We start from the raw sequence: 57,671 nt of genomic DNA, 5'->3' as shown, positions 1-57,671 counted from the left end.
ATTTCCATTTAAACCAATTTGACCACCAAAAATGTTCGTTTTCACATTATCTAATGTCACTTTTTCATCTTTAATGGTCAACTTACCGGAAACATCTTTCAACGTTAAATTATCATATAAAACTGTATTGGCTTTTGCGTTTAAAGTTACATCTAAAAATGCCGGAATCTTCATGGCTTCACTAGGTTTCTGACCTTCTTTAGCTGGTGCCTCAGTTGTCATGAAATCTCTAATGGCTAATTGATTAGAACTCATATTGAAGTTTCCTTTCAAATTCTGATTGTTAAATAAATAACCATAGAAATTATCTAAAACACCATTTACATTGATGTCGCTTTTTCCGGTTTTAGCTTCAAATTTTTGCAAGTTTAATGTGCTTGGATTAAACAAGACAACCGCTTCATTAATATCCATTCCTTTGCCGTTTTCATCCGTATATTTAAAACCTGTTATGCTAACTAAACCGGCATTTTGAATGTTTTGATATTTTTCTTGTTCAACCGATTGCATATCAAACTTTGTAGTAACATCAGCTTTCAAAATTCCGGAAAGCGGTTTTTCTAGTTTAATTGGATACGCTTTACTGAGGTTTCCTAAATTGATGGTTCCTTTCAAAGCAGCATCAACTAAAGGATTTTCAGCAATATTTTTAATATTGGCTTTTGCATTAAAAACATCTTGGTCAATTTTAAACGATAAATTATCAATATTTACGTAGGTGTCATTCATCAAACCGGTTTCGTTTTTGATTTTTGTATCAATAATTATATTTTCAACTTTTTTAGGTAAATCAGGAAACTTGAAAGAAGCATTGTTGGAGGCAATTACTAAATTAAATTTTGGTATTGTGGTGTCAGAAAGCAATCCTTTTGCAAAACCATCAACTTTAAAATCTCCTGTAGTTTGAATTTTATCCAAATCACCTTTATAGGCAGACGGAACCAATCCTAAAAAATTTTTAAATGATGAAGTAGGGGTTTTAAACTTCAAATCATAATTTTGTCCGGCGTCAACCATTTGAATAAAACCGGCAAACTCTAATGGTAATTGATTGATTAGAGCTTTGTTGTCTTTGAACGTATATTTACTGTTGTCTAAATCTATCCCTAAAATCGCATCCAAATTCAACGATACGTTTTTCATATAATTCGTTTTATCCATATCCAAATTCAAAACAGCTTCTGTTTTTGTTACTAAATCTAACTTTGAAGCGGCAAAATTTCCTTTTCCGGTGTGGTGGATTTTATCAATTGTCATATTAATGTTTGACGATTGATCTGTAAAAGTAAATTTCAGGTTTTCAACTGAATAACTTTGAATGTTCATGGCAAAAGGCTTGTTTTCTGATGCTTTTTCCTCTTTGTCTTTTTTAAGGGCGATGTCAAAATTACCAATACCATCTTTATTAAAGATAATATTTACTAATCCGTCAACGCTGGAAAAGGATTCTAATTCCATTGGTTCGCCTTCTGATTTGAATAACTCTTTAACCGACATTTTTAAATTTAACTGTCCAGAATAAAAAAGCGTATCACCCTCAAATGGAGCTTTGTTAATGATGCTCAATTTATCGATGGTTACATTTGCTCTTGGAAAACTTTTGAAAAGACTCAAACTCACGTCATCAAATGCCACTTTTGCATCCACATTTTCGTTGATAGATTTAAGCACTAATTCTTTGATTTTGTCTTTAAATAAAAAGGGTGCTGCTGCCAATGCAATAATGGCTACTAATAAAAAAATCCCTAAACCTTTTAAAATTTTCTTAATCATTGTTTTGCTTTTTAATTTGGAGCGATGTATTATTATTGATGTGAAAGTTAGTCTAAAATCAGTTCTTCGCCTCTTGCCAAGTTAAAACGTTTTTGGAAATAAAATACTGCCAAATATAAAAAAGGAGTATCAAGAACAGCAATAAGAGCCTTAAATAAAAAACCACTTATTAACAAACTTGTAAATAAGTCCCAACTTAAAATATTAAAACTACATAGCAAAAATAATACCGCAAATGTATCTACAAACTGAGAAGTAAAGGTTGAAAAGTTGTTTCGCACCCAAAGCATTTTTCCTTTTGTTACTTTTTTCCAAAAATGAAAGATATAAATATCAATATATTGTGCGGCTAAATACGCCAACATGGAAGCTAAAACCGCTAAGGCAGTTTGTCCAAAAACTTTAGTAAAAAGACTATCGTCAACCGGTGATGATGCAATTGCGGGAGCATTGTTGGCAACATATACAATGAGTAACGAAAAAACAGAAGCAAAAATTCCGGTTGTCACTATTTGATTCGCTTTCTTTTTTCCGTAAACTTCTGAAATAATATCTGTGATTAAAAAAGTGATTGGATAGGGTAGTATTCCCACCGAAATTTCAAATCGATAAATGCCAAAAAAATCCCAATAAAAAAATTTTTGAAAAATTAAATTGGACACAACCAATGAAGCAATAAATAATGCTCCTAATGTGAAATAAATTTGATAAGCAAAGAGTTTGTCTTTAGTTTCCAATTTTTTTAACAAATGTAAGGATATTGTGCAACAACAGTTGTTAATGAAATCAAAAAAACCTGACCGTTAATAGTCAGGTTTTGTTTTCTATTGAATTTTAATTTCATAAGGCAACGAGGCTTGTATTCCCTTTTTTGCCGTTACTCTTTTTAGGATTTGAAGGGTTTGATAGGCTTCTTCTCCAATTTCTTCTTTTATCAATTTTTCTTTGTTTTTGGCAAAAGGAATTCCATTTTGATCATTCAAAAACTCCATAAAGGTTTTCTCAAATTCAGGATAGTTAACGGTTTTGTATTTTTTGATTTTTGCCAATTTAGCGGCTTCTTTCAAGGCAACATCTAATCCGCCTAATTGATCCACTAAACCATTTTGCAAAGCTTCTGTTCCAGTCCAAACTCTTCCTTGTGCAATTGCATCAACTTGTTCAAAAGTCATTTTTCTTCCGGTAGCCACGCGGTTTACAAAAACGGTATAAATGTTTTCAACCGATTCTGTAGTTACCTCTTTAAATTTTTCGTCTATCGGTTTAAATGGGCTATAACCTGCTGCATGATTGTGTGATTTTACCTGAGAAGTATTTATGCCGATTTTTTTTGACAATTCAGTCATATTGGGTAATACGCCGTAAACACCTATTGAACCTGTAATTGTGCTCGGTTCAGCAATAATTTTATCAGCATTACAAGAAATATAATATCCACCGGAAGCGGCTAAATTACCCATAGAAACCACTACCGGTTTTACTTTTTTGGTCAATTCAATTTCTCTCCAAATTAATTCAGAAGTTAAAGCACTTCCACCGGGGCTATCAACACGCAAAACAATCGCTTTTATTTTGTCATCTTCACGTGCTTCTCTTAGAGAAGTTCTCATGGCTCCTTCGCCAATGATGTTTACATCACCTTCGCCACCCATAATTTCTCCTTGAGCATAAATAATCGCAATTTTATCTTTGCTATCTACTTTTTGAGGTGTTTTAGATACATTTTTAGCATAATCTCTAATGGATATGCTGTTGTAATCTTCGTCTTTTTTAACTTTCAACGCTTTTTTGATTCCGTCATGGTATTGATCTTCGTAGCCAATTTTGTCAACCAATTTTGTGTTCTTTGCCATTTCCGGTGTTCTAGCCGCTAAATCATTCGCAATTCCATTTAATGTTTCAACGGTAATGTTTCTACTTTTTGAAATATCAGTTACAATGGAACTCCAAGCCGAATTCAATAAAGCGGTAATTTGCTCTCTATTGGCTTCACTCATTTCGTTTTCTAGGTAAGGCTCAACGGCACTTTTGTATTTTCCGTGACGAATTACTTCCATTTTTACACCTGTTTTTTCCTGAATGTCTTTAAAAAACATGATTTCAGATGAAAGTCCTTTGAAGTCCATTTCGCCCACCGGATTCAGATAAATCGTGTCGGCAACCGAATTGATATAGTATTCTTTTTGCGTAAAATAATCAGCATAAGAAACGATAAATTTTCCTGATTTTTGAAAGTCTAATAACTTATCACGCAACGCTTTTGATTGAGCCAACCCTAAACTACTGCTGCTGTTTAAAATGGAAATACCTTTAATTTTATCATCGGTTTTAGCGTTATCAATGGCGTTTAAAACATCTATAAGCCCAACCGAACTTTCTTCTGCCAGTAGTGTAACCCATGGATCTTTGAACTTTCCGGCATAATCTAAGTCAACATTTTTCATGTCTAGCACAATTACCGAGTTGGTTTCGACTTCTTTTAATTCTGAGTCACCTCCAAAGATGACTCCAACTATCATTAAACCAAAAAACAGTAACATGATAAATATAAATAATCCAACGATGGTGGCCAATACATTTCCTAAAAATTTCATATTTCGTATTTTAATTATTTCAATCTACATCAATTAGTGTGCTTTTTTTCTGTTTCGTTACACTGATTTTATTCTGTTTTAGAAACTTATTAACACAGCGTGCAAAGATACTTTATTTATGAAATAGTTTTACTTATTTTGCTTTTCTATGAATACGCAAAATCAAGTCATTTTATCTTTAGGGAGTAATTTAGGTAACCGTTTGGAAAATATACAGTTAGCTATTCAATCTTTGCATAATCAAATCGGAACCGTTATAAAAGTTTCGGCTTTATATGAAACTCCGTCTTGGGGTTTTGAAAGCGATGCGTTTTATAATTGTGCATTAATTATGCAAACGGCTAAACCGGCAGAACAACTTTTAGATGAAATTTTGCAACTTGAATTGGAGTTAGGGAGAGTGAGAAGCCAACAAGAAGGGTACAAGGCAAGGATTATTGATATTGATGTGATTGCTTTTAATGAAGAAATTATTCAGACGGATAAACTAAAAATTCCGCATCCGCATATGCAAAACAGAAAGTTTGTATTGTTGCCCATGCGTGATTTGAATTTGGATTGGCGTCATCCTATTCTACAAAAATATTTACCCGAATTAGTTGCCTTAGCAGAAGATAAAAGCCAATGTAAAGAAATTATGAAGTTGGAAACACCTCTTCAAAAAATTAATTTACAACAGTATAATTATATTGCGATTGAAGGAAATATTGGTGCAGGAAAAACAACGTTATCCACAAAAATTGCAGAAGATTTTAATGCCAAATTAGTATTGGAACGTTTTGCCGACAATCCGTTTTTACCCAAATTTTATGAAGACCAAAATCGATATGCATTTCCACTTGAAATGTCTTTTTTGGCTGATAGATACCAACAATTGACTGATGATTTAGCACAATTTGATTTGTTTAAAGATTTTGTAGTTGCCGATTATCATATTTTTAAATCGTTGATTTTTGCTAAAGTTACTTTGGCAGAAGATGAATTTCGATTGTATAAAACCATGTTTGATATTATTCATAAAGAAATGCCCAAACCGGATTTGTATGTATATCTGTATCAAAACACAGAGCAACTTTTGGAGAATATCAAAAAAAGAGGAAGAAGTTATGAAATGCAAATTCCGGCAGAATATTTAGAAAAAATCAATCAAGGTTATTTGGATTTTATCAAAACACAAACCCAACTAAATGTTCTGATTATTGATGTTTCCAATAAAGATTTTGTGAATTTTCAGGAAGATTATATTTTTATTTTGAATGAAATTCAAGCCAAGTTAGTCTAGCTATCGCAACAACGAAAAATGTCCTTTTCTTGTTGGTGTTTTTTCATCAATTTTCAAAACATACCAATAATCATCGGCAGGAAGTTTTTCACCATTCAATGTTCCATCCCATATCGATTGAGAAGGAGTAATATGACGGATAAGTTTTCCGAAACGATTAAATATTGTTATAGATGAATTAGGAAAACGGTCAAGACCTTTTACAATCAAAACATCATTAAATCCATCACCATTTGGTGTAAAAAAGGTAGGAACCAAAATCACTACAAATGGTTGTTCCGAAAAAAATCCACAGTTAAAGTTTTTTTCTCTAACATTAGCGGTATATAATCCACCTTCACTCACCGTAAAAAAGTTGGAATCTTGAAAATTTACACCATCAATAGAAAATTCAAAATCGCCATTTCCACTTATGATAATTTCTACTGTATTATTCTTAACAATCACATTTTCAATAACCGGATTATCATATTGAATAATAGTAAAATTTTTAGTAACCGAACAATTTCCGGCTGTTAGTGAAGTTATTTCAACAAAGTAATTGGCGTTATTATTTACCTGAATACTTGGTGAACTTTCTCCGGTAGACCAAAGATAAGTAGCATTTGAAACCCCGGCATTTAAGGTAATAACACTTCCTTCGCAAAGAATTACGCTTTCATCTTCAACATTTGGTAAGTCAAAAACCTGCACCTGGACCGGAATTCGATTGCCCGATAAACATCCATTATTTACAGCATCAACATAAAAAGTAGTGTCTTCTGATAAAATAGGAGTTGTAAAAGAAGTTCCTGAACCAATACTGGTTCCACCTGTTGCCGTTGCATACCAGTTAATGGTGCCAGTTGTCGTAGTTGCTAATAATGTTGCAGTATTACTACCACAAACAGTAACAGGACTAGTTGCAGTTACAATAGGAATTTGGTTAATAGTAGCTGTAACAGCAGTTCTTGTTCCGGTAGTGCAATCTGTTTCAAAAGCATCTACAAAATAGGTGGTAGTTTGTGTGAGAAGGGGAGTCGTAAAAGTAGTACCGGTTGCGATAGGTGTGCCTCCGGTTGCAGATGCATACCATTTTACAATTCCTGCCGTTGCATTAGCAGATAATGTTAAGGAGCCTTCACCACAATTACTTTGCCCAACGGTTGAAGTGATGCTTGGAATTGTAATAGTTGTGCTGGTAGAAATTTGAAGAATTGGGTCTCCGGGCATTCCACCATATTCAACAATAAAACCTTTCGGTTGATAATCTCCACTTGCTTCTCCTGTATTGGATAAATCATTCCAAGAGCCTAAAATCCCCACTCCTGGAGCGGTGATATGGGCATAGTCTTCATCGCCGGCATTATTAGGTTCACCATTATTCCAGTTGGCATAATTGGGTGTAGTTCCGTTAATGCCTCCGTTCCAAAAAATCATTCCGATTTCAGGTCCGGTCATCCATCTCCAAATGCCTTCTGTTTGCTCATCACTACCACCAATCCAACCGGCACCGGCCGACTGTTCTCCTGAAAGTTGAGCTTCATCAGGGGCAGTAATTGTCGCTAAATAGCCTTGTAAGCCATAATATGTTCGATTGGCAGCGGCTATTCTGGCATTATTCCAAGTAATCCCAATTGCCGGTACATATTCATAATAATGACCGTTTGATGGTAGGTAATTGGCTTGTCCTACCGTAATAGAAAAAGTTCTTGTACCACTTGGGTTAGGTGAAGAATTTGAAAATGATACATCTTTAATAGCGGCAACCAAGGCTGTGTAAGTTGGTTGACCGGAATTCCCCGACAAAGTAAGTTTTCCGGTTGCAGCATTCCAAGTTGTATTGATTGTTGGATGATTTCCTGTTAAGGTTAAAACATCTTGACCATTCACATAACCCGATGATATTTGAATATAAATAGCATCTATTCCGGTGTCATCTGGGTCAACAATAGTCATATCCGTTACAATTTTCATTGAAGATCCGGGACAATATATTTGTTCTCCGGTAGCACTCAAAATAGGAGCAACATTTAGTGCAAACGGTTTTTTGCTTTTTTTAGATGGTATTTCATTTTCATTTGAAAAACCAATAAATAAAAGCAATACAAATGTAAAAAAGGAGGAGTAGGTGCTAATAAAACCGTTCATTTTGTAAAAATAGGAAATAACGAACAGACGAAAGGTTGACTAAATGCTAATTTTCTCCTAAAACAATCAGTTTTTTAAAGAAATCCCATACCACAATTCCGGTACTTACTGATATATTCAAGGAATGTTTGGTGCCCAATTGCGGAATTTCAATCACACCATCACATTTTTCGATTGCTTGTTGTGATACACCTTTTACCTCGTTGCCAAAAATTAAAGCGTATTTTTTGCCTTTTTCAACCTCAAAATCATTCAACATTACAGAATTCTCAACTTGTTCGATGGCAAAAACGGAAATGTTTTCTAAATTCAATTTGACAATAACATCCAAAACATTTTTTTGATATTCCCAAGCTACTGTATCTGTTGCTCCTAAAGCTGTTTTGTGAATTTCTTTATTGGGTGGAGTAGCCGTGATACCACATAAGTAGATTTTTTCAATCAAAAACGCATCAGAAGTTCTAAATACCGAACCAATATTGTGCAAACTTCTAATATCATCTAAAACTATGATAATTGGTGTTTTTTGAGCTTGTTTAAACTCTTCAATATTTTTACGTTCCAGTTCAGAATTGGCTAATTTTCTCATCTTGCAAAAATAGGTAATGAATTTGAAATTTACATTTGATATTGAAATTGATTTTTGCTATTGTTATTGTCATTGAATTTTTATTTCTGTATTTTTGAATCCTAACCAAAATAAAAGACCTTGTCAGCAAAAGTCAACGCCGTAAAAGAACCAAAGGAAACTCCTTTAATGAAACAATACAATCAAATCAAAGCCAAATATCCTGATGCTTGTTTGTTGTTTCGTGTGGGCGATTTTTATGAAACGTTTGGTGAAGATGCTGTTCGGGCTTCGCAAATTCTTGGAATTGTTTTGACAAAAAGGGGAGCCGGCTCTGATTCAGAAACTGCTCTTGCGGGTTTTCCTCATCATTCCCTGAATACCTATTTACCAAAATTGGTCAAAGCCGGACTTCGGGTGGCGATTTGTGATCAGTTGGAAGACCCAAAAATGACCAAAACCATTGTGAAACGAGGTGTTACAGAATTAGTTACTCCCGGTGTTTCCATGAACGATGAGGTGTTACAAGCCAAATCAAATAACTTTTTAGCTTCGGTTTATTTTGGTAAAAAGCAAATTGGTGTTTCCTTTTTAGATGTTTCTACAGGCGAATTTTTAACTGCTCAAGGTAATGAAGAATACATTGATAAATTGTTGCAAAATTTTAGTCCGAGCGAAATTCTTGTGACTAAAAATCACAAACAACAATTCAAAACAGCTTTTGGTGAAGATTTTCATACCTTCTTTCTTGAAGATTGGGTGTATACTGAAGATTACGGAAATGAAGTATTAACCAAGCATTTTCAAACCAATTCACTAAAAGGTTTCGGTATTGAAGAATTGCAAGAAGGAATCGTAGCTTCAGGAGCGGTTTTGTATTATTTGTCAGAAACGCAACATAATAAAATCCAACATATTACTTCTATTCAACGCATTGCTGAAGATGCGTATGTGTGGATGGATCGTTTTACGATTCGAAATTTAGAATTATACCACAGTACTAATCCCAATGCGGTTACGTTGTTGGATGTGATAGATAAAACGCTTTCACCGATGGGTTCTCGTTTGTTGAAACGTTGGTTGGCTTTGCCTTTGAAAGATGCAGCAAAGGTTCAATCCCGTCACGAAGTGGTAACTTTTTTAAAGGAAAATTCAGAAGTTTTACAAAAGATTCAATACCAAATCAAACAAATTTCCGATTTGGAACGATTGATTTCTAAAGTGGCTACCGGAAAAGTTTCACCTCGTGAAGTAATGAATCTTTGTCATTCTTTAGATGCTATTATTCCTATCAAAACCTTGGCTTTGGCTAGTACAAATGAATCCTTAAAAGCCATCGGAGATAGTTTACATGCGTGTGATTTATTGCGTGAAAAAATCAAAACCACTTTGAATCAAGATGCTCCCGTTTCCATCAATAAAGGGAATGCTATCGCCAATGGAATTCATCCCGAATTAGATGAATTAAGAGCAATTTCTACTTCCGGTAAAGAATATTTAGAAGGAATTGAGACCAGAGAATCGGAGCGAACCGGAATATCCTCGTTGAAAATTTCGTTTAACAATGTGTTTGGCTATTACATAGAAGTTAGAAATACACACAAAGATAAAGTTCCGGCAGAATGGATTAGAAAGCAGACCTTAGTGAATGCCGAACGATACATTACGGAAGAACTAAAAGAATATGAAACCAAAATTCTAGGGGCAGAAGACAAAATTTATCAATTAGAATCGCAATTATTTGAACAATTAGTGATTTGGATTGGTACCTACATCAAACCGGTTCAATTGAATGCCGCTTTGATTGCTCAATTGGATTGTTTGAACTCATTCACGCAATTAGCCATTGAAAATAATTATGTACGCCCAATTTTAGATGATTCGTTTGAATTAGAAATTACTAACGGTCGTCATCCTGTCATTGAAAAACAATTGCCGGTTGGTGTTCCCTATATTGCCAATGATGTTTTTTTGGATCGAGATTCGCAACAAATTATTATGATTACCGGCCCGAATATGTCTGGTAAATCCGCAATTTTGAGACAAACGGCGTTGATTGTACTGTTAGCTCAAATGGGAAGCTTTGTTCCGGCAGAAGCAGTGCGAATGGGAATTGTCGATAAAATATTTACTAGAGTTGGAGCGAGTGATAACATTTCGATGGGCGAATCGACGTTTATGGTGGAGATGAATGAAACCGCTTCCATTTTGAATAACATTTCTGAACGAAGTTTAGTTTTGTTGGATGAAATTGGTCGCGGAACCAGTACGTATGACGGAATTTCCATTGCATGGGCGATTGCCGAATATTTGCACGAACATCCTAACCGACCAAAAACCTTGTTTGCTACACATTATCACGAGTTAAACGAAATGGAAGTTACATTTGGACGCATTCAAAATTTCAATGTTTCGGTTAAAGAATTGAAAGATACCGTTTTGTTCATCCGAAAATTGGTAAAAGGCGGCACAGAGCATAGTTTTGGTATTCACGTAGCCAAAATGGCGGGAATGCCACAAACGGTGATTAAAAAAGCCCAAAAGATTTTAAAGAAATTAGAGAAAAATCATTCGAGTGAAGAATTATCCGGTATCAAAGCCTCGAAGGATGAAATGCAATTGAGTTTTTTCAATTTGGATGATCCGTTGTTGGAAGAAATCAAAGAAGAAATTTTAAATATCGACATCAATACCTTCACTCCGGTGGAAGCGTTGATGAAATTGAATGAAATCAAGCGAATGTTAACTAAAAAATAAACGCTATCGAATTAACTTTCAAAACATTAGTTTTTGAAGTAAATTTTTTTCCAAAAAACACTTGTAAAAGTAAATATTTATAGTACATTTGCATCCGCATTGCTCAACAAGTAGTGTTGTTCTTTAAAAAAACCTGTACGCGAAAATAGCTCAGTTGGTAGAGCACGACCTTGCCAAGGTCGGGGTCGCGGGTTCGAGTCCCGTTTTTCGCTCTACTATCACATAATGCTCGAGTGGTGGAATTGGTAGACACGCTGGACTTAAAATCCAGTGAACAGTAATGTTCGTGCGGGTTCAAGTCCCGCCTTGAGTACAAAAGCTTCATTTGTTTTTCAGATGGAGCTTTTTTTATATTCAAATTTGCCCAAATTTTATTCTTTCATATTAATTCTGCCTAAAAGAAAAAAAGGCACAAAGATTTTTAATAAGTTAAATGCTGATTTTTTTTCAAGTTAATAAAAAATATTTTAAGCTCGTTATTAGTTGAATAATTTCAAAATGATTAATCTGTAAACTGTAACTGTAACTGAAACTGAAAACAAAATTTAGAATATTTTTCGTTTCCTTCACTTTAAAGCAAAAAAAATCCCGAACTAGTCGGGATGATTTTTCTGTTAGCTTGTTACTAATTATTTAGTAGCAGGAGCAGCAGCTTCAGTAGCAGCAGCTTCAGTAGCAGCAGCAGCAGAGTCAACAACTGGAGCAGCTTCTTCAACAACCTCAGGAGCAACTTCTTCAGTTACTACTTCTTCAGTTACTTCAGCTTCTTTTTCTTTACAAGATACTACTGTTAAAGCAGCAACAAATACTAAACTTAAAATTACTTTTTTCATCTTACTAAATTATAAAAGGTTAATTATTAATTCGAGGCAAAGATATAAATTTTTTGATTCAACAAAATATTTTTACTAAAAAAAATAAAAAAAAATAAAACCACTGAATTTCAAACGTTTGAATTCGCTTTTTTGTGTAAAATTTAGTGTGAAAACCCTATTTTTTTGTGGGTATTATTATAATCTTATTTTTTCTTTTTCTTTTTTTGTTTCGGATGAACAATTTTCATCTCTTCAATGAGGTGTTTTGCTCCTGCATATTTATCTACAACAAACAAAACATAACGAATATCAACCATAATATTTCTACAAATGGCCGGATCATAATAAATGTCACTCATGGTTCCTTCCCAAACGCGGTCAAAGTTTAATCCGATTAGGTTTCCATGTGCATCAATTGCCGGACTACCTGAATTTCCACCCGTCGTGTGATTAGTACCAATGAAGTTCACCGGAAGTTTTCCGTTTTCAGCATATGGGCCAAAATCTTTATTATTGTATAGCTCAATTAATTTTGGCGAAACATCAAATTCATAATCGCCCGGAATGTATTTTTCCATCACTCCTTCTAAATACGTCACTGGGCTATAATAAACGGCATCGCTTGGTGCATAACCTTTCACTTTTCCATACGTTACACGTAACGTAGAATTGGCATCCGGGAATATTCGAGCTTCTTTCGGACTCAATTCCAAAATTCCTTTCATGTACGTGCGTTGCAAAGCCGTATTTTTTAAATTGATTTCGTCATATTTTGGTAATACATTTTTATTATAAGCTTCCGTTAGCATTTTTACAAAAGCAAATCCGTTATCATTGTTTAATTTTTCAAGAACCGTTTTGGCATCTCCGGCAAGTAAATCTTTAAAACCATTGTAGCTTGTTAGTTTTGAAGTTTTAAAAATTTCTGCGGTTTTAGCTTTTAAATCTTGATTGAATAAACCTTCTGGTAAAAATTCTTTAGGCGATTTTGTAGCATATAACTCAATTAATTGTTCCATTACTTTTTCATCCACCATCGGATTGAAGTCTTTGTACATTTCTTCAAAGGCAGAAATAAAGTTTTCTTTTCGATCATTAAATGCTTTTTCACCTCTTGAATTATATAGGTTTTCCAATTGTACTAATCGATAACCAAAGCTCAATATTTCTGTGTTTCGCATGACTACTTCCATAAAATAGTCACGGCTCAATGCATATGGAGCAATGTCTTTATAATTTTTTTCAAATTCTGAAAGTAAATTGCCATATTCTGCTTGCTTTCCGGCTTTAGCAACTTTATTCATGAAATCTTTTTCAAACTCTTTTTTGATTTGAACCGCATTAGATTTTTTTAATCCTTTGGTTTCACCAATCCATTTTTTCCAGTAATTAGCAACAGATGCATATTTTGCCGCATATTGAATTTTGATGGCTTTGTCTTTTCGCATGAATCCGTCTTGCACTTTCAAAGCAGCATCACGAACTTCAATCTTAGCAGGATTTAATTCATTTACAATTTGTTCTACAGCAACTGCCGGTAAATATTCTTGTGTTCTTCCGGGAAAACCAAAAACCATGGTGAAATCATTTTCTTGAACACCATCAATGGAAACAGGAAAATAATGTTTTGGTGTATATGGCACATTGTCTTTTGAATAAGCAGCCGGACGATTGTTTTTATCAGCGTAAATTCTGAAAAGTGAAAAATCTCCCGTATGACGAGGCCAAACCCAGTTATCAGTATCAGAACCAAATTTTCCTATGGAGGAAGGCGGAGCACCCACCAAACGTACATCTTTATAAGTTTCAACTACAAACCAGATGTATTGATTGCCATCATAAAACGTCCTGATTCGGTTTTCTTGCCAACTTTCTTTCGGTAGTGAATTGGTTAAAGCTGAAATGTTATCTTGAATTTTCTTTTGTTTATCCGCTTCGTTTGTAAGCGATTGAGTATTTTCTAATACTTTAGCCGTAACATCTTCAATTTTTACAATAAAAGTAACCACTAAATCTTCATTTGGCAATTCGTCTTCAAGTCGCATGGCCCAAAAACCATTTTCCAAATAATCATGTTCAACTGTAGAATGCGATTGAATTTGTCCGTAACCACAATGGTGATTGGTCAATAATAAACCTTTTGGTGAAATGACTTCTGATGTACAACCGTTGTTGAAATGCGGTACGGCGTCTTTCATACTTGATTTGTTGACGTCGTAAATATCTTTAGCCGACATTTTCATGCCGAGTGATTTCATTTCTTTTTCGTTCATTCCTTCCAAAAGTGACGGAATCCACATACCGCCTTGTTGGGCAAATGCAGAAAAAGAAAGAAACAGGATGAGTAAGCGTAAAAATTTCATAATGAGTTGTTTAGTATGTTTTTATTGTACGGTGTATTTGAATAATTTTCGTTTATGTTCTTCGAAATCGTTTGCAATATACAATTTTTGAGCAGCATGATTGTGAGGTTCGACTTCTAAATAAATGATTTTTAACGATAATTTATGAGCTTCTTGACGAATGAAATGCAGCGTTTGTTTGCCAAAACCCTTTCCTTGAGCAGATTTTTTGATGTATAATTCGTCTAAAAAAGCAATTCTTCCTTGGTATTCAAAACTAAAAACAAAAGTGAGAATAGCATAGCCAACAATTTCATTTTCATCAAAAATTAGCCAAGCTTTTCCAAGATTTTCATTTTCGATGAATTGATGAAAGAGTTTTGTGGATGTTTCGATTTCAAAAGGATAATGGTCGATGGCATAAAATTCCTCCAACATTTGAAGGATTTTGTCAATATCTGAGACGGATAATGGTTTAAAGGTTGTCATTATCAATATGATTTAAAATAACCTCGGTAGCACCTTTGTTCATTTGCACGAAAGTACCGCAAATATGACCTTTTTCGTGTCGAATATCATCATTGGAAAGTAAAGTCGAAATCGTTTCATTCAATTCATTTTGATTGGAAATAGAAACGCAACCTTCCATATTTACTAAAGCTATTGCCTCAGCAAAATGAGCATAATTTGGTCCGATAACGATGGGAATACCAAATGTTGCCGGTTCTAAAATATTGTGCACACCGGGATTTCCAAATCCGCCGCCAACGTAGGAAATGTTAGCGTATGAATAAATTTTTGTTAGAAGTCCAATCGTGTTGATGATGAAAACATCATATTCCCGTAGGGACAGGTCGCGACCTGTCCGTAAAGCATCCGAATAATCCGAAAATAAAATCGATTTTTTTGTAATCGATTTTTGCAATTCCAAAATTTGTTCCGGTTTGATATTGTGCGGAGCAATGATGAATTTTACCTTTTCAGTTGAATTATTTATAAAATTTATCAATAATTCTTCGTCTTTTGGCCACGAACTTCCTATGACGATAGTTGTTGTGTTATCTTTGAATTCTTCAATAAAATCTAACGAATTATCTCTTTCTAAAATAGAAACTACACGATCAAATCGAGTATCTCCGGATATTTTTACGTTTTGATAGTCAAGCGATTGCAATAGTTTTTTTGAGGATTCGTTTTGCACAAAAAAGTAGTCAAATGTTTTTAAACAATTTCGATAAAATCCGCCATACCATTTAAAAAAGACTTGATTTTCTCTCAGAATTCCTGAAATTAGATACGTTTTTATTTGCCTTTTTTTGAGTTCATGGAGGTAATTTGGCCAATATTCATATTTGATAAAAAACACCATTTTTGGATGAACTAAATCTAAAAATTGTTTGGCGTTTTGTTTCGTATCCAAGGGTAAATAAATCGTTACATCAGCAATCGAATTGTTTTTTCTCACTTCAAAACCGGAAGGCGAAAAAAATGTCACTATCAATTTATGGTTGGGGAATTTGGTTTTGATTTTTTCCATTACCGGAATGCCTTGCTCAAACTCGCCCAAAGAAGCTGCATGAAACCAAATTGTTTTGTCTGTTGAAGAAATTTTCTGTTTAATTTGATCAAAAACAGTTTTTCGTCCTTCTACAAAAAGTTTCATTTTTGGATTGAAAACAGCAATGATTTTCAATACAAACCCAACAAAATGAACCAATAAATTATATAAAAAAAACATAGAATATAAATTGTGTCGCTAAAATACATCACTTTACAGAATTTTCATTGTTATAACTGCTTAAATAATTACTTTTGTTCTATGATTTAGGTTTTTGACCTTACTCTTTTAAAATTAAACACTATTACAATGCGTAAACTCCAAATGGTTGACTTAAAAAGTCAATATGATAAAATTAAATCTACAGTTGATGCTTCTATTCAAGAAGTTTTAGATACGACAACCTACATTAACGGACCAAAAGTTCATGAATTTCAAAAAAGTTTAGAAGAATATTTAGGTGTGAAGCACGTAATTCCATGTGCAAATGGAACGGATGCTCTTCAAATTGCCATGATGGGACTTGGGTTACAACCCGGTGATGAAGTGATAACTGCCGATTTCACGTTTGCTGCTACAGTAGAAGTAATTGCTTTATTGCAATTAACTCCCGTTTTAGTTGATGTGGATATGGTAAACATGAATATTTCGATTGAAGCAATCAAAAAAGCAATTACACCAAAAACGAAAGCAATTGTTCCTGTTCATTTGTTCGGAAGAGCAGCTAATATGGAAGCCATTATGCAAATTGCTAACGAACATAATTTATTCGTCATTGAAGATAATGCCCAAGCTATTGGAGCGAATTGTCGCTTTTCAGATGGAACAAAAAAGAAAGCAGGAACAATTGGTCATGTTGGAGCAACTTCTTTTTTCCCTTCTAAAAATTTAGGTTGTTATGGTGATGGTGGAGCAATATTTACCAATGATGACGAATTAGCTCACACCATTCGAGGAATCGTAAATCACGGAATGTATGTGCGTTATCACCATGATGTTGTTGGAGTTAATTCTCGTTTGGATAGTATTCAAGCAGCGGTTTTAAATGCAAAATTACCGTTGTTAGACAATTATAATGTGGCTCGTCAAAATGCGGCAAGAAGTTATTCAAAAGCGTTTGAAGGTCATAAAAATATCATCGCTCCAACTATCTGTGATGTTTGTGATTGCCATGTTTTTCATCAATATACATTGCGAATAATCGATGCGGATAGAAATGCCTTGATGGATCATTTGCAAAGCAAAGGAATTCCTTGTGCGATTTATTATCCGATTCCGTTACATGCACAAAAAGCATATGCGGATGTTCGATACAAAGAAGAAGATTTTCCGGTTACCAATCAATTGGTAAAAGAAGTAATTTCATTGCCAATGCATACCGAATTAGATGCTGAACAAATTAAATATATAACCGATTCAGTTTTAGAATTTTTTAATTAATGCTATCAACCCATTACCTTTAACCTATAACCTATTACCAAAAAAATGAAAGTACTTGTAACCGGAGGCCTTGGATTTATTGGCTCACATACTGTTGTTGAATTGCATAATGCAGGATTTGAACCATTGATTGTAGACAATTTATCCAATTCTTCTATTGAAGTTTTAGATAGAATTGCAGCAATTATTGGGTATAAACCTGCTTTTGAACAAATGGATTTGAGAGAAAAAGCAGCAGTAAACCAATTGTTTCAAAAACATGCTGATATCAATGGGGTTATCCATTTTGCGGCTTCAAAGGCTGTGGGTGAAAGTGTAGAAAATCCGTTATTGTATTATGAAAATAACATTAATGCGTTAGTGTATATTTTACAAGAATTACAAAAAAAGCAATCAGCTAATTTTATTTTCAGTTCGTCATGCACGGTTTATGGTCAAGCCGAAAAAATGCCAATTACGGAGGATGCTTCTGTTCAACCTGCTATGTCGCCTTATGGAAATACAAAGCAAATTGGTGAAGAAATTATTACCGATGTGGCTAAAGTATCCAATATCAAATCCATTTTATTGCGTTATTTTAATCCGATTGGAGCTCATCCTTCTGCTGAAATTGGTGAATTACCAATTGGCGTGCCTCAAAATTTAGTGCCATTCATTACTCAAACCGGAATTGGTTTACGTCAGGAATTATCGGTTTATGGTGATGATTATCCTACTCCTGACGGAACAGCAATTCGCGATTATATTCATGTAGTCGATTTGGCAAAAGCTCACGTAGTTGCTTTACAACGATTGATTGAGAAGAAAAATTTATCCAAAATCGAAACATTCAATCTTGGAACCGGAACCGGAAGTTCTGTTTTAGAAGTCATTACAGCTTTTGAAAAAGTTTCGGGTAAAAAATTACCCTATAAAATTGTAGGTAGGAGAGAAGGTGATATCACTTCGGCTTATGCCAATACCGATAAAGCAAATAATGTTTTAGGTTGGAAAGCACAATCCACCTTAGAGGAAAGTTTAGCAAGTGCTTGGAAATGGGAACAAAAAATTAGAAGTTAAAAAGTAAGGCTGTCGTTTGACAGCCTTTTTTTATTTTTTTATTTCTTCTTTAATTGTTTTAATTTTTTCCTTTCCTTTTTCTAATGCTTTCTCAGATTTGGTTTTTAATGAATCAACCATTTTATCCGTTTTAGCTTGAACAGAATCTAATTTTTTCTCTGCTTCTGTTTTTAGAGAATCTGATTTTTCTTTCACATCCGTTTTTACGGCATCAATGGCTTGATTGATTTTATCTTCCGTTGTTTCTTTACAAGAAATAGAAAACATTCCCAATGCGATTAGTCCAAAAAATATTTTTTTCATTTTTATCAAAATTATAGTTCACCAAAAAGCATCAAAAAAAGTGCCAGAATTTCACAATTTTAGTTTAAATTATTTTTTTAAATTTAAAAAAAATATATTAGTTTTGTGTAATCTTGTGTAATGTTGTGTAATCTTTATTATGGAAAACTATTTAACTGTTAGTCAAGCTGCAAAATTATTAGGTGTAAGTTCTGAAACGCTAAGAAGATGGGATAAATCAGGAAAATTCGAAAGTGTTAGACATCCTATTAATAACTATAGAGTTTATCCTGAAAACAACATAATATCACTAGTTGAAGAGTTTCAGCTTGAAATACCTTATGAAAGTAAAACTTATTTTTTAAACAGATTAGATAAACCATATTTTGAAACAGAATTAGGAAAATTATATAAATATGATGCAATAAAATTCTTGAGGTCATTACCAAATGAATCTGTAGACTTAATTTTTGCAGATCCTCCGTATAACATCAGAAAAGCTGAGTGGGATACTTTTTCTTCTCAACGTGAGTATATTGATTGGAGTATGTTATGGATTAAAGAAGCAAATAGAGTTCTTAAAAAAACTGGCTCATTGTATATCTGTGGTTTTTCCGAAATTCTAGCTGATTTAAAGTGGTCTGCATCTCCTCTGTTTACAGGTTGCAAATGGTTGGTTTGGTTTTACAGAAATAAAGGGAATTTGGGCAATGATTGGGGTCGTTCGCATGAAAGTATTTTGCATTTTAGAAAAAGTAAAAATTTTACTTTTAATATTGATGAAGTTAGAATTCCTTATAACGAACATACACTTAAATATCCTAACAGAAGTCAGGCTGAGAGTTCTCATTTTTCAAATGGAAAGAAGAGTCACTTTGATTGGACTCCAAATCCTTTAGGAGCCAAACCTAAAGATGTAATTGAAATTCCAACTATTTCAAATGGATCTTGGGAGAAAACTATACATTCTACTCAAAAACCTGTTGAATTATTAAGAAAAATTATTTTATCTTCTTCAAATGTTGGTGATTTAGTACTTGATCCATTTGGAGGCTCCGGTACAACATTTGCTGTTGCAGAAACATATGGAAGGAATTGGGTTGGGACTGAATTAGAAGAAGAATATTGTGAAGTTATTAAAAATAGATTAAATGATAAAGAGCATTTAAAAAGAATTTTGAATGCTATTGATGAGGTAAAATCTAAACAAAGGAGAGAAAATTTAAGAAATAAGTAATCTCCATATATCATTTGTTAATAATTCTGAAAAAGATTTCATGTGTTTATTATATGGTTCTTTGTTTACATTTGGAGGTGGGTCTAAGTAATATATTCCCTCTAATTCTGTCAAAAACTTTGAATATACCATGAATAAACCTGATACTAGTGTATAGCTAATATTATCACTTTCTTTTCTTTGAACATCATTTAGAAATATTCCAATTACTTTTTGTTCATGTTCAACAAATCTTTCTAATAAAATTTTATCAATGAACATTTTACCCATTCTGTCTTTTGAAGTTGTTTTTATTGAAACAATAATCTCATTTTTATCTAATTGTGAAGAACTTGATTTTACTTTATTGTATGGTGATAATATCAAGTCATTTTCGCATTTATATACCTTTTGACCCTCCTCTGTTTCATATGGTATTTGAAGGACAGCTTTTTTATTAGAAATTTTTAATTCAGTAAATACTTCTTTTATCAGTTCTTCAAATCTATTTCCAACGTGTTTTCTTGAACTATTTTGATTTGCTAACAAGTCAAAACCACAACCAATTGATTGTTGAATTGTATATAATACAGAATCAATTAAATGTTTTTCTGATCTATCATATTTTGAAGTTTTTACTTTAAGTTTTTCAAAAAGAAAAATAAATTCATCAAATTTAGTTTTAAAAGCTGTTGAATCATAGATGAATAAATCTTGATTAATTGGCCTCAAATATTTTGTAGAACCAGCAATTTGAGAAGAATGTAATTTATAATTATTTTTGGTTTTAGATTCAGATATTACATTAGGTAAATATTCTAAAACTCTAACAGTTATATCTCTAAAATCAATTAGAGAACATTTTTTTAATTGTAAATCTTTATCTAATGGTAAAGTCATAAAAATGAATTATATATAATTTAAGCCGAAACCGTTTCTACTTCTTTATTGATTTTATTTACCAATCCAACCAATACTTTTCCTGGGCCTACTTCAGTAAAGCTAGTGGCACCATCAGCAATCATTTGTTGAACAGATTGCGTCCATTTTACCGGAGCCGTTAATTGAATGATCAAGTTCTTTTTAATTTCCTCTGCATCCGAAACGGCATTTGCTGTTACATTTTGATACACCGGACACATAGGTGTGGAAAAATGGGTCATTTCAATGGCGGCAGCCAATTCTTCTCGGGCCGGTTCCATCATAGGAGAGTGAAAAGCTCCGCCAACAGGTAAAATCAATGCTCGTTTGGCCCCAGCTTCCTTCATTTTTTCGCAAGCCAATTCTACGGCTTTGTATTCACCGGAAATTACTAACTGTCCGGGACAATTGTAATTGGCAGCTACCACAACACCATCAATTGATGAACAAATGTCTTCTACTATTTTGTCGTCTAAATTCAAAACCGCTGCCATGGTAGAAGGTTTAATTTCACAGGCTTTTTGCATGGACAAGGCTCGTTTTGAAACCAATTGCAATCCGTCTTCAAAAGATAAGGCACCATTAGCTACTAATGCAGAAAATTCTCCCAACGAATGACCTGCCACCATATCCGGTTTAAAATCGGGTAGGGTTTTAGCTAAAATTACAGAGTGTAAAAAAACGGCCGGTTGAGTTACTTTGGTTTCTTTCAATTCCTCAGCAGTTCCTTCAAACATAATATCTGTAATTCTGAAACCAAGAATTTCATTGGCTTTTTCAAACAATTCTTTGGCTAAAGCCGAATTTTCATATAAATCTTTACCCATTCCGGTAAATTGTGCTCCTTGTCCGGGGAAAACGTATGCTTTCATAAGTATATTTTATAAAGTTGTCTTCGCAAAAATACTATTTATATGGACTCGATAATTTCTTTGATAGGCGATTTTTTTTGCAATACTCGTCTTTTGAATTATTTCGACATCCAATTACCGAAAATTTTTCGCAAAAGAGGCAGCAAAATAAACACCATTAAAGGAACTAATATTCCGGTAACGATTAAAGTACGAATTGGAATTGGAAAATGGTTTAATTCTTCACCAATTAAATAATGCAATAATGTGATACTCGGGTAAATGGCTATCCAAACGATTAAGGCGAATTTCCATTTAGGAGGATTTTTCATCGTTGAGATAATAAGTTAAAGCTCCGGAAGGACATTTGTGAATGGTTTCAATAATTTTATCCGTTGTTGAGCCATCGGTTTTAATCCATGGTTTTTCTTTGGGTTGAAATACAGCCGGATTATTTTTTACGCAATTCGCAGAGTGAATGCATTTGTGAGCTTGCCATACAATGGTTACTTCTCCGTTGGTGTATTCTTTAGTGGTGGGTTCCATATTGGTTAGTTTTTGGGTTATAATACGTCTTTGAAAGCTTCCGTTTTATCAAAAACACTTTTGGCAAACGGACACAAAGGAATGATTTTTAGGTTTTTTTCTCGAGCCATTTCAACGGCTGCGGTTACCATTTTTTTTCCAAATCCTTTACCATTGTTTCCCGGATTTACCTCCGTATGATCAATGATAATTTTATCGGAACCGGCAAAAATAAAAGTCATTTTAGCTTCGGTTTTACCCTCAACTTCTACTGAAAAATAGCCGTTTTTTTCGTTTTGATGGAGTTGTATTATTTCGTTCATGAGGATTAGGTTTTAAACCTGTCAAGAAGGTTATTCAACTAGACAGGTAAAGTTACAAAAATTATTCCATCGGAATATCCATTAAAAGTAATTCTGCATTTTCATCTACTTGGATATCAAGTTTTTCTGTATCCCAAACGCCTAATGCGTCTTTGGTATCTAAAGCATACCCATTGATGGTTACTTTTCCGGTAATTACAAAAGCATATACCCCGTTTTCTTTGCGTTTAACGTTGTATTCGGTGGTAAAACCTTGATCGAGTTTTCCCATAGAAAACCAAGCATCTTGATGAATCCATACGCCTTCGTCATCTGCGTTGGGAGACAAAATTTGTTTTAATTTATTGTGGCGGTCGCTTACATCCAAAGTGATTTGTTGGTAACGTGGCGTTACGTTTCTTTTGTTTGGAAATAACCAAATTTGCAACAATTTTGTTCTTCGATCCGCATTTGGATTGAACTCACTGTGGCGAATTCCGGTTCCGGCACTCATTACTTGCACATCGCCAAATTTTATGGTTTCCGCATTGCCCATACTGTCTTTGTGAGCCAAATCGCCTTCCAACGGAATAGTAATGATTTCCATATTGTCATGTGGATGCATCCCAAATCCCATTCCGGGAGCAACGGTGTCATCATTCAAAACTCGCAATACTCCAAATTGAACTTTATCGGGATTATACCAATTGGCAAAACTAAAACTGTGGTAGGCATTCAACCAACCGTGGTCGGCATGACCTCTTTCATTGGCTTTGTGTAAAACTACATTTTTCATAACTAAAAGATTTTGTGTTATTGATGATACAAATTTACAACCAAAGAAAAGGTTTGGCACTTAATGTAGGTTAAGAAAGTTGTCGTTTGTCAGTTGTCAGAAAACCGACAACTGACAACGGAAGACTATTTCCTCAACATTCGGCTTTTCATTTTGCTAAAAAACTCAGGGGTTACTCCTATATAGGAAGCAATTTGTTTTTGAGGTACGCGTTGAATGAGCGTAGGATAGCGTTTGCAAAATTTATCAAATCGTTCTTCGGCTGATAAACTTAAATTATCCATCAATCGTTCTTGATGAGCTACCAAGGATTTTTCGGTTAAAATTCTAAAGAAGCGTTCTAATTTTGGTATTTCAAAATACAGTTGTTCTTGATTTTCTTTGGATAACAGAACAACTTCGGCATCTTCCATTACTTCAATGAAGAGATTGCCGGGTTTTTGAGAAAGTAAACTGTACATATCGCCAATCCACCAGCCTTCGCAAGCAAAATGCAAAACATGTTCTACAATATTATCATTGATATTGAAACTTCGCACTAATCCGGAATTAACAAAATAGGAATGTTTGCAAATTTCTCCGGCATTGTGCAAAATGGTTTTGGCTTTGTATTGTTTGGTTTCAATTTTAGACAAAAACAATTCTTTTTCCGCTTCAGTAAGGGAAACAATTTTGGCTATGTTGTCTAAAATCAAGGTCATTATGCATTTACTTTTACCAATTTTGCTGCTGCTTTTGCTCGTTCAATAATTTCTTCGATGGGTGTGTCTAACGAATCATTTACCAAGGCAACGCCCATTCTTCTATACGGTCGTGAAGTAGGTTTTCCAAAAATTCTGAAATCGGTTTTGGGTAAAGCTGCAATTTGTTCCATTCCCGAATAAATGGGATGGTTTGAATTTTCAGATGCTAAAATAACGGCACTTGCTCCAGCTTTTTCTAAGGTAATTTCGGCTATCGGCAGACTTAAAACAGCTCGTAAATGCAATTCAAATTCGTTGAAATTTTGGGTTCCTGCTAAGGTTACCATTCCGGTATCATGTGGTCTTGGTGATAATTCGGAGAAATAAACGCCTTCATTGGTTAGGAAAAATTCTACTCCAAATAATCCGGCACCGCCTAAAGCTTCGGTTACTTTGCGAGCCATTTCTTGAGCTTCCAAAATGTCTTTTTCAGAAACTTTTGCGGGTTGCCAACTTTCCTGATAATCCCCACGTTCTTGTCGGTGACCAATCGGAGCACAAAATAAAGTGGGTAAATTGTTGTTTTGAGTGACGGTTAATAAGGTGATTTCTGAATAAAAAGTAACAAAAGCTTCTACAATAACTTCCACTACATCACCACGAGAACCTTCTACAGCATAATTCCACGCTTTGGCAATATCTTCGGTTGATTTGATGGTGGATTGTCCTTTTCCGGAGGAACTCATTAATGGTTTCACCACGCAAGGAATTCCAACTTCTGAAACTGCTTTTTGCAATTCTTCTGCTGAAGTGGCATAGCGGTAATTAGCTGTTCGTAAACCTATTTCTTTGGCAGCCAAATCGCGAATAGCTTTTCGGTTCATGGTGAAATTGGCTGCTTTTGCAGATGGAACAACGGTTATGCCTTGTTGTTCATAATCATAAAAACGTTCGGTTCTTATGGCTTCAATTTCGGGAACAATGAAATCGGGTTGGTGTTTGGCAACAATTCGGTCGAGTTCTACTCCGTCTAACATATTGATAACTTCAAAACCGTGTGCAACTTGCATGGCAGGAGCATTTTCATAATTGTCTACAGCAATTACCGTTTGGCCGATGCGTTGTGCGGCAATGACAAATTCTTTTCCGAGTTCTCCGGAACCGAGTAGGAGGATTTTTGTTTTCATATTCTAATTGAGTAGGGTTTGCGTGAGGGATTGAAGTGGAAAGCCCGCAGCACAAAGGTTGAGTTTTTGCGGGTTGTGCCGGCGACCAAAGAAGCCGAGCACAACCCGACAAAAACCAACCTTTGGGCGAGGACTTGCAACGAAAAGCCCGACCCTTGTGGTCACGCCAAAGTTATAAAAAAAGCCCCAAATAGTGTCTAACTTTTTGGGGCATGTTCACCTTGAGGCTTTTGTATTATGCTAAAACTTCTTTGATTCTTCGCATGGCTTCAATCAACAATTCTTCGCTGGTGGCGTAAGAAAAGCGAATGCAATCGGGGTTTCCAAAAGCATCTCCGGTTACGGTGGCTACGTTGGCTTCGGCTAATAAATACATTGAGAAATCGGTTGCGTCTTTGATGAATGTACCGCGTAACGTTTTACCGAAGAAGGATGATACAACCGGAAAAACATAAAATGCACCTTCGGGAACGTTGATTTTTAGTCCCGGAATTTCTTTGATTAAACCAACGACTAAATCTCTTCTTTTATGAAAGGCTTCTACCATGTAATTCAGCACTTTTGGGTCGGCATCCACAGCGGCAATCGTAGCTCGTTGAGCGATAGAATTGGCTCCTGAAGTCACTTGTCCTTGCATTTTAGTGCATGCTTTTGCGATGAATTCCGGAGCTCCGATGTAACCAATTCTCCATCCTGTCATCGCGAATGCTTTGGCCACACCATTCACCGTGATGGTTCTATCGAACATACCCGGAATGGAGGCAATGCTGCAAAAAGTGCCTGAAAAATTGATGTGTTCGTAGATTTCATCGGCCACTACGTAAATGTTTGGGTATTTTTCCAACACTTTGGCAATGGCTGTAAATTCTTCACGACTATAAACAGATCCGCTTGGGTTGCAAGGCGAACTGTACCAAATCATCTTGGTTTTGGGTGTGATGGCTTTTTCTAATTGTTCTGGAGTGATTTTGAAATCGGTTTCAACTGAGGTTGGAACTTCAACCGGAACACCACCGGATAATTTAATGATTTCGTAGTAACTCACCCAATAAGGAGCGGGTAGAATAACTTCGTCACCTTCATTCAACATACATTGAGCAATGTTGTAAAGTGATTGTTTTGCTCCGGTTGAAACCACAATATTTGCCGGTTTGTAATCGAGATTGTTGTCTCTTTTGAATTTACGGCAAATGGCTTCTTTCAATTCGGCATAACCGTCAACAGGCGTGTAAGTGCTATAATTTTCATCAATGGCTTTTTTGGCTGCTTCTTTGATGAAATCGGGCGTATTAAAATCAGGTTCGCCTAAACTTAAGCTGATAATGTCTTTTCCTTGGGCTTTTAATTCTCTAGCCAATGCTGCCATTGCCAAAGTTTGAGAGGTAGATAAATTGTTAATTCTATCCGATAACGAATTCATTATAGTTGTGTTTTGTGTGTTTAAATTTAAATAGTAATCTATGCCATTTGAGGTTCTTGACCTAGCTCTTTCAAATGTTTGAAATGAGCAATAACAGCAGCTCTCATGGTTTTAAATTCATGATACGGAAGATTACATTCTTTGGCAGTTTCTCTAACTATATCAGCAATTTTACCGTAGTGAATATGGCTGATATGAGGAAAAATGTGGTGTTCGATTTGGTGATTTAAACCTCCGGTGTACCAGTTTACAATCCAGTTTTTTGGAGCAAAATTGGCAGTGGTAAACAATTGGTGAATGGCCCAAGTATTTTCGATTTCGCCATTTTCATCCGGAACAGGATTGGTTGTTTCTTCTACAACATGAGCCAATTGGAAAACGATACTTAAAATTAAACCGGCTGTGTAATGCATAACTGCAAAACCTAATAGTACTTTCCACCAGGTGATACCTAAAACCATAGGAATAACTAACCAAATTGAAAAGTAAATTACTTTGGTGATGATCAAGGTTGTCCATAAAATTTTTGGACTTTTCGGCTCTCCATACGATAATTTACGTTTTAAATAGGCTCTCATTTGTTTGAAATCGGTCGTAATTGCCCAATTGAAAGTTAATAGGCCATATAAAAACACAGAATAGTAATGTTGAAATTTATGGAAGTATTTCCATTCCGCTTGTTTTGAGAAACGGATGATTCTTCCGGCATCTAAATCTTCGTCATGACCAACAATATTGGTGTAGGTATGGTGTAAAACATTGTGTTGCACTTGCCAATTATAAACATTTCCGGCGAGAATATAAATGCTTCCACCCATGATTTTGTTTAACCAAGGTTTGTTGGAATACGAACCGTGATTGCCATCGTGCATCACGTTCATACCAACGCCTGCCATTCCAACTCCAATTACGACGTTAAGTAAAATGTACGTCCAAAATGGCATATCCATTGCCAGAAGGAAGAAGTAAGGAGTAAGAAAAATGGAAAACATTACTATCGTTTTCAAGTGTAATTTCCAGTTTCCGGTTTTTTGAAGGTTATTTTCTTTGAAGTAATTGTTTACTCGACTGTTTAGGGTTCTAAAAAACTTAAGATTGTCTTGTTTAGAAAAAGTTGGAATAGTGGTATTCATGTAATTAAAAAAATTTTTTCAAAGTTAAGTATTAATCTATTTCATAACGTGTAACTTTTGATAAAATTTCAACACCAAAATGTTTACTTTTGTTAAAAATGACACAAAATGGAAGAAATTTTGAAGTATTTTCCTAATTTATCTGAAAATCAAATAGTTCAGTTTAAAAAATTAGGCGAATTGTATCCCGAATGGAATGCCAAAATTAATGTAATATCTCGAAAAGATATTGACGAATTGTACGTGAAACACGTTTTACATTCATTAGGTATTGCCAAAGTAATGGAATTTCAACCGAAATCAACGGTTTTAGATGTGGGAACCGGCGGTGGTTTTCCAGGTATTCCGTTAGCGATTTTGTTTCCGGAAACGCGTTTTTATTTGATTGATGTGATTGCCAAAAAAATAAAAGTGGTCAATGAAGTGGCAACCGCTTTAGATTTAAAAAATGTAAAAGCTGAGCAAATGCGGGCTGAAAATGTCAAAGGCGATTTTGATTTTATCGTGAGTCGAGCCGTTACTAACATGCCTGATTTTGTATCTTGGATAAAAGACAAAATCAAAAAACAAAATAATCACGAACTTAAAAACGGAATTTTATATTTAAAAGGAGGCGATTTGACTGAAGAATTAAAAGATTTCCCAAAAGCAACACTTTATAACTTATCCGATTATTTTTCGGAAGAATTTTTTGAAACGAAGAAAGTGGTGCATTTGCCGTTGAAGTTTAAAGTTTAAAACCACGAATGCAAGAAATGATTTTTGCATTCGTAGTTAATTTAGCTTAAAAGTTAATTTTTAATCACTTTTTGAGTGAAAGATTTTTCTTCTGTTTCAATTTTTAAGGTATAAAAACCAGAAAGTAATTGAACATTCAATTGTAGTTCATTTTCAATTGTTACATTCTTTCTTGAAAATACTTTTTTGCCTGAAATATCATAAATGCTTATGCTTGCATTTGTAATTTGCTCATTGCTTTTTATTTCAATTGTATTTCCAATTGGATTTTTCACCACTATTTGAAAAACATTTTTTGGTTGAATGGAAAGTGGCGGATTTAAAATTTCATTTAAAGCAAATGCTACATTTCCATCGGTTAAAGTCACATGATCTTCATTTATAGTTGGAACATAAGTAGCCACAAAAGGAGTTGACGACGATGAATCTATTGTTGAATACCAATTGGGATTTGTAATTGCTAATGAACTCAAAGCAGGAATAAAGCAAAAACGGTCAATTTCTAAATTGGCTAAAAAATCATCTAACGTTGGATTTCCACTTCCGCCATCAGCAAAATCACCAACATTAAACATACCGCCTGGAGCAGCATCTAAACCGGATGAAGTAGAGGGAGATGCAGCATTTGCTTGGCTAGAAAAAACGGTTATCCAAATGATAATATTTTGTTGTGCTCTAAAACGGCTAACCAATTGATTGGAAACGCCTGCTGGTGGAGTAAAGCGAACATCAATTCTTGCACGTTGGGTGGCAGAAGCGTTTACGGTATAATCGTTTAGAACAAACATTCCAGGAGTTCCGGTCATCATTCCATTGCTGCTTCCATTAGAAATAGCGATGTTACGTGTATCTTGAGGAAATCCCATTGTGTTTAATTCATTTTGAAAAACGGTTCTAAAGTTGGGTGCACCTGTTGGTAGTTGAATGGAATTGTTAAATTCAGTTGTACTTCCGGCTTGTAAATGACCAAGGTAATGATCTATTAACATCTGTTTAGCGGCAGAACTACCAATTACAGAAGAAACAACTTCTTGTAGAGTAACATCACCCAATGGACCATTTGCCATGTAATTGAATAAATGTTGGAAACCGATTGGTACATTGGCTCCTAAATGCGGTGAATCAAATGAAAGATATAAACGGGTGTCATGATTAAGATTGTTCATTTCCATGTAACGAAGTGCATATCGGGAAATTAGCCCTCCCATGCTTGGACCAATCACCACATTTTTTTCTGTTCCCACTTTTTGAGCATTAATTTGGTTGAGTAGTTCTACAAAAACCATTGCGTTTCGTTGAATAAAATCGGCACCACCGTCAATAATTATACCTTCTTCAGGTGAATATTGCGGAAAATTAAGTACTATGATATCAAATCCTTCATTTCGAACAATATCTCCTAAATTATCTCCTGAATTTCCGTAATTCAAAAGCGAATAAATTAAGTCAGCACTTCTAGAATCTCCCGGGTCAAAACCATCTAAAAGAAAAATAGGTTTATCCAACACTTGATCAACATTATCTAAGTAGATTTCATATTCACCTTGTCCTAAATAGGCTTGACTTTCCCCAAAACCTTGAAAAGGAATGGTAGCCGTGATGGTTTGAGCAAGTGCTGATTGATTGTTTTCAGAAGTATTTCCTAGAATGTCAATTGTGGAATTGATATATTTTGTTGAACCGTCAGTAAAAGCTATTTTGAAATAGATTGGTTGTTTTCCGTAGCTATTAAAATGTAAAGAGAAAGGTTGGTTAATGTGAATTGTTTGCCACATTTCACTTTCATTAATTCGAATGGAAAGATTTGAAATTATTCTGTTTGTTGTGTTGAAAATTTGATTTTCTTTTAGAATAAATTCAACGTTTTGTTTTTTTGATTTAGAAACCAATGGAGCCATCAACGTTATTTCATGAACATCAAATTCCAATTCATTAGAATTTTTTATAAATTGATTATTGCTGTTTTTGCTAATGCTATTGTTTTCAAAAGCTTCCGGTTTTATAGTTTCTACTTCAGAAAGTAAAACGGATAACGGAATCTGTTTTTCAAAAAAGGCATTATCGGCAACTTTTTTGAGTTCTTCATATTTAGGTAACCGTTGAAGGTAATCAGCTCGTTGAATTTCATGATATACTTGTCTGAAATACATAGCTGAAATTTCTGTTTTCTTTTCTTTGGTGATTTTTGAAAGTTCAAAAACCTGATCGTATAAAATATTGGTCTTGGTATGCTCTTTTAAAAGTGCATAATTCTCTTTTTGTGAAAAAGCATAGAGACTTAAAATTAAAAATAGAAGTGTAATTTTAGTTTTCATTGGCAAAGCAGTATGGTTTTGAAAATTAGATTATTAATCTATCAAATATAAAAAAAAGTCCGAATAAAAACTATCCGGACTTTATAAAATGTGTTTTTTTGATTAACCTAAAAATGGGTATCTATAATTTTCTGGTGTTACAAAGGTTTCTTTAATGGTTCTTGGTGAAACCCAACGCAACAAGTTCTGAGCAGAACCGGCTTTGTCGTTGGTTCCTGAAGCTCTTGCTCCGCCAAACGGTTGCATTCCCACTACAGCTCCGGTTGGTTTGTCGTTTATGTAGAAGTTTCCGGCACTGTTTTCCAACGCTTGCGTAGCTTCTGTAATGGCATAACGATCTTGACTGAATACTGCTCCGGTTAAGGCGTATTCTGAAGTTTCATCAATCAAGGTTAAGGTTTCTTTCCATTTTTTGTCATCGTAAACATAAATGGTCAAAACCGGTCCGAATAACTCGGTTTCCATTGTGGCATATTTTGGATTGGAAGTTAAGATAACAGTTGGTTCAACAAAATAACCAACCGATTTGTCATAGTTTCCACCGATGATTACTTCGGCATCGTTGTCTTTTTTAGCTTGGTCAATAAATTTGGCTAATTTATCAAACGAACCTTCGTGAATTACGGCTGTAAAGAAATTTGAAAAATCTTCCGGCGAACCCATTTTGATGGTTGCCATTTCTGATTTTAATTCGGCTTCAACGGCTGGCCACAAACTTTTTGGTATGTATGCTCTTGAAGCTGCTGAACATTTTTGTCCTTGAAATTCAAATGCTCCTCGAATTAATCCTGTAGCCACTTGTTTTACGTTGGCACTTGGATGAGCGAGAACGAAATCTTTTCCACCTGTTTCACCAACGATTCTTGGATAGGTTTTGTATTTATGAATATTGGTTCCGATTTTTTTCCAGATTTCTTTGAAAACAAACGTTGAACCGGTGTAATGAATTCCGGCAAAATCAGGATGTTCAAAAATGGTATCTGAAATCATTACCGGATCACCAAAAACAACATTGATTACGCCATCCGGAACACCAGCTTCTTTGAAAACATCGATGATAATTTTGGCTGAAAAAACTTGGCTATCACTTGGTTTCCAAACAACAACGTTGCCCATCATGGCTGCACTAGCAGGAAGATTGGCAGCAATGGCGGTAAAGTTAAATGGTGTGATAGCATATACAAATCCTTCTAACGGACGGTATTCTACACGGTTCCAAACAGAAGAATCGGACGTAGGTTGGTCGTTGTAAATTTGTGTCATGAATTCAACATTGTATCGCAAAAAGTCGATTAATTCACACGAAGCATCAATTTCAGCTTGGTGAATGGTTTTGGATTGAGCTATCATAGTGGCAGCATTGATTTTGGCACGGTATGGTCCGGCTATCAATTCGGCAGCTTTTAAGAAAATGGCAGCACGTTGTTCCCACGGCATTGCTGCCCACGCTTTTCTGGATGCTAATGCGTTTGCTATAGCTTTTTCAATGTGACTTTTCTCGGCTAAATGATAGGTTCCCACGATGTGTTTGTGATCGTGTGGTGCACTCATGTTTCTTGTGTTTCCGGTGCGAATTTCTTCGTTACCGATATATAAAGGAACATCGATTTGTTTGTTCCACATTTCTTTGTAAGCAGCTAAAACGGCAGCTTTCTCAGGACTGTTTGGAGCGTATGATTTTACGGGTTCGTTGATGGCTTTGGGCACGTGAAAAAATCCTTTTAACATAAGAGTGTAGTTATATTAGTAATCATTTTTATCAATTATATAATTCTTTGAATGCGAATTTGATAATTGTACACAAAAGTACAAAGGTTTTTTTGAATTTTTGGTAATAGTTGTTACATTTTGGATGGTAGCAAGGGTTTTTAGCCCCGATAGAAGTGGAAAGCCTTTTGTGAAGAAAACCTATTTTTTCTTGGTTTGGCAGAGCGACCTTGGGAGCTCCTGCCAGACCTTAGAAAAAAAGGTTTTTGAGCAAAAGCTTGTAACGAATAGCGGGATTAGCTTCTGAAAATTAATTTAATGCAAATGGCGCTCCTAGTTTGAATGTTGGCACAATTACTCTGAAATTACGAGTTGAGGTGAAATTTATCATATTGAAATGACCCTTCATGGCTCCATATGGTGATGATAGTAAACAGCCTGAACTATAGGTGTGGGTTTCGCCCGGTTTTAGAACAGGTTTTTTACCGATAACACCTTCTCCATCAACAACTTCTTTGTTGTTGAGTGAGTCATAAATTTCCCAATGACGAGACATTAATTGAACGGAATCTTTGCTATGGTTTTCGATAGTAATGTGGTAACTAAAGGCAAAATGTAACTTGTAGTTTTTGAAGTATGTACCTTCAAAACTAGTAGAAACAGAAATTTTAATACCTCTTGTTATTTGTGAAACCATAATTTAATACAACAAAAATCCAATAAACAAAACAAAAAGTGCTACAAATGAAGCAGTTGTTGGTAATAAAAAGCTCAAAATTACAAATTTTAAAATTGTTTTCCACCTACTTTGTTGATAAAAATTTCTTAAACCTTTATAGAAGTAAAACGGAAATACAAAAATTAAAATCCAAGCTAGTTCAAAATCGGTGAATAAAAAGATGATTTGCTCTAAAATAAGTGATAAAAAAATAAAACTCATGAAATTAAACACAAAAACCATGTGTTCAGCGTACGTTAATTTTTTTCGAAAATATAAAAGTGCAAAAACAATAGTCATAAACGGAAGAGAAACAAATAAAATGAAAGGATATTTTTCCTCCATATATTGTAAAAATTTTGATTGACCACTTTCGTTTTCCTCTTCACCTATTTTTTGAAGTTGATATGTTTTTTTGAGTAAATATCTATTCCAAGCTGTGTTTTCATGTTTTAATGTATCAAATATTTTTGGCGGATAGGTTGTTTTAGAGCTATCCAAAAAATTTTCATAGGTTTCAAGTTTCAATTTTGTACGTTTAAAAAAACCATAGTTCTCCAATTGTTTTTCAGAGTAAAGAATAACTTTTTTAGGTTTTTTCTTTTTTTCTTCTTTTTCAACTGAGTCAATTTGAGTAGAAATTTTTTCAAATTCTTTACTAAATACTACATTGTTTTTTAGACTGTCTTTTGGTTTTTTTTGAGTTTCTTCTTTCGGTTTTTTTTGAGTTTCCTCTTTTTTTGTCAACTTTGATTGGTCTAAATCTTCAATTGTTTCAACATTATATTTGCTGATAAGTCCACTAATAATAAAATAAATTAGCGACACACTCAAATAAAAACGAAACGGATTTGCATAGGTTAATCTTTTACCATCAATAAACTCTTTAGCAGTTTTTCCGGGTTTAGTAAATAATCGGATTATGGTATTTTTAACCTTAGAATCATACGCATAGAAGTTGGCTAAAAATTCATCAACAAAGTCCTTTAAACTAAGTCGTTTGGTTGAATTTTTTTGGCTACAATTCGGACAATACTTATCAGAAATGTCTAATGGATGATTGCAGTTTAAACATTTTAAACCACGATAATTTTTTATTTCTTTAGTAGATTCCGACATCTTTATTTGATAATATCAACTGAGCTTGCCATTCCTTTTCCGATAACTCGATCAAATCGGTCATTGTTTGCTCTATAATACACTAAGCAAAAATAATTGTTTTCGGTTTGAAAAAAGTTACCATCTAAAGCGTTTTCAAAATCAACATTTCCTTTGGTATCAGCTAGCGTATATTCGTAATTTGTAAACCCTTGCTTAATGATTAATGCTTTTTCATAAACCGCTTTTTCTCTATTATAATCCATTTTGTATTCCGGTGATAATGCATAATTATTGAACATGCCGGTAATATAAACATCTTTTTTACCGTAGTAGGTTGGAGCACTTAATGTAAAAAATACCCATGAATAATCCGCTTCCACATTTACATTTTCTCTTGTGGCTACATTCCGAATCACAAAATTTCCGTTTGCATCAGGAAAAAAAGTGTATTCATTGGTTCTTCTAGCAGCATTGGTATATAGATATGTGTTATAAATCCCTCCCTTTGAGTCAATTGATTGTATGTTGTTTACTGCATTACGAATGTCTTTATTGTCAAAAAATAAAAATTCATTTCCTGCCCAAAATTGGGTTTCTTTATCATATTTATATACCAATTCATTGCCTAATGTAAACATTGGTTTCACATTAGTAATAGCGGTATTCCATATTCCATTTTTCAATAACATTACTTTTACATTCTGAACCGGATTTTGAAGCAATAAATTATTGGGACGAATAGAAAATTCTAAATTATGTTTTTGATTTAAATATCTAACATCTCGGGCATTTCTAACTTGCATCGGAACCGAAACTAAATTTTCATAAAGAATAAATTTTCGGGAAAAAACTACTTCTTGATTATTGTTTAGAATTTTCAACATATAATTTCCACTAACCTTAAATCCTTTCGTAAATTGATTAGGAAATGAAATTCTGTATTGTGAATACAACTGCAAAGTGTTGAACGAATTCTCATAAGTGATAATTCTTTGATTGTCTAAACCAACAAGGTATTCGTTTTGATTTAATTGTGATTTCTGCCAATTATAATCGCAGTGTGTGATGGTGTAATAGTAGTTGGCTTCATCACCAAATAAATCATCAAATTGAAACATAAATCTATCACCAAGTTGAAAAATAGGTATTGCATTTTGATTTCCTTGAATAAAAGTAGCGGTTTTAATATTGAAAGGTGGTGCAATTTCTTGTTCAATTTGTGCATTTAAAGTTCCAAAAAAGCACAAAATAAACAATGTGGCAAATAGTTTAGACATACGTTTTGTTTTAAAGAAGGTAAATATACTATTATTTGCATAAATTATACCAATATTATCGCTTCCTTTATTTTGTGAATTGAATTTAAATGATGAATTTAGAGGATAGTAGACAACTTTACTTTTGGTTTTATTCGTCATATTGGACTTTGTTATTTGTAATGATTATAAATAACAAAAAAATGATTGTACAATTGTTAATTCATGGCAACCTATTGTATTTTAATTTTTAAATTTGCACCGTTTTAATTATTTGTAAACTATTTACTAATCATATCTTCATTAATATGTCAAAAGACATTCGAATTAAAAAAGGGTTAGACCTTAAGTTGAAGGGTGAAGCAGAATTAAACGTTTCTGAAATAGCCCGCTCGAAAGTCTATGCTATCAAACCTTCTGATTTTCATGGTGTTGTGCCAAAATTAGTTAAAAAAGAAGGCGAAAGTGTGAAAGCCGGTGAGGTTATTTTCTTTTCTAAAACAGATGAGAAAGTAAAGTTTGTTTCTCCGGTTAGCGGAAAAATCCAAGAGATCAAAAGAGGTGAAAAAAGAGTGATTTTAGAAATCACTATTTTAGCTGATGCTCAGGATACTTTTGTAGAGCATAGTCCTAAAAATCCAAATGATTTATCAACGGAAGAAGTGAAAGAGCATTTATTAGCTTCTGGTTGTTGGCCTTTTGTAAAACAACGTCCGTATGATGTTATTGCAAATTCGGCTGATTCACCAAAAGCAATTTTTGTTTCGGCAATTCATTCTGCTCCATTGGCGTCTGATTTGAATTTCACTTTGAAAGGAAAAAAAGAAGCTTTAAAAGCCGGTTTTGATGCGTTGCAAAAATTAACTTCCGGAAAAGTACATGTAACGGTTTCACCAAATGCTGACTTTATGCCGGATGGTATCAAAGCCGAACTACACAAAGGTTACGGAAAACATCCAATTGGTTTGGTTTCTACTCAAATCGGTCTTATTGATCCAATCAACAAAGGAGAAAAAGTATGGGTGGTTCAAATTGAAGATGTTGCTATCATTGGTGAATTATTCTTAACCGGAAAAGTTAACCTAGAAAGAACATTGGCTCTTGCAGGTACCGGATTTGAAAAACCAGGATATGTAGTAGCCAAAATGGGAGCACAAGTAGCTGATGTGGTGAATGCCAATTTAAAAAATGGAAATTACAGAGTCATCAGTGGCGATGTGTTAACCGGTGATAAAAAATCGACTACAGATAGTGTTGGTTTTTATCATACACAAATTACGGCTATTCCAGAAGGTGATGATTATGATTTCTTTGGATGGAATTTACCAAGACCAAATAAATTCAGTGTATATCGTGCCGGAATGTTTTCATTCTTAACACCTGGAAAAAAATACGATTTGAATACTAATACTAATGGGGAACACAGAGGTTTTGTGTTAACCGGAGAGTACGAAAAAGTTTGTCCGCTTGATATTTATCCGATGCAATTGTTGAAAGCCATTTTGGTAAAAGATATCGATCAAATGGAAGCTTTAGGTATTTATGAAGTAGCACCGGAAGATTTTGCTCTAACGGAATATGTATGTGTGTCTAAACAAGACCACCAACATATTGTACGAAACGGATTGGATGTAATGATTAAAGAAGTGGGTTAATTCATTTCAACTTAAAATATCACAAAAATGAGTTTAAAACAAAATTTACATAATTTAAAAGAAAAGTACCGCGGAACCAAGATGGAACAGTCTTTCAACGCCTTGCATACTTTTCTTTATATGCCCAATATTACGACGCACTCCGGTGCTCATGTTCGAGATGCAGCGGATTTGAAAAGGGTAATGAACACGGTAATCATGGCAATGGTACCAGTATTGATTTTTGCAATGTTTAATGCTGGGTTTCAACATTACGGTCAAATTAATGGTTTCCCTTCTGGAATGTCATTTTTTTCTACTGAGTTTTGGAATCTTGACAACTTTTGGGTTGGGTTTAGTAAAATCGTACCAATGCTTGCTGTTTCATATGGAGTTGGACTTGGAATTGAGTTTATCTTTGCTACTGTAAAAAAACATGAGGTTGAAGAAGGATATTTGGTAACCGGAATGTTAGTTCCGTTAATCATGCCGATTGATTTACCTTTATGGATGTTGGCAGTAGCTGTTGCTTTTGGTGTAATCATCGGGAAAGAATTGTTTGGTGGAACCGGAATGAATGTATTGAATCCGGCTCTTACTATACGTGCGTTCTTGTTCTTTAACTGGGCGGCTTGGATGTCTGGAGATAAAGTATGGGTGCATGGAGCAGTTGACGGTGTGAAAAATGCTGCCGGAACAGATGCTATTTCAGGTGAAACCGTTTTAGGAACATTAGCTGCAAATAAAGAAGTAGGCTATTCTGTTTCAGATATGTTTTTTGGATTCATTCCTGGTTCAGTAGGGGAAACGTCTACGTTTTTAATTTTAGTAGGTGCCGCAATCTTAATTGCATCAGGCATCGGAAGTGCTAGAATTATGATTTCTGCAGTAGTTGGAGCAGCCGTTATGGGGTTAATCTTTAATAATATTGTAGATGCCGGAGTAATTACTGAATCTAGTAAATTCTATAGTTTGATGGCTTTCCCATTTTGGCAACATTTGATGGTAGGAGGTATTGCATTTGGTATCGTTTATATGGCCACGGATCCGGTATCTGCTGCACAAACGGCAACCGGAAAAATTATTTACGGTTTCTTAATCGGGTTTTTCAGTATCATGATTCGCGTTTTCAATCCGGCTTATCCAGAAGGGGTTATGATGGCGGTTATTTTAATGAATGTATTTGCTCCAACGATTGACCATTATGTGGTACAAGCGAATGTGAAAAGAAGAATGAAACGTTTAAAAGTTAAAACTACCTAATATTATGTCAAAACGTACAGATTCAAACGGATATACTATAATTTTTGCGGTAGTATTAGTTGTAGTGGTAGGGGCGTTGTTGGCTTTCTTTGCCAATTTCACAAAAGACCTACGTGTGAAGAACGATCAAGTAAAAGCTCAGATTGATATTTTATCAGCTATTGGTGTTGATGCTAATCGCTCCAATGCTTCTGAAATGTTTACACAATATATTAAAGAGCAAAAAGTAATCACCGGAACTGAGGTGGCTGATGATGCAATGGCTTATTTAATTGATGTAAAAAAAGAACAAGAAGCTGCCAAAAAAGGACAAACACAACGTTTACCCTTATTTGTAGCTGAAAAAGACGGGAAAACCATTTACATTTTACCGGTTAGAGGTAATGGTCTTTGGGATGCTATTTGGGGTTATATTGCCATTAATGACGATTTGAAAAGTTTAAATGGAGTGTATTTTGATCATAAAGCTGAAACTCCAGGTTTAGGAGCTAATATTACTGAACCTTTCTTTAGAGATGACTTCAAAGGTGAAAACCTTTTTGATGCAACAGGAAATTTCAAAGGCGTTGAAATTTCTAAATCAAACGGTGACCCTAACAATGAAGATAAAACGGATAATCAAGTAGATGCTATTTCAGGTGCAACTATCACCGGAAATGGCGTAGGAGCAATGATAAATTCAGGCATTAGTTTATACTTGCCTTATTTTGAAACATTAAAAAAATAAACCATGGCTAATACATCAGAAAAAGAACCTTTGTTTTCAAAGAAAAACATCGGATTAGTAAAAGACCCCTTAACGGATAACAATCCCGTTACGGTTCAAGTATTAGGAATTTGTTCAGCTTTAGCAATTACTGCCGAACTTAACGCTTCTGTGATTATGGCTTTGTCTGTAATCTTTGTATTGGGAGTAGGTAACGTGGTTATTTCTTTAATGCGTAATGTAATTCCTTCTTCCATTCGTATCATTGCTCAATTAGTAGTTGTTGCTGCTTTGGTAATTATAGTTGATTTAACCTTAAAAGCCTATGTGCCGGATTTAGCTAAGAAACTTTCGGTTTTCGTAGGGTTAATTATTACCAACTGTATCATCATGGGACGTTTTGAAGCGTTTGCCCTTGCAAACACACCTTGGAAATCTTTTTTAGATGGAGTTGGTAATGCGACAGGATATGGATTAATATTAGTTATCGTAGGATTTTTTCGAGAATTATTGGGTTCTGGAAAGTTATTTGGTATTCCGGTATTAGGAGATCCAGTTGAAAAAACCGGTTTGTATGCTATAGGTTATGAAAATAGTGGTTTTATGTTGTTGGCTCCAATGGCTTTAATTACCCTAGGTTTAATCATAGGTTTCCAACGTTCAAGAAATAAAAATTTAATAGAAACAAACTAAGAAATGGAATTATTAGAATTATTTTTAAAATCAATTTTCATTGAAAATATGATTTTCGCTACATTCCTAGGAATGTGTTCGTACTTAGCGGTTTCTAAAAAAGTATCTACCGCTGTTGGATTAGGTGCAGCAGTTATATTTGTTCAAGTTATCACTGTTCCGTTAAACTATTTATTGGATAAATATTTACTTCGTCCAGGTGCTTTAACATGGTTAGGCGAAGAATATGCTGATTATGATTTAAGTTTTTTAACCTTTATTTTATTTATTGCAACTGTTGCAACAATGGTACAATTAGTTGAAATGATTGTTGAAAAATTTGCACCAGCTTTATACAATTCATTAGGTATCTTTTTACCACTTATTGCGGTTAACTGTGCAATTCTTGGGGGTTCATTGTTTATGCAACAAAAAGATTTTGCTACAATTACTGAGGCAACTGTTTATGGGCTTGGTTCTGGTATTGGTTGGTTTTTAGCGATTGTTGCTATTGGTGCCATCCGTGAAAAAATCAGATATTCTAACGTTCCTCCGGCTTTTAGAGGATTAGGTATGACTTTTATTTTAACAGGTTTAATGGCAATCGGATTTATGTCTTTTGGTGGTATGTTAACCGGTGGTGATGAACCTGCCCCTAAAAAAGATGTAGTTGAAAATGTAGTTCCATCAGAAGAAATTTCTAATTCTCTAGAAATCATTGATTCTGCTGCAACAGTAAATGATTCATTAACAAATAATATTCAGGAATAATGATAGCATTAGAAGTTAGCACAGGTGGATTAATTTCCACTACCGTTATTGCCTTTATGATTTTATTATTGATATTGGTAGGGATTATTCTTTTTGCCAAAGCAAAATTGGTACCTTCAGGTCCTGTGAAGATTAAAATTAACGGAGAAAACGAAATTGAAGTAGGTTCCGGAAGTACTTTGTTATCTACTTTAGGTTCAAGTAAAATTTTCTTACCATCGGCTTGTGGTGGTGGTGGAACTTGTATCCAATGTAAATGTAAAGTTTTAGATGGGGGTGGAGAAGCTCTACCTACTGAAGTTCCTCACTTTAGCCGTAAAGAATTGGCTGAAGGATGGAGATTGGGTTGCCAAGTGAAAGTAAAAAGTAACATGGTTATTGAAGTACCGGAAGAAGTTTTTGGTATCAAAAAATTTGAAGCTAAAGTGTATTCCAATTACAGTGTTGCTTCCTTTATTAAAGAATTCATTGTAGAATTACCTGAAGATATGCATTATGAAGCGGGTGGCTATATTCAAATTGAAATTCCAAAATGTGAAGTAAAATATTCAGATATTGATATTACAGCACATCCTGTAGAACATCCGGGTGAACCGGATAAATTCAAAGCTGAATGGGATAAATTCAATCTTTGGCCATTGGTAATGAAAAATGACGACTTGGTAGAAAGAGCTTACTCTATGGCTTCTTACCCTGCCGAAGGAAGAAAAATCATGTTGAACGTGCGTGTAGCTACACCACCATGGGATAGAAATATCAACGGATGGGCAAAAGTAAATCCAGGTATCGCTTCTTCTTATATTTTCTCTAGAAAAGCAGGTGACCCGGTAGTAGTTTCAGGTCCTTATGGAGAGTTCTTTATTAACGAATCAGAAGCTGAAATGTTGTACGTGGGTGGTGGTGCCGGAATGGCACCTATGCGTTCGCATTTGTATCACCTTTTCAGAACTGTGAAAACAGGTAGAAAAGTTACGTATTGGTATGGAGGTCGTTCTAAACGCGAATTGTTCTATACGGATCACTTTAGAGCTTTGGAGAAAGATTTTCCTAACTTTAAGTTCTATTTAGCACTTTCTGAACCACTTCCGGAAGACAACTGGAAAGTGAAAGATGGTATAGACGGTGAAGGTGACGGTTTTGTTGGTTTCATCCACAATGTAGTAATTGATAATTACTTATCTAAACACGAAAACCCAGAGGATATTGAATTGTACTTCTGTGGACCACCAATGATGAACAAAGCAGTTCAAAAAATGGGTGAAGACTTTGGTTTAGATCCAGAAAATATTCGTTTCGACGATTTCGGAGGATAATTTATTTTATCTTTTAAATACTTAAACCATTAAGTAGTTAAGTTTCTTGAGTTTCAATACTTGATTTCCTTAATTTCTTAATGGTTTTTTGTTTTTCTTAAGAATCGTTTCTATAATTTCTATTTAATTTTACAGCATGGAAGTATTGTCTCAACAAGATTTACATAACATCGCCATGAATCACGTGGGAAAAGATCTTGAAACCAAAGGTTTTGAGTTTATAGCCGTAAACAGTCAATTAAAACGACATCCTCAGTTTGTGTGCGTAGATAAACCAACTAATACCTTACATTTTGTGCTAGTAACCGTCTATAATTATCCAGAAAATCCGGAAGATTATGATGTGCTATGGATGGAAACGTTTAAACGCCATGCCCAAAAATTAAAAGCCAAAGTACTTTATGCCGGGGTTGGTATTGCCAATGCTGCCGATTTTGAAAAACCACTATTGAAAAATGAAGATTACATCATCAACTACAATGGAATTAAAGAAATTAGTTAGTCTATTTTTACTAGTATTATGCTTTGCCGCATGCCAAAAGGAAGAGAAAAATCAAATTATAATCATCCAAGGAGAAGCTCAAGGAAGTACGTATGCTGTGAAGTATATCAGTTCTTCGGAATTGGTATCCAAAAAAGCAATTGATTCGTTGCTTTTAGCTTTTGATGAATCACTTTCAACCTATAGACCCGATTCCAAAATATCCAAAATTAATGATGGGGATTCTACAATTGTAGTTGATGATTTTTTTGTAAAAACAGTTGAAGTTTCTTCCAGAATTTATAAAGAAACTGATGGGCTTTTTGACCCCACAATAGGGGTTTTGGTAAACGCCTATGGTTTTGGTCCTAAAAAGCAGAAGATCGATTTAAATTCTGCAAAAATAGACAGTTTATTGCAGTATGTGGGTTTTGATAAAGTTCGATTGAATGAAAACAGAACGATTTCAAAAAAATTTCCACAAACTTATTTTGATTTCAATGCCATAGCCCAAGGCTATTCGGTAGATGTGGTGGTAGATTTTTTAAAATCAAAAGGTATTGAAAACGGTATAGTAGAAATTGGTGGAGAAATTGTAGCTTTTGGTAAAAATACGATTGAAAATAAAAATTGGGTTATTGGAATTGATGATCCTACACAATCACCGGAAGAACGTACTTTGATTGCTAAAATCAAGTTAGAAAACCTTGGAATGGCTACATCCGGAAATTATCGAAAAGTAAAAACCGATTCGCTTACCGGTGAAAAATTTGTTCACATTATCAATCCCAAAACCGGACTTTCACAGCAAAGTAAGGTGTTAAGTGCGACCGTTTTATCAAAAAAATGTATTGATGCAGATGGATATGCAACCGCTTTTATGGTTATGGATTTGCAACAAACCCAAGATTTCCTGAAAGACAGAAATGATTTGTATGTGTTATTGATTTACACCGATGAGCAAAATACAATTCTACAATTCAAAACACCTAATTTTGAGAAATTAGTTGTCGATTAAATTTTGTTGAACTACGGTTGAAACTGTTGGCTATTTTTTTTATTTAAAACAAACCGGAATAATTTCCCCATTTGCTAAACAATATTTTTTCACTAATTCTGGTGAAATTTTTGCCGTATAATCTTCTTCAACAACTGTGAAACCAATGCTTCTCAGTTTGTCAAAATAATCTCTTCCATATACGCGAACATGATCATATTGACCAAAAATTTTGGCACGTTCTTTTTCATCCGTAATCGAATCATCCGAAAAAGTAGTGGCTCTTAACAAATCTTGCGGAATCTGAAAAATTCCCATACCACCTGGTTTTAAAACGCGATACAATTCTTGCATTGCTTTGGTATCATCTGGAATGTGCTCCAAAACATGATTACATAAAATTACATCATACGAATTATCGTCAAACGGAAGATTGCAAATATCCGCTTTCACATCTGCCAAAGGCGAAAATAAATCGGTTGTGGTGTAATCTAAATTCTTTTGATTTCTAAACCTTTTATAAAACGCTTGTTCAGGAGCAAAATGTAAAACCTTTTTTGGAGCAGTAAAAAAGTCTGTTTGTTCATTCAAATACAACCACAGCAACCGATGTCTTTCCAAAGAAAGTGTACTTGGGGACAATACATTATTGCGTTGTTTTCCATATCCATAGGGCAAAAACATTCTAAAACTTTTACCGTCTATTGGGTCAGTGAACCGATTTCCTTTAAGTAAAAATGCCAAAATTGGTCTTGCCACATAACTCAACCGAATCAACAGTGGGCGTGGAATTGTGTTTAATATAAATTTGAATACTTTTTTCATTATGAGCAAACGATTGATTAAACAACCAAAGGTGTTCTCCTAAACTCCTTCTCCTCATCACTTTCAATTCCCAACGCATCATACACATATTGAAACGTAGAAAGCAACTCCGGTTTCCCATCAATCAACGCCACATTGTGCTCAAAATGTGCACTTGGCTTCATATCAGCTGTTAAAATAGTCCAACCGTCTTTCAACTGTTTGATGTTTTTTGTACCCATGTTGATCATCGGTTCAATGGCAACAACCATGCCTTCTACAAACAATTTTCCTCTGCCTTTTTTGCCATAGTTAGGCATCTCCGGATCCTCGTGCATTTTTCTTCCTAAACCGTGTCCAACTAATTCTCTAACTACTCCATAACCATGCGATTCACAATAGGTTTGAATGGCATTCCCCACATCTTCAACACGGTTACCAGCTTTAAATTGTCTAATGCCTACATATAATGATTCTTTGGTTACCTTCAATAACTTTTTAGTTTCAGGAGCTACTTCACCAATCTCAAATGAGTACGCATGGTCACCATAAAATTCATTCATCAATACCCCACAATCCACCGAAATTACATCGCCGCTTTCCAACGGTTTATTGTTTGGAATGCCATGAACCACTTGAGCATTTGGACTCATACACAACGAATTTGGAAAACCATATAACCCCAAAAAAGCAGGAACTCCGCCATGGTCACGAATGAATTCTTCAGCTAATTTATCTAAATACAAGGTCGTAACACCGGGCTTAATTTCCTTTGCAATCATACCAAGCGTTTTAGAAACCAATAGCGAACTCGCTCGCATTAACTCAATCTCTTCTCGGGTTTTAGGGATAATCATATTCAAAATTTAAAGTGACAAAGGTACACTTTTTTATCTTTTTTTATCAGAAGCAATTTCCCGTCATCCGCTACAAGCTTTTTTGTCTTGCGGCGTTTTTCTAAGGGCAAAAAAGAGCTCCCTGCCGTCGCTTTTTTTTACCAAGAAAAACTGCCTCAATCCTTCAAAAGGCTTTACGCTGCTACCGGGGCTAAAATCAGCAAAAACTATGAGAAATATCAGTTTTTAAACGAAAAATCACGCTTATCTTTGTTTAAAATTTAGGAATTATGAGCAAATATGTTACCGCAGATGAAGCTGTAAAAGTTGTAAAATCCGGTGATAGGGTTTATCTACATGCAGCCGCTGCTACACCAACCGTATTAACAAAAGCACTCACTAAAAGAGCAGCTGAACTAAAGAATGTTGAAATTTGTCACTTACACACCGAAGGAGAAGCACCCTACGCCAACCCGGACTTAGCGTCAAGTTTTCATGTCAATTCTTTTTTTATCGGAGCCAATGTTCGCCATACGCTTAAAGCCGGAAATGGCTCTTATACGCCGGTTTTTTTGAGTGAATTACCCAACTTGTTTCGTAAAAATGTATTGCCGTTAGATGTAGTATTTATTCATGTATCACCACCGGATAGACATGGTTATTGTTCGTTGGGGGTTTCGGTAGAAGCAACTATTGCAGCGATTGAAAAAGCGAAAATAGTCATTGCACAAGTGAATCCGCAAATGCCAAGAACGTTTGGTGATGGGATTTTACACGAATCAGAGATAGATTATTTAGTGGAAGTAAATGAACCTATTTTTACGCATGGAATTGAAACATTTACACCCGAAGAAGAAATAATTGGAGGGTATATCGCCTCTTTAGTCGAAGATAAAAGTACCTTGCAAATGGGAATTGGTTCCATTCCAAATGCTGCATTAAGCAAACTTACCAACCACAAAGATTTAGGTTTGCATACCGAAATGTTTTCAGACGGCGTAATCGATTTAATCGAAAGTGATGTCATCAATTGCAATTATAAAGGCACAACTCGTGGTCGGGTTTTAGCTACTTTTTTGATGGGTTCAAAACGATTATATGATTTTGTTGATGATAATTCTTTTGTTGAATTGAAAGAATCATCAGCCGTTAATGATACTGCCAGAATTCGTAAAAACCCAAAAATGGTAGCTATTAATTCAGCCATTGAAGTTGATTTAACCGGACAAGTTTGTGCCGATTCCATCGGTGGAAAAATGTACTCCGGTGTTGGAGGACAAATGGATTTTATCCGTGGAGCTTCTTTGAGTGTGGGTGGAAAAGCGATTATTGCTCTTCCTTCACAAACCAAAAGAGGAGAAAGCCGCATTGTGCCGTTTTTAAAACAAGGTGCCGGTGTGGTAACTACTCGTTCGCATGTTCAATATATTATTACGGAATACGGAATAGCTAATTTATACGGTAAAACTTTGAAACAACGCGTGGCTGAAATGGTTAAAATTGCCCATCCCAACCACCGTGAATGGATTGAAAAAGCATATTATGAGATGATGGAAATCAAAAAGATGGGTTGTTGATTTAATTTAGGTTTAAGAGTTTAAAGGTTTAAAAGTTTATGAGGGATGGCGTTGATGGATTACGATTAATGACTAAATTCTCTTTTAAACTTTTAAACTCATAAACTTTTAAACAAAAAAATCTAACCAATTAATCATTAAACTGCGGATTCGCGATTAATTTAAACAAATCAGCGTGGGAAGTGCAAAATTTTAATTCCGTATCAATCAGTTGTAAATTGCTGCTGAGCAAACTGTTTTCACGTGAGTTGATGATAAAAAGTGAACTTTCTCCAAACAAAAACATGCGTTCTTCAGCTTCTAACATTTTTTCAAAATTGGTTACCAATTCATCAGTTAATGATAATTGATTTTTCAATGAATTGATTTCCTCCAATTGATAATTGATTTTGTTGACCAACACTTGGTTTTCCAATTTTAAGTCTAATTCTGCATCTTGCAATTTGAATTTGGCCATTTTATAATTTCCTCGTTCTTTTCTCAAAAAAAGTGGGAAGCTGAAATTTAATCCATATTTATAATTTACGGTATTAAAATCACCAATAAAATCAGGTTCAGATAGGTAATTATAATTCAAATTCAAAGTAGGTTTTAATAAATCACCTTTTAATTTTTTATCTACTTCTAAAATAGAAACTTTATTCTGTAAAGCCAGAATTTTTGGGTGATTTTGAATGTCGATATTGGATAACATCAACCCATTTGTTTTCAATGTATTTTCCACTTTTTTATTCAAATCGCTTTCCGGAATAATGTTGTCTTGCAACTCTAATGGAATAGAATTATCCAACCATAAAAAATTTGACAATTCTAATTTAGATTTTATCCATTTCAAACGGGATTGTTCTAAACTTAATTTTCTTTGTTTCACTAAAATTCCGGCTTCAATGCTATCAATTGCCGGACGGTCACCTGCTAAAATCAATTCTTTGATGCCGTTTAATCGAAATTCAGCATTCTTAAGAAACGTTTCATAAAGTTTATATTCATTATAATTCCGATACCAGTTAAAATAACTACTTGCGGCGGAATGAAGCACATTGGCTACTTCTAAATCTCTTTCCGCTTTTGATAAATTGTTGAAAATCTTTGCTTTGCGTAAATCAGCCATTCGGTTGTTTATGAATAAGCCTTGTCCAATTGGGATAGAAATTCCTGCGGCTACTAAACCTGGGGTTGGCGTGGTATTTTGCGGATTCAAGTAAAATCCATCCATTTGGTCAAAACTCGCTTTGATTTCAATACCATACCAAGTTGGAATTTTAAAAGTGGCATTTAACAAATCAAAATACTCTGTAGATTTGAATTGTTTTTTCTCATAATCTACTTCAATTTTAGGATCAAACCCACCACGAGCGGCAATGATACCGGCCTGAGCTTGACTAACTTCCAAATTGGCTTGTTTCACCAAAGGATGAAATTGTTTTACATACCCTAAATAGGCATCCAACGTCAGCAAATCTGGGTTAGCCTGATTTTGCGACCAAGAAAGGCTTGTAAGAAGTAAAAAAAGAAGATATACTTTTTTCATTTTGGTTACTTTTTGGATTCGTTGGATTGTTTTGGCGTATAAAAATCAGGTGGGAAACCATTCAAATTTCGCCATATTTCATACCATATCGGAACATTGTTCAACAAAGCAAACGTTTGTGCTCCTGAACCAATATTGAGTTCTTTTGGCCAAGGTTTGTCTTTTGGGTCTTGAGCAATTAGAACCCTGTATTTTCCATTGGTACTGATAAAATTTTCAATGGCAACAATTTCACCTCCAAAAGTTCCATACGAAGTGTTCGGCCATCCACTAAAAACGATGGTTGGCCATCCGTCAAACCAAATTCTAACTTTTTCACCTTTGTGAATCAATGGCATATCGATTGGTTCGATAAATGTTTCTACTGCAATGGCATATTTAGATGGCATTATGCTGACAATCGGAGTTCCCTCTTTTATCGTTTCACCAATACCCGATTGTAATGCACGGTTGACAAAACCACTTTGCGGAGCTTTAATGTAATACAATTCATTTCGCATTTTGTAGTTTGTTACTTGATTTTGAAGCTTATTCACTTGTGCTTCTGTATCAAATTGGCTACTCAAAGCCGTAAATCGATCGCTTTCTGCTTTTGAAACTTTATCAGCATATTCTGCTGTTATTCGATTAATTTCAACCCTTGCATTGATTAAATCATTTTTCGAACTTAATAGTTTATTTTGTTGTGTGATGATTTTTGCCTCCGCATCTTGCAATTTTAAACGTTTGTCTTCCACATCTGTCATCGGTTTTAACCCTTCTTTGTTTAAATCTTGTGAACGTTTAAATTGCGTTTGAGCAATTTTGAGTTGAGTTTTCACCGCTTCTAAATCCATACTATCGCTTTTTACTTTGTAAAGCGATTGTTCGATTTTGTTTCTGGCTTGTTCGAGTTTTAATGTTTTTTCTCGTTCAATGGCAACAATTTGAGTGGCTAAAGATTTTGCTTTGCTTTCATACGATGTTTCTGAAAGTTGTTTTGCTTTCATTTGACTTTCGGTATTGGCCACTAAATTGGGGTCAAAGTAATCTTCTTTTATCTCCGAAATAAATAAAATGGTGTCGCCTTTGTTTACAAATTGACCTTCTGAAACATACCATTTTTCAATTCTTCCGGCAATTGCGGTATGAATCGTTTGTGGTCGGTGTTCGGGAGCAATTGTGGTTACAAAACCATTTCCTCTAATATTTTGTGTCCATGGCAAAAGCACAAATAATAAGGTAAAGATTGAAGCACCAATTAAAAATTGATTGAATCGTTTGGCGTATTTACGTTCATGAAGAAACTGAACCGTTTTAAATCGATTCAAATTTATTTTATCATTCAGACTATTTTTAGTGATATTTAACATGGCTTATTGATCTGAAATTAATTTTCCTTTTTCTAGAGTAAGTATGCGAGAGCATTTTTGTTTCCAATAATCATTTTTTGAAATGACAATTACGGTCCAATTGTTTTCTTTTGATAAAATAAAGTCGATAATTTCATTCGCTTTATCTGTATCCATTTTATCAAAAGGATCTTCTAAAAACAGCACATTGGGTTTATTAACAATGGCTCTGGCTAATAATATTTTTTGCATGGAAGAGGCTGAGAGCTGCTTGCCGTCAGTATAAATAATTTCATCTAAACCGTTTGGCATTTTTTTGATTTCTTCTTGCAGTTTTACTTTTTCAATAACCCATTTCAAATTTTCATTCGTAACGTTTGGGTTATTAAATGTGATGTTTTCTAAAATGGTTCCTTCAAAAGTGGTTTGCCCGGCTGTGATTAATCCGATTTGTGAGCGGAATTGATTGATGTTTAATTTTTTATAATTTTCATCATTCAAATAAATATTGCCTGATTTCACTTCTATGAGTCCGGCTAAAATACGTAAGAAGGTTGATTTTCCTGAGCCATTATTGCCTTCTAAGAAGATTTTATCACCTTGTTGAATTTTTAACGAGATGTTATTTAACGTCTTTTTATTCTCCCCCGGATACGTATGGCTCAAATTTTCAATGTCAAAATTGATTTTGTTGTAGCAATAGGTGAGGGGCAACTCTGCAACTTCTTCAATTTCCATGTCAACCACTTGCCCTATTTTTTCAACAGAAGTTAAGCAATCATAAAAGGTTTCAATACCAATAATGATTTTTTCAACTGAATTAATGACTAATAAGATAATGATTTCTGCCGCAACGAACTGACCGATGTTTAATTCTTGTTTGATGACTAAAAATCCTCCAATAAATAATAATCCGGCAGAGATGAGTACTTTAAAACCAATCAATTGCATGAATTGTTTTTTGATTACTGCAAAATGGCTTTCTCTGTAATTTAAATACTCATTGACTAATTTGTCATTTTTGTACAAGGCAAATTCAGCCTCATGTTTGCTTTTAAATCCAAAATAATTTCTTGCAATTTCTTGAATCCAATGGGCAACTTTGTATTTGTATTTTGACTCTTTTAAGCTTGTTTTTAATCCTATTTCAAATGAAAATTTAAAAATTAAATACAAAACAATAAAAAGGAGTAACCCGAAAAGAATGAATAGCGGATGATAAATGGAAAGCAACAACAAACCAAAAATAATTTGCAGCAACGATTCTGAATAATCCAAAACTAATTTTGCTACACTTTTCTGTACCGTTAACGTATCAAAAAAGCGATTGGCTAGTTCTGGCGGATATTGATTGTTGAATTCAGTATATTTAATTTTTGGAAAACGATAGGTGAATTCAAATGACGAACGGATAAAAATTTTCTGTTGAATGGTTTCTGTAATACGAAGTTGCATTAACTTTAAAATACCATTAAACGTAATGCCGATAATTACCACGAATACTAAGATTATCCAAGATACACTTACCAATCCACCTTGAATTAAGTTGATAATAGCTTGAATTCCTAAAGGCAAAGACAAACTAACAACTCCTGAAAAAATGGAATAAAACAACACTTGATAAATATCTTTTTTATCCAGCTTTAAAAGGTTGATGAATCGTTTTAAAGGCGATTCGCTATTATTGTTTTTCATGACGTTTGTAGTTGTTTTAGCATTAAATCAGTAAAAAAATCAGTAGGAGTTACGTTTTCAGAACAATTAGTAATGGTTTTGAAATGGTTTTTCAAAAAATGTTGATGCAAAGAACCTTCTACCACCAATGATACTAAACTTTTCATAAATGGATAGTTTGGGTTTACTTCCTCAGCCATACCTATTATTGAGTTGATGACTCTTTTGTAGATGAGAAAATACCCATTTTTATTTTCATGATCGACTTCTTTTGTCAAATATGATTTTGAAAATTCACACACAACAATTTGATGCAATTTTATTTCATTAATGTGTGGATGATTATTATCAATGTTAATTTCTTCTGTTACAATTTCGATGGCTTTTGTTAATTTTTCTACCGGATTTTGCATGTTGTTGGTGGACAAAATCAATTTGAATTCTATCCAGCCCCAATACCATGAAGATAGATAAAGTAGCAATTTATGTTTGTTTTCAAAATAGCGATAAATAGAACTTTCATTGGAGCCAATGCGTTCGCCAAGTTTTTTAAAAGTAAAATTATCAAAACCAATTTCATCAATCAAATCAATGCTGTGTTCGATGATTTTTTTGCCTAAATCGGAAGTTTCCGGGTCTTTGACATAAATCATCGGACTCACATTTACCTTTAAACCGGATATAATATTTTGCATAGCTTAACAATTTACCACGCAAATGTAGTAGTATTACTATTAAGCATAAAAGTAATTAACTTATTTTTAGGAAAAGTAAATGAAAAGAAAGAGATAAAAATGTTTTCGAGCTATGCAAATTAAGAGTTGAAAGGTTTATAAAATGAAAAGTCCCACCGAAGCAGAAATTAAAGTTTACTTTCTATTATAAAGAGTAAATCCCACGGAGTACGCGGGATTATAGATTTCTCTACGGCATATAGCCTTATTGTGATAAGATTAAAGATTTGAAATATTAATCTGAGACAAATATAAGAAAAAACTTTTTTTGTTGGATTACGGATTTCAGTAAAAAAAGTAAAATTCTTTTTATTAATTTTATAAATTGATTTAAAAGCAGATAGTTATGGCAAAAATTTTAGGATTGGATTTAGGAACGAACTCGATTGGGTGGGCGATTGTGGAATATTATAAAGAAAATAATATTCAATTTAAACTTCAAGATAAAGGAGTTTTAGTTTTTGATGCTGGTGTTTTGAAAGATGATAAAGGAAAATATAAATCAAAAACTTCTGAAAGAACTAATTTTAGAGGAATAAGAAAATTGAAACTAAGATTAAAAGTAAGGAAATATGAAACCTTAAAAGTTTTAATTGAAAATGAAATGTGTCCACTCGAAATGCAACAATTAGATGTTTGGAAAAAATCAAATTTTACCATATATCCTTGTTCAGAGACATTTTTAGATTGGTTAAAAACGGATGATAAATCACATAAAAATCCATATTATTTAAGAAATAAAGCAACTAAAGAAAAACTTTCAAACTATGATTTAGGTAGAGTATTTTATCATTTAGCTCAAAGAAGAGGTTTTCTTAGCAATAGATTAGATAAGACGGATGATAGTAAAATTGATAATCTAAAAGAAAAATTAAAAATTTATGTTGAAGAAAGTGATTTAACAACTTTAAAATTAGAATTTGAAAATCAATTTATAGATTTTGAACTGGAAGGAAGAAAAGATTTAGATCCTACAGAAACAAAGATTAAAAATATCAAATCAAAAATTTACAAAATTATAAATAACAAAGATATAAAGTATAGTGAGATTGATACTGTAAAAAAAGAAATCAATGATTATCTAAATAAACCTGAAACTTCTGGTCCCGTAAAAAAAGGAATTAAAGAATTAGATACACTTCTTGAAGAAAATAAATTTGATACTATTGGTCAGTATTTTTATTCAATTTATAATAAAGAATTTAATATAGTAAAAGAAGGTGAAAAAGAACTAATAGTAAAAAATGCAAAAATTAGAAATCATTATACTGGTCGAAAAGAACATTATTTAAAAGAGTTTAATATTATCTGTCAAAAGCAAGAAATAGATAAAAAAATAAAAGATGCATTAATAAAAGCTATTTTTTTTCAAAAGCCTTTAAAATCTCAGAAAGGGATGGTGGGTTATTGTAATTTTCAAATAAATAAAAGAAGATGTAGCTTGTCAAGGCCTGAATTTGAAGAATTTAGAATGTTACAATTCGTCAATAATATTAAAATTAAGACTCCTGTTGATGAAAAACTCCGAAAATTAACTGATGAAGAAATCATAAAAGTAAAAAAACAATTTTACAGAAAAACAAAACCAACTTTTGATTTTAAAGATTTGGTTGATGAACTAATTCCAAAAGATAAAACAGCAATATATTTTAAAAATAAAGAAGCAAAAACAGCAGAGTATCTTGTAAACTACAAACTAAATGCAACAGTGTCAGGTTGTCCAACAATATCTAATTTAATTTCAATATTTGGACAAGAATGGAAATCATTTGAGGTAGTTACAGATAAATTGAATTCTAAAGGTAAATATATAAAATATAATTATATTGATGTTTGGCATGCTTGGCAGACTTTTACAGATGCGAAAAAATTAGAAAGCTTTGCTTCTGAAAAATTAAAACTTGATAATGTAAAAGCAGCTAAATTTTCAAGTGTTTCATTAAAAACAGGTTATTCTGATTTGAGTTTAAGTGCTATCGAAAAAATAAATAAATATTTGGCAAAAGGTTTACTATACTCACATGCTGTTTTTATGGCAAATATTGAAAATGTTATAAAGGATGAATTTTGGAATGACTTAAATAAAAGAAAAGAAATCGAATTTGAAATTGGAAGTATAATTGATACTTATTCTCTTGAAAAAAAATATAGTAATGCTGTAAATGATTTACTGTCTAAATATTATGAAGATAAGGAAAATCGAGTTTATTATTCTAAAGAAGCAAAGCAAATATTTAGAAAAGATTTGTGGTCAAAATTTGAAGATGTTTTTGGAAGAAAAGCATGGAATAATAATGATGATAAAGACGAATATTTTGAGTATTATTTTAATCTGATGCTTAAAAATCTAGAATTAAGAAAAAGAATTAAAATTGAAACATTAGAAGAAAAAGTAAAAAACTATTTGTTAAGTTTTGAATACTGTGATGAAAATGATTTGAAAAAATTATATCACCCATCTGCAATCGAAAAGTTTAAAGCTAAACTCTTAAAAGATTATGATGGTAAAGCTTATAAAGATGAAAATGGAAATGACCTTTTGGGTCTTGGAAGTCCATTGAACACATCTATAAAAAATCCTATGGCTATGAAATCAGTTCATCAATTACGTAAATTGATTAATACCTTACTTATAGAAGGGAAAATAGATAAAAGTACAATTATTCATGTTGAAACTGCTAGAGAATTAAATGACAATAACAAAAGAAAAGCAATTGAAGAATATCAGAAAGAAAGGGAAAATTTGAGAGCTATCTATAAACAAAAAATAGAAGAATTATATTTTAAAGAAACTGGGAGTACAATCAATCCTAATGATGATGACATTCTTAAGTTTCAATTTGCTCTGGAGCAAAGAGAGGATAAAAAAATAGTAACAAAAGAAGAAATCTTAAAATATGAACTTTGGAAAGAACAAAACCATATTTGTCTTTATACAGGAAAAACTATTAGATTGTCAGACTTTTTAGGGGAAAACCCGAAGTATGATATAGAACACACTTTGCCAAGAAGTTTGTCTCAAGACAATAGTATGGAAAATAAAACTCTGGCAGACGCTAAATTTAATAGAGATAAAAAGAAACAATTATTACCATGTGAACTCGATAATAGTGAAGATGTTTTGCTTCGTATTGGACATTGGAAAAATAGATATATCTCATTAGATAAAGAAATTGAAATACTAAAGAAAAAAGGAAGCAGAATTACGGATAAAGATAAAAAAGATAAAAATATTCAAGAAAGGCATAAGTTAAAAATGGAATATAATTATTGGTATGGAAAGTATAATAGATTTGTTATGCAAGACATTACCGATGGATTTAAAAATAGTCAAAAAGTTGATGTAGGTTTAATTACTCGATTTGCTCAAAACTATTTAAAATCATGTTTTGAAAAAGTGTATTCGGTAAAAGGAACTATGACAGATGAGTTCAGAAAATTATGGGCAAAAGATGTTTTTTATAAAGAAGAAAATGGGAAGTTAGAAAAAAACAGAGATAACCATACGCATCATTGTAAAGATGCAGTTGTTATTGCTTGTATTACAAAAGATAAATATGATTTATTAGCCAAATATTGGGAGAAGGAAGACGAGAATAAAAAAGAAGAGGCAAAAGAAATTATAAGAAATACAATTCCTTGGAAAGGTTTCGCACATGATTTAAAAGAAATTGAAGAAACAGTTTTGGTAAAACATATCAAAAAAGATGTGATGAAAGTAACCACCTATAAAAAATTAAGAAAGAAAGGAAAGTTACTTCATATACCAGAATATGTAAAAGATGAAAATGGAGAAATAAAATTAGATGCAAATAACAAGAAAATAAAAGTCACCTATAAGCATCCCGAAACGGGCAAAGAAATTATAGTTTATCAAAAAGATAATGAAGGTAAGCCATTGCCAATTATTCAAAAAAGTGATTCTGCTAGAGGTTCACTTCATAAACAAAGTTTTATTGGAGCTGTTGCTAAAAGGATGCTTGATGAAAATGGAAAACCTTTACAAATAAATGGTAAATATATTCTTCAAAAAGACTCAAAAGGTAATGTCGAGAAGTTATACGTAATGCGAAAAGAAATAACAAAATTAAATGCTAGTGATATTGAAAAAATAGTTGACAGTAATATTAAAATGATTATTCAAAAAGCAGTTGATAATAAAATTTTAAAATTTAAAAAAGAAGGAGCTACAATTGAAAAAGATTGTATTATATGGCAAAATGAGGAAAAGAAAATACCAATTCATAAAGTACGTCTTTTTGTTAAAGATACTCCAATAGAAATAAAACAACAACCAAAGCAAAATCTTCAAACGAATAAAGCAAATAGGAAAATACATAAGCATTTAATTTATGCACAAAATGATGATAATTATATGATAGCTTTATATAAGGATGATAAACATAAAGATTTTGAAATAGTAAATAATTTAGATTATATAAATTTAAAGAAAGAAAATCAAGGTTTCTACCCTACATCTAAAATTAAAAAAGTAAGAGGAAAGGAGGTAATAATTCCAATTATCAATAGAAATAAAAAAGATTTAATTTTAAAAAAGGGACAAATTGTTATTTTTCTTGAAAAGGGAGAGGTAATTAATGATTTAAATACTATAAGTTTACTTGAACAAAGAATTTATAAAATTGAAGGTATTTCTAGACAGTATGATAAGAAAAATGATAATGAATATGGTGTATTAAATTTTAAAAAATATGATGAAGCAAGAAAATCAGACACTGCAAAAAAAGATGATTACAGCGAAGATGGAGAATTTAAGTTAAATGAAAATAAGCCAACAAGAAAAATGAGTCATAATCAATTTAATGCTTTTGTTGAAGGTATAGATTTTATGATTACACCAATTGGAAAAATTCAAAAGTTGTAAAACAATTATATTTGGTGTATATTTACACCACAAAATAATAAAATCATGGCACGACAAAGCATCACATTAGCCAATCAAAACGATGAATGGTTAAAAGAACAAGTAGCGAAGGAAGAATTTACGAGCAAAAGTGAAGCGGTAAATTATTTGATTAAACAAGCTCGTGAACGCGATGCGTATCATGAGTATGTGCAAATGAAAATTGATAGAGGTTTAAAAAGCGGTTATAGCACAAAAACAAAAGAGGAACTTTTTGAAGAAATAAAAAAACGCTTCAATGTATCATTATAAATTGTCTATTGAAGCGGAAGGCGATATTATTAGAATATTTGAATATGGGCTTGGGCAATTTGGGGTTTTGCAAGCGGCAAAATATTATGATATGTTGTTTGAATGTTTCCATAAAATAGCAAGTAATCCTTTTATGTTTCCTGTTAATACGAAGTATAGAAAGATTGATAGATTTTGTGTATGTGGTGTTGATACGATTTATTACAATATTAAAGGAAATCAAATAGATATTGTCACCATCATAGGAAGACAAGATTTTTAAAAGTTCATTGACATAAAATTTTCAATGTCTTAAACAACTTAAACCACAACGGAGTTTCGGCGATAGCTCACTCCGTTGTGGTTTGATTAAAGATTTGAAAACACGATATTAATGAAAGGTTTATTGCTTAACGAAAATATGTTGTGGTTTGATTAAAGATTTGAAAACACGATATTTACATCTGCAGTAGCCCATTGCACCCGCTCGTTGTGGTTTGATTAAAGATTTGAAAACACGATATTTTGTACACGGTTGGGATAGTGAATCGACTCGTTGTGGTTTGATTAAAGATTTGAAAACACGATATTTTGATTGAAGAAATTGAGACCATGACCAATGTTGTGGTTAGATTAAAGATTTGAAAACACGATATTAGAACTCAAAAAACAAAAACAGGATAATAAGTTGTGGTTTGATTAAAGATTTGAAAACACGATATT

Annotated in this window: 49 protein-coding genes and 2 tRNA genes (1 of these 51 running past the window's edge); 20 read left to right on the top strand and 31 right to left on the bottom strand. The window is 33.6% G+C overall.

Annotated features, from left to right (window positions below; genetic code table 11):
- The 3 genes from H601_RS0113790 to sppA form a co-directional block, all read right to left on the bottom strand.
- A protein-coding gene (locus tag H601_RS0113790) for an AsmA-like C-terminal region-containing protein (RefSeq protein WP_026712035.1) crosses the window boundary here: on the bottom strand, positions 1-1,773 show its 5' portion. The gene continues 837 nt to the left of window position 1, outside the view; 1,773 of the gene's 2,610 nt are visible here — the first part of the coding sequence; it begins with the start codon at positions 1,771-1,773; the stop codon falls past the left edge of the window.
- Positions 1,774-1,820: 47 nt separating this feature from the next.
- The gene (locus tag H601_RS0113785; RefSeq protein WP_026712034.1) at positions 1,821-2,510 is read right to left on the bottom strand and encodes a queuosine precursor transporter; all 690 of its coding nucleotides are present in this window, start codon (positions 2,508-2,510) and stop codon (positions 1,821-1,823) included.
- Positions 2,511-2,597: 87 nt separating this feature from the next.
- Positions 2,598-4,367 (bottom strand): signal peptide peptidase SppA, encoded by a 1,770-nt coding sequence (gene sppA / locus H601_RS0113775; protein WP_026712033.1) that lies wholly within the window; start codon positions 4,365-4,367, stop codon positions 2,598-2,600.
- Positions 4,368-4,515: 148 nt separating this feature from the next.
- Between sppA and folK the strand changes: the two genes are divergently transcribed.
- The gene (folK, locus tag H601_RS0113770) at positions 4,516-5,649 is read left to right on the top strand and encodes a 2-amino-4-hydroxy-6-hydroxymethyldihydropteridine diphosphokinase (protein ID WP_026712032.1); all 1,134 of its coding nucleotides are present in this window, start codon (positions 4,516-4,518) and stop codon (positions 5,647-5,649) included.
- Here the strand turns inward: folK and H601_RS0113765 are convergent, their stop codons facing one another.
- A complete protein-coding gene (locus tag H601_RS0113765; RefSeq protein ID WP_051220767.1) occupies positions 5,650-7,779 on the bottom strand; it encodes an Ig-like domain-containing protein in 2,130 nt (709 codons plus the stop codon). It abuts the gene before it with no gap.
- Between the two features lie 46 nt (positions 7,780-7,825).
- Positions 7,826-8,368 (bottom strand): RNA methyltransferase, encoded by a 543-nt coding sequence (locus H601_RS0113760; RefSeq protein WP_026712030.1) that lies wholly within the window; start codon positions 8,366-8,368, stop codon positions 7,826-7,828.
- A gap of 168 nt (positions 8,369-8,536) precedes the next feature.
- Between H601_RS0113760 and mutS the strand changes: the two genes are divergently transcribed.
- From mutS to H601_RS0113740, 3 genes are all read left to right on the top strand, one after another.
- The gene (mutS, locus tag H601_RS0113755; RefSeq protein ID WP_156900425.1) at positions 8,537-11,104 is read left to right on the top strand and encodes a DNA mismatch repair protein MutS; all 2,568 of its coding nucleotides are present in this window, start codon (positions 8,537-8,539) and stop codon (positions 11,102-11,104) included.
- Between the two features lie 139 nt (positions 11,105-11,243).
- A tRNA-Gly gene (locus H601_RS0113745) sits at positions 11,244-11,316 on the top strand.
- Between the two features lie 15 nt (positions 11,317-11,331).
- Positions 11,332-11,417, top strand: a tRNA-Leu gene (locus H601_RS0113740).
- Between the two features lie 316 nt (positions 11,418-11,733).
- Here H601_RS0113740 and H601_RS0113735 read toward each other — a convergent pair.
- From H601_RS0113735 to H601_RS0113720, 4 genes are all read right to left on the bottom strand, one after another.
- Complete coding sequence (locus H601_RS0113735; RefSeq protein WP_026712028.1) at positions 11,734-11,937, bottom strand: hypothetical protein; 204 nt, start codon at positions 11,935-11,937, stop codon at positions 11,734-11,736.
- A 185-nt stretch (positions 11,938-12,122) separates the two neighbouring features.
- Complete coding sequence (locus H601_RS0113730; protein ID WP_026712027.1) at positions 12,123-14,282, bottom strand: S46 family peptidase; 2,160 nt, start codon at positions 14,280-14,282, stop codon at positions 12,123-12,125.
- A gap of 21 nt (positions 14,283-14,303) precedes the next feature.
- Positions 14,304-14,750, bottom strand: a complete 447-nt coding sequence (locus H601_RS0113725; protein WP_026712026.1) for a GNAT family N-acetyltransferase — start codon at positions 14,748-14,750, stop codon at positions 14,304-14,306.
- A complete protein-coding gene (locus H601_RS0113720; RefSeq protein WP_026712025.1) occupies positions 14,737-15,999 on the bottom strand; it encodes a 3-deoxy-D-manno-octulosonic acid transferase in 1,263 nt (420 codons plus the stop codon). Before H601_RS0113720 ends, H601_RS0113725 begins: the two co-directional genes overlap by 14 nt.
- A gap of 129 nt (positions 16,000-16,128) precedes the next feature.
- Between H601_RS0113720 and H601_RS0113715 the strand changes: the two genes are divergently transcribed.
- Both H601_RS0113715 and galE read left to right on the top strand, forming a co-directional pair.
- A complete protein-coding gene (locus tag H601_RS0113715) occupies positions 16,129-17,259 on the top strand; it encodes a DegT/DnrJ/EryC1/StrS family aminotransferase (RefSeq protein WP_026712024.1) in 1,131 nt (376 codons plus the stop codon).
- A 45-nt stretch (positions 17,260-17,304) separates the two neighbouring features.
- Positions 17,305-18,318, top strand: a complete 1,014-nt coding sequence (gene galE, locus H601_RS0113710; RefSeq protein WP_026712023.1) for a UDP-glucose 4-epimerase GalE — start codon at positions 17,305-17,307, stop codon at positions 18,316-18,318.
- A 30-nt stretch (positions 18,319-18,348) separates the two neighbouring features.
- On the opposite strand, the gene H601_RS0113705 is transcribed toward galE, so the two are convergent.
- A complete protein-coding gene (locus tag H601_RS0113705; RefSeq protein WP_026712022.1) occupies positions 18,349-18,621 on the bottom strand; it encodes a hypothetical protein in 273 nt (90 codons plus the stop codon).
- 139 nt (positions 18,622-18,760) lie between these two features.
- Between H601_RS0113705 and H601_RS0113700 the strand changes: the two genes are divergently transcribed.
- Positions 18,761-19,837: a DNA methyltransferase gene (locus H601_RS0113700; RefSeq protein WP_026712021.1), complete on the top strand. Its 1,077-nt coding sequence runs from the start codon at positions 18,761-18,763 to the stop codon at positions 19,835-19,837.
- Here the strand turns inward: H601_RS0113700 and H601_RS0113695 are convergent.
- The 10 genes from H601_RS0113695 to H601_RS0113645 form a co-directional block, all read right to left on the bottom strand.
- On the bottom strand, positions 19,823-20,716 hold the full coding sequence (locus H601_RS0113695; protein WP_035656073.1) for a hypothetical protein: 894 nt from the start codon (positions 20,714-20,716) through the stop codon (positions 19,823-19,825). The genes H601_RS0113700 and H601_RS0113695 overlap by 15 nt on opposite strands.
- Positions 20,717-20,736: 20 nt before the next feature.
- A complete protein-coding gene (gene fabD / locus H601_RS0113690; protein ID WP_026712019.1) occupies positions 20,737-21,609 on the bottom strand; it encodes an ACP S-malonyltransferase in 873 nt (290 codons plus the stop codon).
- A gap of 98 nt (positions 21,610-21,707) precedes the next feature.
- Positions 21,708-21,920, bottom strand: a complete 213-nt coding sequence (locus tag H601_RS0113685; protein ID WP_026712018.1) for a putative antibiotic biosynthesis monooxygenase — start codon at positions 21,918-21,920, stop codon at positions 21,708-21,710.
- Positions 21,904-22,134: a (4Fe-4S)-binding protein gene (locus H601_RS0113680; protein ID WP_026712017.1), complete on the bottom strand. Its 231-nt coding sequence runs from the start codon at positions 22,132-22,134 to the stop codon at positions 21,904-21,906. Before H601_RS0113680 ends, H601_RS0113685 begins: the two co-directional genes overlap by 17 nt.
- Positions 22,135-22,151: 17 nt before the next feature.
- Positions 22,152-22,436, bottom strand: coding sequence for a GNAT family N-acetyltransferase (locus H601_RS0113675; RefSeq protein WP_026712016.1), 285 nt, complete (start codon positions 22,434-22,436; stop codon positions 22,152-22,154).
- 61 nt (positions 22,437-22,497) lie between these two features.
- The gene (locus H601_RS0113670; protein WP_026712015.1) at positions 22,498-23,211 is read right to left on the bottom strand and encodes a pirin family protein; all 714 of its coding nucleotides are present in this window, start codon (positions 23,209-23,211) and stop codon (positions 22,498-22,500) included.
- Positions 23,212-23,336: 125 nt separating this feature from the next.
- Positions 23,337-23,912, bottom strand: a complete 576-nt coding sequence (locus tag H601_RS0113665; protein ID WP_026712014.1) for a Crp/Fnr family transcriptional regulator — start codon at positions 23,910-23,912, stop codon at positions 23,337-23,339.
- Complete coding sequence (gene purT, locus H601_RS0113660; protein ID WP_026712013.1) at positions 23,912-25,081, bottom strand: formate-dependent phosphoribosylglycinamide formyltransferase; 1,170 nt, start codon at positions 25,079-25,081, stop codon at positions 23,912-23,914. The genes H601_RS0113665 and purT overlap by 1 nt, the downstream gene beginning before the upstream one ends.
- A 235-nt stretch (positions 25,082-25,316) precedes the next feature.
- Positions 25,317-26,501 (bottom strand): pyridoxal phosphate-dependent aminotransferase, encoded by a 1,185-nt coding sequence (locus H601_RS0113650; protein ID WP_035656070.1) that lies wholly within the window; start codon positions 26,499-26,501, stop codon positions 25,317-25,319.
- Between the two features lie 38 nt (positions 26,502-26,539).
- Positions 26,540-27,634, bottom strand: a complete 1,095-nt coding sequence (locus tag H601_RS0113645) for a fatty acid desaturase family protein (protein WP_026712010.1) — start codon at positions 27,632-27,634, stop codon at positions 26,540-26,542.
- Between the two features lie 108 nt (positions 27,635-27,742).
- On the opposite strand from H601_RS0113645, the gene rsmG reads away from it, so the two are divergent.
- The gene (gene rsmG / locus H601_RS0113640) at positions 27,743-28,372 is read left to right on the top strand and encodes a 16S rRNA (guanine(527)-N(7))-methyltransferase RsmG (RefSeq protein ID WP_026712009.1); all 630 of its coding nucleotides are present in this window, start codon (positions 27,743-27,745) and stop codon (positions 28,370-28,372) included.
- A 53-nt stretch (positions 28,373-28,425) separates the two neighbouring features.
- Here the strand turns inward: rsmG and H601_RS0113635 are convergent, their stop codons facing one another.
- The 5 genes from H601_RS0113635 to H601_RS0113610 all read right to left on the bottom strand — a co-directional run bounded on the left by H601_RS0113635 (position 28,426) and on the right by H601_RS0113610 (position 35,490).
- Positions 28,426-30,687 carry a T9SS type A sorting domain-containing protein gene (locus H601_RS0113635; RefSeq protein ID WP_026712008.1) on the bottom strand — a complete coding sequence of 754 codons (2,262 nt, stop codon included), beginning with the start codon at positions 30,685-30,687 and terminating at the stop codon, positions 28,426-28,428.
- A gap of 102 nt (positions 30,688-30,789) precedes the next feature.
- A complete protein-coding gene (gene pruA / locus H601_RS0113630; protein ID WP_026712007.1) occupies positions 30,790-32,415 on the bottom strand; it encodes an L-glutamate gamma-semialdehyde dehydrogenase in 1,626 nt (541 codons plus the stop codon).
- A gap of 289 nt (positions 32,416-32,704) precedes the next feature.
- A complete protein-coding gene (gene apaG / locus H601_RS0113620) occupies positions 32,705-33,091 on the bottom strand; it encodes a Co2+/Mg2+ efflux protein ApaG (protein ID WP_026712006.1) in 387 nt (128 codons plus the stop codon).
- Positions 33,092-33,094: 3 nt separating this feature from the next.
- The gene (locus H601_RS0113615) at positions 33,095-34,231 is read right to left on the bottom strand and encodes a DUF3667 domain-containing protein (protein ID WP_026712005.1); all 1,137 of its coding nucleotides are present in this window, start codon (positions 34,229-34,231) and stop codon (positions 33,095-33,097) included.
- Positions 34,232-34,233: 2 nt separating this feature from the next.
- Positions 34,234-35,490, bottom strand: coding sequence for a type IX secretion system plug protein (locus H601_RS0113610; RefSeq protein ID WP_026712004.1), 1,257 nt, complete (start codon positions 35,488-35,490; stop codon positions 34,234-34,236).
- A gap of 287 nt (positions 35,491-35,777) precedes the next feature.
- Here H601_RS0113610 and H601_RS0113605 point away from each other — a divergent pair, with 287 nt between their 5' ends.
- The 8 genes from H601_RS0113605 (at position 35,778) to H601_RS0113570 (ending at position 43,327) form a co-directional block, all read left to right on the top strand.
- Positions 35,778-37,124, top strand: coding sequence for a Na(+)-translocating NADH-quinone reductase subunit A (locus H601_RS0113605; RefSeq protein WP_026712003.1), 1,347 nt, complete (start codon positions 35,778-35,780; stop codon positions 37,122-37,124).
- Positions 37,125-37,151: 27 nt separating this feature from the next.
- Positions 37,152-38,366, top strand: coding sequence for an NADH:ubiquinone reductase (Na(+)-transporting) subunit B (locus H601_RS0113600; protein ID WP_026712002.1), 1,215 nt, complete (start codon positions 37,152-37,154; stop codon positions 38,364-38,366).
- Between the two features lie 4 nt (positions 38,367-38,370).
- The gene (gene nqrC / locus H601_RS0113595; RefSeq protein ID WP_026712001.1) at positions 38,371-39,093 is read left to right on the top strand and encodes an NADH:ubiquinone reductase (Na(+)-transporting) subunit C; all 723 of its coding nucleotides are present in this window, start codon (positions 38,371-38,373) and stop codon (positions 39,091-39,093) included.
- Positions 39,094-39,096: 3 nt separating this feature from the next.
- Positions 39,097-39,765, top strand: a complete 669-nt coding sequence (locus H601_RS0113590; protein WP_026712000.1) for an NADH:ubiquinone reductase (Na(+)-transporting) subunit D — start codon at positions 39,097-39,099, stop codon at positions 39,763-39,765.
- A gap of 3 nt (positions 39,766-39,768) precedes the next feature.
- Entirely contained in the window at positions 39,769-40,515 is a 747-nt protein-coding gene (gene nqrE / locus H601_RS0113585) for an NADH:ubiquinone reductase (Na(+)-transporting) subunit E (protein ID WP_026711999.1), read from the top strand.
- On the top strand, positions 40,515-41,828 hold the full coding sequence (nqrF, locus tag H601_RS0113580; RefSeq protein ID WP_211223563.1) for an NADH:ubiquinone reductase (Na(+)-transporting) subunit F: 1,314 nt from the start codon (positions 40,515-40,517) through the stop codon (positions 41,826-41,828). The genes nqrE and nqrF overlap by 1 nt, the downstream gene beginning before the upstream one ends.
- Positions 41,829-41,964: 136 nt before the next feature.
- Entirely contained in the window at positions 41,965-42,330 is a 366-nt protein-coding gene (locus H601_RS0113575; protein WP_026711997.1) for a hypothetical protein, read from the top strand.
- Positions 42,284-43,327 carry an FAD:protein FMN transferase gene (locus tag H601_RS0113570; protein ID WP_245571663.1) on the top strand — a complete coding sequence of 348 codons (1,044 nt, stop codon included), beginning with the start codon at positions 42,284-42,286 and terminating at the stop codon, positions 43,325-43,327. Before H601_RS0113575 ends, H601_RS0113570 begins: the two co-directional genes overlap by 47 nt.
- A 39-nt stretch (positions 43,328-43,366) precedes the next feature.
- Here the strand turns inward: H601_RS0113570 and H601_RS0113565 are convergent, their stop codons facing one another.
- Positions 43,367-44,131 (bottom strand): class I SAM-dependent methyltransferase, encoded by a 765-nt coding sequence (locus H601_RS0113565; RefSeq protein ID WP_026711995.1) that lies wholly within the window; start codon positions 44,129-44,131, stop codon positions 43,367-43,369.
- A gap of 17 nt (positions 44,132-44,148) precedes the next feature.
- On the bottom strand, positions 44,149-44,967 hold the full coding sequence (gene map / locus H601_RS0113560; protein ID WP_026711994.1) for a type I methionyl aminopeptidase: 819 nt from the start codon (positions 44,965-44,967) through the stop codon (positions 44,149-44,151).
- Positions 44,968-45,236: 269 nt separating this feature from the next.
- Between map and H601_RS0113555 the strand changes: the two genes are divergently transcribed.
- Complete coding sequence (locus tag H601_RS0113555; protein WP_026711993.1) at positions 45,237-46,523, top strand: acetyl-CoA hydrolase/transferase family protein; 1,287 nt, start codon at positions 45,237-45,239, stop codon at positions 46,521-46,523.
- A gap of 130 nt (positions 46,524-46,653) precedes the next feature.
- Here H601_RS0113555 and H601_RS0113550 read toward each other — a convergent pair whose 3' ends face one another.
- From H601_RS0113550 to H601_RS0113535, 4 genes are read right to left on the bottom strand one after another with little or no spacing between them, the layout of a single operon-like run.
- Positions 46,654-48,054: a TolC family protein gene (locus tag H601_RS0113550; RefSeq protein ID WP_035656066.1), complete on the bottom strand. Its 1,401-nt coding sequence runs from the start codon at positions 48,052-48,054 to the stop codon at positions 46,654-46,656.
- Between the two features lie 5 nt (positions 48,055-48,059).
- The gene (locus H601_RS0113545) at positions 48,060-49,406 is read right to left on the bottom strand and encodes a putative HlyD family type I secretion protein (protein WP_026711991.1); all 1,347 of its coding nucleotides are present in this window, start codon (positions 49,404-49,406) and stop codon (positions 48,060-48,062) included.
- A gap of 3 nt (positions 49,407-49,409) precedes the next feature.
- Positions 49,410-51,080 carry a peptidase domain-containing ABC transporter gene (locus H601_RS0113540; protein WP_026711990.1) on the bottom strand — a complete coding sequence of 557 codons (1,671 nt, stop codon included), beginning with the start codon at positions 51,078-51,080 and terminating at the stop codon, positions 49,410-49,412.
- Entirely contained in the window at positions 51,077-51,754 is a 678-nt protein-coding gene (locus tag H601_RS0113535; RefSeq protein ID WP_026711989.1) for a TetR/AcrR family transcriptional regulator, read from the bottom strand. The genes H601_RS0113540 and H601_RS0113535 overlap by 4 nt, the downstream gene beginning before the upstream one ends.
- A gap of 385 nt (positions 51,755-52,139) precedes the next feature.
- Here H601_RS0113535 and cas9 point away from each other — a divergent pair, with 385 nt between their 5' ends.
- The 3 genes from cas9 to H601_RS0113520 are packed head-to-tail and all read left to right on the top strand — an operon-like array spanning position 52,140 to position 57,231.
- A complete protein-coding gene (cas9, locus tag H601_RS0113530; protein ID WP_026711988.1) occupies positions 52,140-56,678 on the top strand; it encodes a type II CRISPR RNA-guided endonuclease Cas9 in 4,539 nt (1,512 codons plus the stop codon).
- Between the two features lie 45 nt (positions 56,679-56,723).
- A complete protein-coding gene (locus H601_RS0113525; RefSeq protein WP_026711987.1) occupies positions 56,724-56,969 on the top strand; it encodes a ribbon-helix-helix domain-containing protein in 246 nt (81 codons plus the stop codon).
- Positions 56,956-57,231, top strand: coding sequence for a type II toxin-antitoxin system RelE/ParE family toxin (locus tag H601_RS0113520; protein WP_026711986.1), 276 nt, complete (start codon positions 56,956-56,958; stop codon positions 57,229-57,231). The genes H601_RS0113525 and H601_RS0113520 overlap by 14 nt, the downstream gene beginning before the upstream one ends.
- Positions 57,232-57,671 lie beyond the last annotated feature (440 nt).

The sequence above is a fragment of the Flavobacterium filum DSM 17961 genome (genome assembly GCF_000425465.1).
In the GTDB taxonomy this organism is placed as follows: Bacteria; Bacteroidota; Bacteroidia; order Flavobacteriales; family Flavobacteriaceae; genus Flavobacterium; species Flavobacterium filum.
The sequence above is the reverse complement of the archived record's forward strand: the minus strand, read 5'-3'. Positions and strand labels throughout refer to the sequence as shown.

What these genes read in the sequence shown, in the direction of transcription:
- sppA (WP_026712033.1), bottom strand. Translation starts at nt 4,367, where the DNA reads ATGAAATTTTTAGGAAATGTATTGGCCACCATCGTTGGATTATTTATA.
- folK (WP_026712032.1), top strand. Translation starts at nt 4,516, where the DNA reads ATGAATACGCAAAATCAAGTCATTTTATCTTTAGGGAGTAATTTAGGT.
- H601_RS0113765 (WP_051220767.1), bottom strand. Translation starts at nt 7,779, where the DNA reads ATGAACGGTTTTATTAGCACCTACTCCTCCTTTTTTACATTTGTATTG.
- H601_RS0113760 (WP_026712030.1), bottom strand. Translation starts at nt 8,368, where the DNA reads ATGAGAAAATTAGCCAATTCTGAACTGGAACGTAAAAATATTGAAGAG.
- mutS (WP_156900425.1), top strand. Translation starts at nt 8,537, where the DNA reads ATGAAACAATACAATCAAATCAAAGCCAAATATCCTGATGCTTGTTTG.
- H601_RS0113735 (WP_026712028.1), bottom strand. Translation starts at nt 11,937, where the DNA reads ATGAAAAAAGTAATTTTAAGTTTAGTATTTGTTGCTGCTTTAACAGTA.
- H601_RS0113730 (WP_026712027.1), bottom strand. Translation starts at nt 14,282, where the DNA reads ATGAAATTTTTACGCTTACTCATCCTGTTTCTTTCTTTTTCTGCATTT.
- H601_RS0113725 (WP_026712026.1), bottom strand. Translation starts at nt 14,750, where the DNA reads ATGACAACCTTTAAACCATTATCCGTCTCAGATATTGACAAAATCCTT.
- H601_RS0113720 (WP_026712025.1), bottom strand. Translation starts at nt 15,999, where the DNA reads ATGTTTTTTTTATATAATTTATTGGTTCATTTTGTTGGGTTTGTATTG.
- H601_RS0113715 (WP_026712024.1), top strand. Translation starts at nt 16,129, where the DNA reads ATGCGTAAACTCCAAATGGTTGACTTAAAAAGTCAATATGATAAAATT.
- galE (WP_026712023.1), top strand. Translation starts at nt 17,305, where the DNA reads ATGAAAGTACTTGTAACCGGAGGCCTTGGATTTATTGGCTCACATACT.
- H601_RS0113705 (WP_026712022.1), bottom strand. Translation starts at nt 18,621, where the DNA reads ATGAAAAAAATATTTTTTGGACTAATCGCATTGGGAATGTTTTCTATT.
- H601_RS0113700 (WP_026712021.1), top strand. Translation starts at nt 18,761, where the DNA reads ATGGAAAACTATTTAACTGTTAGTCAAGCTGCAAAATTATTAGGTGTA.
- H601_RS0113695 (WP_035656073.1), bottom strand. Translation starts at nt 20,716, where the DNA reads ATGACTTTACCATTAGATAAAGATTTACAATTAAAAAAATGTTCTCTA.
- fabD (WP_026712019.1), bottom strand. Translation starts at nt 21,609, where the DNA reads ATGAAAGCATACGTTTTCCCCGGACAAGGAGCACAATTTACCGGAATG.
- H601_RS0113685 (WP_026712018.1), bottom strand. Translation starts at nt 21,920, where the DNA reads ATGAAAAATCCTCCTAAATGGAAATTCGCCTTAATCGTTTGGATAGCC.
- H601_RS0113680 (WP_026712017.1), bottom strand. Translation starts at nt 22,134, where the DNA reads ATGGAACCCACCACTAAAGAATACACCAACGGAGAAGTAACCATTGTA.
- H601_RS0113675 (WP_026712016.1), bottom strand. Translation starts at nt 22,436, where the DNA reads ATGAACGAAATAATACAACTCCATCAAAACGAAAAAAACGGCTATTTT.
- H601_RS0113670 (WP_026712015.1), bottom strand. Translation starts at nt 23,211, where the DNA reads ATGAAAAATGTAGTTTTACACAAAGCCAATGAAAGAGGTCATGCCGAC.
- H601_RS0113665 (WP_026712014.1), bottom strand. Translation starts at nt 23,912, where the DNA reads ATGACCTTGATTTTAGACAACATAGCCAAAATTGTTTCCCTTACTGAA.
- purT (WP_026712013.1), bottom strand. Translation starts at nt 25,081, where the DNA reads ATGAAAACAAAAATCCTCCTACTCGGTTCCGGAGAACTCGGAAAAGAA.
- H601_RS0113650 (WP_035656070.1), bottom strand. Translation starts at nt 26,501, where the DNA reads ATGAATTCGTTATCGGATAGAATTAACAATTTATCTACCTCTCAAACT.
- H601_RS0113645 (WP_026712010.1), bottom strand. Translation starts at nt 27,634, where the DNA reads ATGAATACCACTATTCCAACTTTTTCTAAACAAGACAATCTTAAGTTT.
- rsmG (WP_026712009.1), top strand. Translation starts at nt 27,743, where the DNA reads ATGGAAGAAATTTTGAAGTATTTTCCTAATTTATCTGAAAATCAAATA.
- H601_RS0113635 (WP_026712008.1), bottom strand. Translation starts at nt 30,687, where the DNA reads ATGAAAACTAAAATTACACTTCTATTTTTAATTTTAAGTCTCTATGCT.
- pruA (WP_026712007.1), bottom strand. Translation starts at nt 32,415, where the DNA reads ATGTTAAAAGGATTTTTTCACGTGCCCAAAGCCATCAACGAACCCGTA.
- apaG (WP_026712006.1), bottom strand. Translation starts at nt 33,091, where the DNA reads ATGGTTTCACAAATAACAAGAGGTATTAAAATTTCTGTTTCTACTAGT.
- H601_RS0113615 (WP_026712005.1), bottom strand. Translation starts at nt 34,231, where the DNA reads ATGTCGGAATCTACTAAAGAAATAAAAAATTATCGTGGTTTAAAATGT.
- H601_RS0113610 (WP_026712004.1), bottom strand. Translation starts at nt 35,490, where the DNA reads ATGTCTAAACTATTTGCCACATTGTTTATTTTGTGCTTTTTTGGAACT.
- H601_RS0113605 (WP_026712003.1), top strand. Translation starts at nt 35,778, where the DNA reads ATGTCAAAAGACATTCGAATTAAAAAAGGGTTAGACCTTAAGTTGAAG.
- H601_RS0113600 (WP_026712002.1), top strand. Translation starts at nt 37,152, where the DNA reads ATGAGTTTAAAACAAAATTTACATAATTTAAAAGAAAAGTACCGCGGA.
- nqrC (WP_026712001.1), top strand. Translation starts at nt 38,371, where the DNA reads ATGTCAAAACGTACAGATTCAAACGGATATACTATAATTTTTGCGGTA.
- H601_RS0113590 (WP_026712000.1), top strand. Translation starts at nt 39,097, where the DNA reads ATGGCTAATACATCAGAAAAAGAACCTTTGTTTTCAAAGAAAAACATC.
- nqrE (WP_026711999.1), top strand. Translation starts at nt 39,769, where the DNA reads ATGGAATTATTAGAATTATTTTTAAAATCAATTTTCATTGAAAATATG.
- nqrF (WP_211223563.1), top strand. Translation starts at nt 40,515, where the DNA reads ATGATAGCATTAGAAGTTAGCACAGGTGGATTAATTTCCACTACCGTT.
- H601_RS0113575 (WP_026711997.1), top strand. Translation starts at nt 41,965, where the DNA reads ATGGAAGTATTGTCTCAACAAGATTTACATAACATCGCCATGAATCAC.
- H601_RS0113570 (WP_245571663.1), top strand. Translation starts at nt 42,284, where the DNA reads ATGAAGATTACATCATCAACTACAATGGAATTAAAGAAATTAGTTAGT.
- H601_RS0113565 (WP_026711995.1), bottom strand. Translation starts at nt 44,131, where the DNA reads ATGAAAAAAGTATTCAAATTTATATTAAACACAATTCCACGCCCACTG.
- map (WP_026711994.1), bottom strand. Translation starts at nt 44,967, where the DNA reads ATGATTATCCCTAAAACCCGAGAAGAGATTGAGTTAATGCGAGCGAGT.
- H601_RS0113555 (WP_026711993.1), top strand. Translation starts at nt 45,237, where the DNA reads ATGAGCAAATATGTTACCGCAGATGAAGCTGTAAAAGTTGTAAAATCC.
- H601_RS0113550 (WP_035656066.1), bottom strand. Translation starts at nt 48,054, where the DNA reads ATGAAAAAAGTATATCTTCTTTTTTTACTTCTTACAAGCCTTTCTTGG.
- H601_RS0113545 (WP_026711991.1), bottom strand. Translation starts at nt 49,406, where the DNA reads ATGTTAAATATCACTAAAAATAGTCTGAATGATAAAATAAATTTGAAT.
- H601_RS0113540 (WP_026711990.1), bottom strand. Translation starts at nt 51,080, where the DNA reads ATGAAAAACAATAATAGCGAATCGCCTTTAAAACGATTCATCAACCTT.
- H601_RS0113535 (WP_026711989.1), bottom strand. Translation starts at nt 51,754, where the DNA reads ATGCAAAATATTATATCCGGTTTAAAGGTAAATGTGAGTCCGATGATT.
- cas9 (WP_026711988.1), top strand. Translation starts at nt 52,140, where the DNA reads ATGGCAAAAATTTTAGGATTGGATTTAGGAACGAACTCGATTGGGTGG.
- H601_RS0113525 (WP_026711987.1), top strand. Translation starts at nt 56,724, where the DNA reads ATGGCACGACAAAGCATCACATTAGCCAATCAAAACGATGAATGGTTA.
- H601_RS0113520 (WP_026711986.1), top strand. Translation starts at nt 56,956, where the DNA reads ATGTATCATTATAAATTGTCTATTGAAGCGGAAGGCGATATTATTAGA.